This is a genomic window from Pseudomonas sp. HS6-2 (assembly GCF_049325675.2).
Taxonomy (GTDB): Bacteria; Pseudomonadota; Gammaproteobacteria; order Pseudomonadales; family Pseudomonadaceae; genus Aquipseudomonas; species Aquipseudomonas putida_N.
This window is the reverse complement of record NZ_CM143906.1, coordinates 5,688,814-5,744,914: the sequence shown is the minus strand read 5'-3', so window position 1 is coordinate 5,744,914 and position 56,101 is coordinate 5,688,814. Positions and strand designations below refer to the sequence as shown.

Annotated in this window: 56 protein-coding genes, 4 tRNA genes and 3 rRNA genes (1 of these 63 cut by a window edge); 61 read left to right on the top strand and 2 right to left on the bottom strand. The window is 58.1% G+C overall.

Annotated features, from left to right (window positions below; translation table 11 throughout):
- Positions 1 to 305 precede the first annotated feature (305 nt).
- The 53 genes from ACOKS3_RS26970 to bfr all read left to right on the top strand — a co-directional run bounded on the left by ACOKS3_RS26970 (position 306) and on the right by bfr (position 41,926).
- Positions 306 to 1,842 (top strand): 16S ribosomal RNA (locus ACOKS3_RS26970).
- Between the two features lie 280 nt (positions 1,843 to 2,122).
- Positions 2,123 to 5,014, top strand: a 23S ribosomal RNA gene (locus ACOKS3_RS26965).
- 130 nt (positions 5,015 to 5,144) lie between these two features.
- Positions 5,145 to 5,260, top strand: a 5S ribosomal RNA gene (gene rrf, locus ACOKS3_RS26960).
- The 16S, 23S and 5S rRNA genes sit together here, the layout of an rRNA operon.
- A 155-nt stretch (positions 5,261 to 5,415) precedes the next feature.
- Complete coding sequence (gene birA, locus ACOKS3_RS26955; RefSeq protein WP_103448754.1) at positions 5,416 to 6,375, top strand: bifunctional biotin--[acetyl-CoA-carboxylase] ligase/biotin operon repressor BirA; 960 nt, start codon at positions 5,416 to 5,418, stop codon at positions 6,373 to 6,375.
- Positions 6,365 to 7,114 (top strand): pantothenate kinase, encoded by a 750-nt coding sequence (locus ACOKS3_RS26950; RefSeq protein ID WP_103448755.1) that lies wholly within the window; start codon positions 6,365 to 6,367, stop codon positions 7,112 to 7,114. The genes birA and ACOKS3_RS26950 overlap by 11 nt, the downstream gene beginning before the upstream one ends.
- Positions 7,115 to 7,121: 7 nt before the next feature.
- The gene (locus tag ACOKS3_RS26945; RefSeq protein WP_103448756.1) at positions 7,122 to 7,547 is read left to right on the top strand and encodes a hypothetical protein; all 426 of its coding nucleotides are present in this window, start codon (positions 7,122 to 7,124) and stop codon (positions 7,545 to 7,547) included.
- 153 nt (positions 7,548 to 7,700) lie between these two features.
- Positions 7,701 to 7,784: transfer RNA gene (locus ACOKS3_RS26940), tRNA-Tyr, on the top strand.
- A gap of 24 nt (positions 7,785 to 7,808) precedes the next feature.
- Positions 7,809 to 7,882: transfer RNA gene (locus tag ACOKS3_RS26935), tRNA-Gly, on the top strand.
- A gap of 29 nt (positions 7,883 to 7,911) precedes the next feature.
- Positions 7,912 to 7,987, top strand: a tRNA-Thr gene (locus tag ACOKS3_RS26930).
- A gap of 79 nt (positions 7,988 to 8,066) precedes the next feature.
- Positions 8,067 to 9,260 carry an elongation factor Tu gene (gene tuf / locus ACOKS3_RS26925; protein WP_010951775.1) on the top strand — a complete coding sequence of 398 codons (1,194 nt, stop codon included), beginning with the start codon at positions 8,067 to 8,069 and terminating at the stop codon, positions 9,258 to 9,260.
- Between the two features lie 54 nt (positions 9,261 to 9,314).
- Positions 9,315 to 9,390: transfer RNA gene (locus tag ACOKS3_RS26920), tRNA-Trp, on the top strand.
- Between the two features lie 44 nt (positions 9,391 to 9,434).
- Positions 9,435 to 9,803, top strand: a complete 369-nt coding sequence (secE, locus tag ACOKS3_RS26915) for a preprotein translocase subunit SecE (RefSeq protein ID WP_008089117.1) — start codon at positions 9,435 to 9,437, stop codon at positions 9,801 to 9,803.
- Positions 9,804 to 9,812: 9 nt separating this feature from the next.
- Entirely contained in the window at positions 9,813 to 10,346 is a 534-nt protein-coding gene (gene nusG, locus ACOKS3_RS26910; protein WP_003255501.1) for a transcription termination/antitermination protein NusG, read from the top strand.
- A gap of 119 nt (positions 10,347 to 10,465) precedes the next feature.
- Positions 10,466 to 10,897, top strand: coding sequence for a 50S ribosomal protein L11 (gene rplK / locus ACOKS3_RS26905; RefSeq protein WP_003255500.1), 432 nt, complete (start codon positions 10,466 to 10,468; stop codon positions 10,895 to 10,897).
- Positions 10,897 to 11,592, top strand: a complete 696-nt coding sequence (rplA, locus tag ACOKS3_RS26900) for a 50S ribosomal protein L1 (RefSeq protein ID WP_103448758.1) — start codon at positions 10,897 to 10,899, stop codon at positions 11,590 to 11,592. The genes rplK and rplA overlap by 1 nt, the downstream gene beginning before the upstream one ends.
- Before the next feature lie 198 nt (positions 11,593 to 11,790).
- A complete protein-coding gene (gene rplJ, locus ACOKS3_RS26895; protein ID WP_060513244.1) occupies positions 11,791 to 12,291 on the top strand; it encodes a 50S ribosomal protein L10 in 501 nt (166 codons plus the stop codon).
- Positions 12,292 to 12,368: 77 nt separating this feature from the next.
- Positions 12,369 to 12,734, top strand: coding sequence for a 50S ribosomal protein L7/L12 (gene rplL, locus ACOKS3_RS26890; protein ID WP_003255496.1), 366 nt, complete (start codon positions 12,369 to 12,371; stop codon positions 12,732 to 12,734).
- A 219-nt stretch (positions 12,735 to 12,953) separates the two neighbouring features.
- Complete coding sequence (rpoB, locus tag ACOKS3_RS26885) at positions 12,954 to 17,027, top strand: DNA-directed RNA polymerase subunit beta (RefSeq protein WP_103448759.1); 4,074 nt, start codon at positions 12,954 to 12,956, stop codon at positions 17,025 to 17,027.
- Between the two features lie 64 nt (positions 17,028 to 17,091).
- Positions 17,092 to 21,291 carry a DNA-directed RNA polymerase subunit beta' gene (gene rpoC / locus ACOKS3_RS26880; protein ID WP_103448760.1) on the top strand — a complete coding sequence of 1,400 codons (4,200 nt, stop codon included), beginning with the start codon at positions 17,092 to 17,094 and terminating at the stop codon, positions 21,289 to 21,291.
- 211 nt (positions 21,292 to 21,502) lie between these two features.
- Positions 21,503 to 21,874 carry a 30S ribosomal protein S12 gene (gene rpsL, locus ACOKS3_RS26875; RefSeq protein WP_003255492.1) on the top strand — a complete coding sequence of 124 codons (372 nt, stop codon included), beginning with the start codon at positions 21,503 to 21,505 and terminating at the stop codon, positions 21,872 to 21,874.
- Between the two features lie 106 nt (positions 21,875 to 21,980).
- Entirely contained in the window at positions 21,981 to 22,451 is a 471-nt protein-coding gene (rpsG, locus tag ACOKS3_RS26870) for a 30S ribosomal protein S7 (RefSeq protein WP_003246741.1), read from the top strand.
- A 30-nt stretch (positions 22,452 to 22,481) separates the two neighbouring features.
- Positions 22,482 to 24,629: an elongation factor G gene (gene fusA / locus ACOKS3_RS26865; protein WP_103448761.1), complete on the top strand. Its 2,148-nt coding sequence runs from the start codon at positions 22,482 to 22,484 to the stop codon at positions 24,627 to 24,629.
- Between the two features lie 31 nt (positions 24,630 to 24,660).
- Positions 24,661 to 25,854 (top strand): elongation factor Tu, encoded by a 1,194-nt coding sequence (gene tuf / locus ACOKS3_RS26860; protein WP_010951775.1) that lies wholly within the window; start codon positions 24,661 to 24,663, stop codon positions 25,852 to 25,854.
- Between the two features lie 142 nt (positions 25,855 to 25,996).
- On the top strand, positions 25,997 to 26,308 hold the full coding sequence (gene rpsJ / locus ACOKS3_RS26855) for a 30S ribosomal protein S10 (protein ID WP_003186070.1): 312 nt from the start codon (positions 25,997 to 25,999) through the stop codon (positions 26,306 to 26,308).
- A gap of 80 nt (positions 26,309 to 26,388) precedes the next feature.
- Positions 26,389 to 27,024: a 50S ribosomal protein L3 gene (gene rplC / locus ACOKS3_RS26850; protein ID WP_027917847.1), complete on the top strand. Its 636-nt coding sequence runs from the start codon at positions 26,389 to 26,391 to the stop codon at positions 27,022 to 27,024.
- 12 nt (positions 27,025 to 27,036) lie between these two features.
- Complete coding sequence (gene rplD / locus ACOKS3_RS26845; protein ID WP_027917846.1) at positions 27,037 to 27,639, top strand: 50S ribosomal protein L4; 603 nt, start codon at positions 27,037 to 27,039, stop codon at positions 27,637 to 27,639.
- On the top strand, positions 27,636 to 27,935 hold the full coding sequence (rplW, locus tag ACOKS3_RS26840) for a 50S ribosomal protein L23 (protein WP_003255484.1): 300 nt from the start codon (positions 27,636 to 27,638) through the stop codon (positions 27,933 to 27,935). The genes rplD and rplW overlap by 4 nt, the downstream gene beginning before the upstream one ends.
- 14 nt (positions 27,936 to 27,949) lie before the next feature.
- The gene (gene rplB, locus ACOKS3_RS26835; RefSeq protein ID WP_003255483.1) at positions 27,950 to 28,774 is read left to right on the top strand and encodes a 50S ribosomal protein L2; all 825 of its coding nucleotides are present in this window, start codon (positions 27,950 to 27,952) and stop codon (positions 28,772 to 28,774) included.
- 16 nt (positions 28,775 to 28,790) lie between these two features.
- Positions 28,791 to 29,066, top strand: coding sequence for a 30S ribosomal protein S19 (gene rpsS / locus ACOKS3_RS26830; RefSeq protein ID WP_003255482.1), 276 nt, complete (start codon positions 28,791 to 28,793; stop codon positions 29,064 to 29,066).
- 11 nt (positions 29,067 to 29,077) lie between these two features.
- Positions 29,078 to 29,410, top strand: coding sequence for a 50S ribosomal protein L22 (rplV, locus tag ACOKS3_RS26825; protein ID WP_003103908.1), 333 nt, complete (start codon positions 29,078 to 29,080; stop codon positions 29,408 to 29,410).
- Between the two features lie 13 nt (positions 29,411 to 29,423).
- Positions 29,424 to 30,110, top strand: a complete 687-nt coding sequence (gene rpsC, locus ACOKS3_RS26820; RefSeq protein ID WP_003255481.1) for a 30S ribosomal protein S3 — start codon at positions 29,424 to 29,426, stop codon at positions 30,108 to 30,110.
- A gap of 12 nt (positions 30,111 to 30,122) precedes the next feature.
- Complete coding sequence (gene rplP / locus ACOKS3_RS26815) at positions 30,123 to 30,536, top strand: 50S ribosomal protein L16 (RefSeq protein WP_003255479.1); 414 nt, start codon at positions 30,123 to 30,125, stop codon at positions 30,534 to 30,536.
- Positions 30,536 to 30,727: a 50S ribosomal protein L29 gene (gene rpmC, locus ACOKS3_RS26810; protein WP_002555481.1), complete on the top strand. Its 192-nt coding sequence runs from the start codon at positions 30,536 to 30,538 to the stop codon at positions 30,725 to 30,727. The genes rplP and rpmC overlap by 1 nt, the downstream gene beginning before the upstream one ends.
- Positions 30,728 to 30,729: 2 nt before the next feature.
- Positions 30,730 to 30,996 carry a 30S ribosomal protein S17 gene (gene rpsQ, locus ACOKS3_RS26805; protein ID WP_008089812.1) on the top strand — a complete coding sequence of 89 codons (267 nt, stop codon included), beginning with the start codon at positions 30,730 to 30,732 and terminating at the stop codon, positions 30,994 to 30,996.
- A gap of 23 nt (positions 30,997 to 31,019) precedes the next feature.
- Entirely contained in the window at positions 31,020 to 31,388 is a 369-nt protein-coding gene (gene rplN, locus ACOKS3_RS26800; protein WP_008089810.1) for a 50S ribosomal protein L14, read from the top strand.
- 11 nt (positions 31,389 to 31,399) lie between these two features.
- The gene (gene rplX, locus ACOKS3_RS26795; protein WP_003255476.1) at positions 31,400 to 31,714 is read left to right on the top strand and encodes a 50S ribosomal protein L24; all 315 of its coding nucleotides are present in this window, start codon (positions 31,400 to 31,402) and stop codon (positions 31,712 to 31,714) included.
- Between the two features lie 20 nt (positions 31,715 to 31,734).
- Positions 31,735 to 32,274 (top strand): 50S ribosomal protein L5, encoded by a 540-nt coding sequence (rplE, locus tag ACOKS3_RS26790; protein ID WP_003255474.1) that lies wholly within the window; start codon positions 31,735 to 31,737, stop codon positions 32,272 to 32,274.
- A 13-nt stretch (positions 32,275 to 32,287) separates the two neighbouring features.
- Positions 32,288 to 32,593, top strand: coding sequence for a 30S ribosomal protein S14 (gene rpsN / locus ACOKS3_RS26785; RefSeq protein ID WP_012316516.1), 306 nt, complete (start codon positions 32,288 to 32,290; stop codon positions 32,591 to 32,593).
- A 209-nt stretch (positions 32,594 to 32,802) separates the two neighbouring features.
- A complete protein-coding gene (rpsH, locus tag ACOKS3_RS26780) occupies positions 32,803 to 33,195 on the top strand; it encodes a 30S ribosomal protein S8 (protein WP_003255471.1) in 393 nt (130 codons plus the stop codon).
- A 12-nt stretch (positions 33,196 to 33,207) separates the two neighbouring features.
- Entirely contained in the window at positions 33,208 to 33,741 is a 534-nt protein-coding gene (gene rplF / locus ACOKS3_RS26775) for a 50S ribosomal protein L6 (RefSeq protein WP_103448762.1), read from the top strand.
- A 10-nt stretch (positions 33,742 to 33,751) separates the two neighbouring features.
- Complete coding sequence (gene rplR / locus ACOKS3_RS26770) at positions 33,752 to 34,102, top strand: 50S ribosomal protein L18 (protein WP_003255467.1); 351 nt, start codon at positions 33,752 to 33,754, stop codon at positions 34,100 to 34,102.
- A 3-nt stretch (positions 34,103 to 34,105) separates the two neighbouring features.
- The gene (gene rpsE, locus ACOKS3_RS26765) at positions 34,106 to 34,606 is read left to right on the top strand and encodes a 30S ribosomal protein S5 (protein ID WP_003255465.1); all 501 of its coding nucleotides are present in this window, start codon (positions 34,106 to 34,108) and stop codon (positions 34,604 to 34,606) included.
- Positions 34,607 to 34,608: 2 nt separating this feature from the next.
- On the top strand, positions 34,609 to 34,785 hold the full coding sequence (gene rpmD, locus ACOKS3_RS26760; protein ID WP_003255463.1) for a 50S ribosomal protein L30: 177 nt from the start codon (positions 34,609 to 34,611) through the stop codon (positions 34,783 to 34,785).
- 3 nt (positions 34,786 to 34,788) lie between these two features.
- Positions 34,789 to 35,223 carry a 50S ribosomal protein L15 gene (gene rplO / locus ACOKS3_RS26755; RefSeq protein ID WP_023382625.1) on the top strand — a complete coding sequence of 145 codons (435 nt, stop codon included), beginning with the start codon at positions 34,789 to 34,791 and terminating at the stop codon, positions 35,221 to 35,223.
- On the top strand, positions 35,224 to 36,555 hold the full coding sequence (gene secY, locus ACOKS3_RS26750) for a preprotein translocase subunit SecY (protein ID WP_103448763.1): 1,332 nt from the start codon (positions 35,224 to 35,226) through the stop codon (positions 36,553 to 36,555).
- 28 nt (positions 36,556 to 36,583) lie between these two features.
- On the top strand, positions 36,584 to 36,700 hold the full coding sequence (rpmJ, locus tag ACOKS3_RS26745; protein ID WP_002555468.1) for a 50S ribosomal protein L36: 117 nt from the start codon (positions 36,584 to 36,586) through the stop codon (positions 36,698 to 36,700).
- A gap of 131 nt (positions 36,701 to 36,831) precedes the next feature.
- A complete protein-coding gene (rpsM, locus tag ACOKS3_RS26740; protein ID WP_003255457.1) occupies positions 36,832 to 37,188 on the top strand; it encodes a 30S ribosomal protein S13 in 357 nt (118 codons plus the stop codon).
- An 18-nt stretch (positions 37,189 to 37,206) separates the two neighbouring features.
- Positions 37,207 to 37,596, top strand: coding sequence for a 30S ribosomal protein S11 (gene rpsK, locus ACOKS3_RS26735; RefSeq protein ID WP_003255454.1), 390 nt, complete (start codon positions 37,207 to 37,209; stop codon positions 37,594 to 37,596).
- Between the two features lie 15 nt (positions 37,597 to 37,611).
- Positions 37,612 to 38,232, top strand: a complete 621-nt coding sequence (gene rpsD, locus ACOKS3_RS26730) for a 30S ribosomal protein S4 (protein WP_027917844.1) — start codon at positions 37,612 to 37,614, stop codon at positions 38,230 to 38,232.
- Between the two features lie 22 nt (positions 38,233 to 38,254).
- The gene (locus ACOKS3_RS26725; protein ID WP_003255452.1) at positions 38,255 to 39,256 is read left to right on the top strand and encodes a DNA-directed RNA polymerase subunit alpha; all 1,002 of its coding nucleotides are present in this window, start codon (positions 38,255 to 38,257) and stop codon (positions 39,254 to 39,256) included.
- A 42-nt stretch (positions 39,257 to 39,298) separates the two neighbouring features.
- Positions 39,299 to 39,685 (top strand): 50S ribosomal protein L17, encoded by a 387-nt coding sequence (gene rplQ, locus ACOKS3_RS26720; RefSeq protein WP_003255451.1) that lies wholly within the window; start codon positions 39,299 to 39,301, stop codon positions 39,683 to 39,685.
- Between the two features lie 172 nt (positions 39,686 to 39,857).
- Positions 39,858 to 41,297, top strand: coding sequence for a catalase (locus tag ACOKS3_RS26715; RefSeq protein ID WP_103448764.1), 1,440 nt, complete (start codon positions 39,858 to 39,860; stop codon positions 41,295 to 41,297).
- A gap of 164 nt (positions 41,298 to 41,461) precedes the next feature.
- Positions 41,462 to 41,926 carry a bacterioferritin gene (bfr, locus tag ACOKS3_RS26710; protein WP_003257116.1) on the top strand — a complete coding sequence of 155 codons (465 nt, stop codon included), beginning with the start codon at positions 41,462 to 41,464 and terminating at the stop codon, positions 41,924 to 41,926.
- A gap of 72 nt (positions 41,927 to 41,998) precedes the next feature.
- On the opposite strand, the gene uvrA is transcribed toward bfr, so the two are convergent.
- Positions 41,999 to 44,833 (bottom strand): excinuclease ABC subunit UvrA, encoded by a 2,835-nt coding sequence (gene uvrA / locus ACOKS3_RS26705; RefSeq protein WP_181004530.1) that lies wholly within the window; start codon positions 44,831 to 44,833, stop codon positions 41,999 to 42,001.
- Positions 44,834 to 44,962: 129 nt separating this feature from the next.
- Between uvrA and ACOKS3_RS26700 the strand changes: the two genes are divergently transcribed.
- A complete protein-coding gene (locus tag ACOKS3_RS26700) occupies positions 44,963 to 46,357 on the top strand; it encodes an MFS transporter (RefSeq protein ID WP_103448766.1) in 1,395 nt (464 codons plus the stop codon).
- 9 nt (positions 46,358 to 46,366) lie between these two features.
- Positions 46,367 to 46,915, top strand: coding sequence for a single-stranded DNA-binding protein (locus ACOKS3_RS26695; protein ID WP_103448767.1), 549 nt, complete (start codon positions 46,367 to 46,369; stop codon positions 46,913 to 46,915).
- A gap of 80 nt (positions 46,916 to 46,995) precedes the next feature.
- Here ACOKS3_RS26695 and ACOKS3_RS26690 read toward each other — a convergent pair whose 3' ends face one another.
- Positions 46,996 to 48,396: an aminotransferase-like domain-containing protein gene (locus ACOKS3_RS26690; RefSeq protein ID WP_103448768.1), complete on the bottom strand. Its 1,401-nt coding sequence runs from the start codon at positions 48,394 to 48,396 to the stop codon at positions 46,996 to 46,998.
- 425 nt (positions 48,397 to 48,821) lie between these two features.
- Here ACOKS3_RS26690 and ACOKS3_RS26685 point away from each other — a divergent pair, with 425 nt between their 5' ends.
- The 6 genes from ACOKS3_RS26685 to ACOKS3_RS26660 form a co-directional block, all read left to right on the top strand.
- Positions 48,822 to 49,847, top strand: a complete 1,026-nt coding sequence (locus ACOKS3_RS26685) for a TauD/TfdA family dioxygenase (RefSeq protein ID WP_103448769.1) — start codon at positions 48,822 to 48,824, stop codon at positions 49,845 to 49,847.
- Between the two features lie 32 nt (positions 49,848 to 49,879).
- Positions 49,880 to 50,665, top strand: coding sequence for a sulfite exporter TauE/SafE family protein (locus ACOKS3_RS26680; RefSeq protein WP_099814604.1), 786 nt, complete (start codon positions 49,880 to 49,882; stop codon positions 50,663 to 50,665).
- A 22-nt stretch (positions 50,666 to 50,687) separates the two neighbouring features.
- Positions 50,688 to 51,449 (top strand): SDR family NAD(P)-dependent oxidoreductase, encoded by a 762-nt coding sequence (locus ACOKS3_RS26675; RefSeq protein ID WP_103448770.1) that lies wholly within the window; start codon positions 50,688 to 50,690, stop codon positions 51,447 to 51,449.
- Between the two features lie 144 nt (positions 51,450 to 51,593).
- Entirely contained in the window at positions 51,594 to 54,662 is a 3,069-nt protein-coding gene (fdnG, locus tag ACOKS3_RS26670; RefSeq protein WP_422763604.1) for a formate dehydrogenase-N subunit alpha, read from the top strand.
- Entirely contained in the window at positions 54,662 to 55,612 is a 951-nt protein-coding gene (gene fdxH, locus ACOKS3_RS26665; RefSeq protein WP_422763605.1) for a formate dehydrogenase subunit beta, read from the top strand. Before fdnG ends, fdxH begins: the two co-directional genes overlap by 1 nt.
- Positions 55,609 to 56,101, top strand: the 5' portion of a protein-coding gene (locus ACOKS3_RS26660) for a formate dehydrogenase subunit gamma (protein ID WP_103448774.1). Its footprint extends 164 nt past the window's final position; 493 of the gene's 657 nt are visible here — the first part of the coding sequence; its start codon is at positions 55,609 to 55,611; the stop codon falls past the right edge of the window. The genes fdxH and ACOKS3_RS26660 overlap by 4 nt, the downstream gene beginning before the upstream one ends.

Genomic DNA, 56,101 nt, shown 5'->3' with positions numbered 1-56,101 from the left:
CTCCCGCTAGCGAGTGATCGCAGCGAGTCAAGTGTTTGAAGCTAAACGAGTTTCTCGGAAAAAACTTCAAAATAAACGCTTGACAGTAAGTGAGGAAAGCGTAGAATGCGCGCCTCGGTTGAGACGAAAAGCTCTTAACCAAACGCTCTTTAACAAATCGAATCAAGCAATTCGTGTGGGTGCTTGTGAGTACGGACTGATAGTCACAAAGATTATCAGCATCACAAGTGGCCATGCGAGAAATCACATAGTCATTTGAGATTGCTGAGCCAAGTTTAGGGTTTCTTAAAAACCCAAGCAGTATTGAACTGAAGAGTTTGATCATGGCTCAGATTGAACGCTGGCGGCAGGCCTAACACATGCAAGTCGAGCGGATGACGGGAGCTTGCTCCTTGATTCAGCGGCGGACGGGTGAGTAATGCCTAGGAATCTGCCTGGTAGTGGGGGACAACGTTTCGAAAGGAACGCTAATACCGCATACGTCCTACGGGAGAAAGCAGGGGACCTTCGGGCCTTGCGCTATCAGATGAGCCTAGGTCGGATTAGCTAGTTGGTGGGGTAATGGCTCACCAAGGCGACGATCCGTAACTGGTCTGAGAGGATGATCAGTCACACTGGAACTGAGACACGGTCCAGACTCCTACGGGAGGCAGCAGTGGGGAATATTGGACAATGGGCGAAAGCCTGATCCAGCCATGCCGCGTGTGTGAAGAAGGTCTTCGGATTGTAAAGCACTTTAAGTTGGGAGGAAGGGCAGTAAGTTAATACCTTGCTGTTTTGACGTTACCGACAGAATAAGCACCGGCTAACTCTGTGCCAGCAGCCGCGGTAATACAGAGGGTGCAAGCGTTAATCGGAATTACTGGGCGTAAAGCGCGCGTAGGTGGTTTGTTAAGTTGGATGTGAAAGCCCCGGGCTCAACCTGGGAACTGCATCCAAAACTGGCAAGCTAGAGTACGGTAGAGGGTGGTGGAATTTCCTGTGTAGCGGTGAAATGCGTAGATATAGGAAGGAACACCAGTGGCGAAGGCGACCACCTGGACTGATACTGACACTGAGGTGCGAAAGCGTGGGGAGCAAACAGGATTAGATACCCTGGTAGTCCACGCCGTAAACGATGTCAACTAGCCGTTGGAATCCTTGAGATTTTAGTGGCGCAGCTAACGCATTAAGTTGACCGCCTGGGGAGTACGGCCGCAAGGTTAAAACTCAAATGAATTGACGGGGGCCCGCACAAGCGGTGGAGCATGTGGTTTAATTCGAAGCAACGCGAAGAACCTTACCAGGCCTTGACATGCAGAGAACTTTCCAGAGATGGATTGGTGCCTTCGGGAACTCTGACACAGGTGCTGCATGGCTGTCGTCAGCTCGTGTCGTGAGATGTTGGGTTAAGTCCCGTAACGAGCGCAACCCTTGTCCTTAGTTACCAGCACGTTATGGTGGGCACTCTAAGGAGACTGCCGGTGACAAACCGGAGGAAGGTGGGGATGACGTCAAGTCATCATGGCCCTTACGGCCTGGGCTACACACGTGCTACAATGGTCGGTACAGAGGGTTGCCAAGCCGCGAGGTGGAGCTAATCTCACAAAACCGATCGTAGTCCGGATCGCAGTCTGCAACTCGACTGCGTGAAGTCGGAATCGCTAGTAATCGCGAATCAGAATGTCGCGGTGAATACGTTCCCGGGCCTTGTACACACCGCCCGTCACACCATGGGAGTGGGTTGCACCAGAAGTAGCTAGTCTAACCTTCGGGAGGACGGTTACCACGGTGTGATTCATGACTGGGGTGAAGTCGTAACAAGGTAGCCGTAGGGGAACCTGCGGCTGGATCACCTCCTTAATCGACGACATCAGCCTGCTGATGAGCTCCCACACGAATTGCTTGATTCATTTGCTGATCAGAACTCAGTAATGAGCATTCCCTGTGAATGTTGATTTCTGACTTTTGTCAGACCGTTCTTTAAAAATTCGGATATGTGATAGATATAGACTGAACACCAGTTTCACTGCTGGTGGATCAGGCTAAGGTAAAATTTGTGAGTTCTGCTCTTAATTGAGCGAAATGCGAATTTTCGGCGAATGTCGTCTTCACAGTATAACCAGATTGCTTGGGGTTATATGGTCAAGTGAAGAAGCGCATACGGTGGATGCCTTGGCAGTCAGAGGCGATGAAAGACGTGGTAGCCTGCGATAAGCTTTGGGGAGTCGGCAAACAGACTGTGATCCAGAGATCTCTGAATGGGGGAACCCACTCAGCATAAGCTGAGTATCTTGTACTGAATACATAGGTGCAAGAGGCGAACCAGGGGAACTGAAACATCTAAGTACCCTGAGGAAAAGAAATCAACCGAGATTCCCTTAGTAGTGGCGAGCGAACGGGGACCAGCCCTTAAGTTGGTTTGAGATTAGTGGAACGCTCTGGAAAGTGCGGCCATAGTGGGTGATAGCCCCGTACACGAAAATCTCTTATCAATGAAATCGAGTAGGACGGAGCACGAGAAACTTTGTCTGAACATGGGGGGACCATCCTCCAAGGCTAAATACTACTGACTGACCGATAGTGAACCAGTACCGTGAGGGAAAGGCGAAAAGAACCCCGGAGAGGGGAGTGAAATAGAACCTGAAACCGTATGCGTACAAGCAGTGGGAGCCTACTTTGTTAGGTGACTGCGTACCTTTTGTATAATGGGTCAGCGACTTATATTCAGTGGCGAGCTTAACCGAATAGGGGAGGCGTAGCGAAAGCGAGTCTTAATAGGGCGTTTAGTCGCTGGGTATAGACCCGAAACCGGGCGATCTATCCATGGGCAGGTTGAAGGTTAGGTAACACTGACTGGAGGACCGAACCGACTACCGTTGAAAAGTTAGCGGATGACCTGTGGATCGGAGTGAAAGGCTAATCAAGCTCGGAGATAGCTGGTTCTCCTCGAAAGCTATTTAGGTAGCGCCTCATGTATCACTGTAGGGGGTAGAGCACTGTTTCGGCTAGGGGGTCATCCCGACTTACCAAACCGATGCAAACTCCGAATACCTACAAGTGCCGAGCATGGGAGACACACGGCGGGTGCTAACGTCCGTCGTGAAAAGGGAAACAACCCAGACCGTCAGCTAAGGTCCCAAAGTCATGGTTAAGTGGGAAACGATGTGGGAAGGCTTAGACAGCTAGGAGGTTGGCTTAGAAGCAGCCACCCTTTAAAGAAAGCGTAATAGCTCACTAGTCGAGTCGGCCTGCGCGGAAGATGTAACGGGGCTCAAACCATGCACCGAAGCTACGGGTGTCATCTTTGATGACGCGGTAGAGGAGCGTTCTGTAAGCCTGTGAAGGTGAGTTGAGAAGCTTGCTGGAGGTATCAGAAGTGCGAATGCTGACATGAGTAACGACAATGCGAGTGAAAAACTCGCACGCCGAAAGACCAAGGTTTCCTGCGCAACGTTAATCGACGCAGGGTTAGTCGGTCCCTAAGGCGAGGCTGAAAAGCGTAGTCGATGGAAAACAGGTTAATATTCCTGTACTTCCAGTTATTGCGATGGAGGGACGGAGAAGGCTAGGCCAGCTTGGCGTTGGTTGTCCAAGTTTAAGGTGGTAGGCTGAGATCTTAGGCAAATCCGGGATTTCAAGGCCGAGAGCTGATGACGAGTGCTCATTAGAGCGCGAAGTGGTTGATGCCATGCTTCCAAGAAAAGCTCCTAAGCTTCAGATAACTGGGAACCGTACCCCAAACCGACACAGGTGGTTAGGTAGAGAATACCAAGGCGCTTGAGAGAACTCGGGTGAAGGAACTAGGCAAAATGGCACCGTAACTTCGGGAGAAGGTGCGCCGGCGAGGGTGAAGGACTTGCTCCGTAAGCCCATGCCGGTCGAAGATACCAGGCCGCTGCGACTGTTTATTAAAAACACAGCACTCTGCAAACACGAAAGTGGACGTATAGGGTGTGACGCCTGCCCGGTGCCGGAAGGTTAATTGATGGGGTTAGCGCAAGCGAAGCTCTTGATCGAAGCCCCGGTAAACGGCGGCCGTAACTATAACGGTCCTAAGGTAGCGAAATTCCTTGTCGGGTAAGTTCCGACCTGCACGAATGGCGTAACGATGGCGGCGCTGTCTCCACCCGAGACTCAGTGAAATTGAAATCGCTGTGAAGATGCAGTGTATCCGCGGCTAGACGGAAAGACCCCGTGAACCTTTACTATAGCTTTGCACTGGACTTTGAATTTGCTTGTGTAGGATAGGTGGGAGGCTTTGAAGTGGGGACGCCAGTTCTCATGGAGCCATCCTTGAAATACCACCCTGGCAACTTTGAGGTTCTAACTCAGGTCCGTTATCCGGATCGAGGACAGTGTATGGTGGGTAGTTTGACTGGGGCGGTCTCCTCCCAAAGAGTAACGGAGGAGTACGAAGGTGCGCTCAGACCGGTCGGAAATCGGTCGTAGAGTATAAAGGCAAAAGCGCGCTTGACTGCGAGACAAACACGTCGAGCAGGTACGAAAGTAGGTCTTAGTGATCCGGTGGTTCTGTATGGAAGGGCCATCGCTCAACGGATAAAAGGTACTCCGGGGATAACAGGCTGATACCGCCCAAGAGTTCATATCGACGGCGGTGTTTGGCACCTCGATGTCGGCTCATCACATCCTGGGGCTGAAGCCGGTCCCAAGGGTATGGCTGTTCGCCATTTAAAGTGGTACGCGAGCTGGGTTTAGAACGTCGTGAGACAGTTCGGTCCCTATCTGCCGTGGACGTTTGAGATTTGAGAGGGGCTGCTCCTAGTACGAGAGGACCGGAGTGGACGAACCTCTGGTGTTCCGGTTGTCACGCCAGTGGCATTGCCGGGTAGCTATGTTCGGAAGAGATAACCGCTGAAAGCATCTAAGCGGGAAACTTGCCTCAAGATGAGATCTCACTGGGATCTTGAATCCCCTAAAGGGCCGTCGAAGACTACGACGTTGATAGGTTGGGTGTGTAAGCGCTGTGAGGCGTTGAGCTAACCAATACTAATTGCCCGTGAGGCTTGACCATATAACACCCAAGCAATTTGCTAACGCAGATTGCGGTGGTGAAGACGAAAGAACCGAAAGTTCGCAACATCACAAATTCACATATCCGAATTCGCCAAGAGTGTTCAACAGACATTCTGGCTACAGAATTTCTTGACGACCATAGAGCATTGGAACCACCTGATCCCATCCCGAACTCAGTAGTGAAACGATGCATCGCCGATGGTAGTGTGGGGTTTCCCCATGTGAGAGTAGGTCATCGTCAAGATTCATTTCGCAAAACCCCTATCTGCGCACGCAGGTAGGGGTTTTGTCTTTTCTGGCCGAAATACGCGGTCATGTGGCGCTCACCTGCAGCCCTTTTCCTATGCAAGTCAACGACCCCTAGCTATCATGCCAGCCTTATTCCAAGTCGAGACTGGCATGCTGAAGTTGTTGAATCTCCTCAAGGATGGCCGGTTCCATTCCGGAGAAACCTTGGGGGCAGCCCTCGGGGTAAGTCGCAGCGCCGTTTGGAAACAGCTGCAACACCTGGAAAGTGAGCTGAACCTGACCATTCATAAAGTTCGTGGGCGTGGCTACCAGTTGTCGGCGCCGCTGAGCTTGCTTGATGCGCAGGCGATCGCAGAGTTCTCCGAAGGTGAGCGCTGGCCCGTTTTCATCCATGAAACCATCGATTCGACCAATGCCGAAGGCTTGCGCCTTGCCAGCGAGGGGCAAACAGCGCCATTTCTGGTCCTGGCTGAGCGCCAGAGTGCCGGGCGTGGGCGACGCGGTCGCATGTGGATAAGTCCATTTGCAGAAAACCTCTATTACAGCCTGGTCTTGCGCGTCGATGGTGGCATGCGTCAGCTGGAGGGCCTCAGCCTGGTGGTCGGGTTGGCCGTGATGCGTACGCTGCAGGGGTTTAACGTAAAGGACGTGGGGTTGAAGTGGCCCAACGATGTCCTGGTTCGCGGACAGAAGATCACCGGCATTCTCCTTGAGCTTGTGGGTGATCCTGCAGACGTCTGTCATGTCGTGCTTGGCATCGGCATCAATGTGAACATGCAAGTCAATGATCAGGTCGATCAGCAGTGGACCTCGATGCGACGTGAAGTTGGCGTGACAATTGATCGCAACCGGCTGGTGGCCATGCTCAGCCAGCAGTTGCAACATGAATTGGCCCGTCATCGACGCTACGGTTTTGCGGCATTCCAGGAAGAATGGGAGCAAGCGCATCTGTGGCAGGGGTGTAATGTGTCTCTCATTGCGGGTACCAGCCGCATCGATGGTGTGGTGCTGGGCGTGGACGGGCAGGGCGGCTTGCGCCTTGAGGTCGACGGTGTGGAAAAGAGCTTCAGTGGTGGTGAGCTCAGTTTGAGGTTGCGTGATGATTCTTGAGCTCGATTGCGGTAACAGCTTCATCAAGTGGCGTGTCATTCACGCTGCCGACGCCACCATTGTCGGTGGTGGTATTGTCGATTCGGACCAAGCACTGATAGGCGAGGTCGCGGCGCTCCCATCATTGCGCCTTACGGGCTGTCGAATCGTCAGTGTGCGTAGCGAGGATGAAACCGCAGCCCTCTGTGCACTGATTGCCAAGGCTTTTGCGGTCGTTGCCAGTGTTGCCGAACCTGCGCAGGAGATGGCAGGTGTACGCAATGGTTATGACGACTACCAGCGCCTCGGCATGGATCGCTGGCTGGCGGCATTGGGTGCGTTCCATCTCGCCAAGGGCGCGTGCCTGGTCATTGATCTGGGCACTGCGGCCAAGGCGGATTTCGTCTCGGCCGATGGTGAGCACCTGGGAGGATACATCTGCCCCGGAATGCCACTCATGCGTAGCCAACTGCGTACGCATACCCGCCGTATCCGCTACGACGACGCTTCGGCTGAGCGTGCCGTAAGCAGCCTTGTCCCAGGGCGCTCCACTGTAGAAGCAGTAGAGCGCGGTTGTGTATTGATGCTTCAGGGTTTTGCCCGCACGCAGCTCGAGCAGGCTCGGGCCTTGTGGGGTGAAGACTTCACGGTGTTCCTGACAGGCGGGGATGCGCCGCTGGTGCGAGAGGCGGCGCCGCAGGCCAGGGTAGTCCCTGACCTGGTATTTGTCGGCCTGGCCATGGCCTGTCCACTGGACTGAGGTGCTTATGCGTTGGTTGTTTCTGCTGTTGCTGGTGCTCAACGTCTTCTATTACGTGTGGCACCAACAGGAAGCCCCGCTCAAGGCGAAGGATGTCGCGCCGTTGTCGTTGTACAAAGGTAATCAGCAAGAGATTCGCCTGCTCAAGGAAACGGGAGCGTCTGCACCGCCCCGGCGACGTGACGAATGCCTGGTGGTAGGAGGGCTGGTTGCTCGCGATCAGCTCGATGCGTTGCGACAACGCCTGCTGACCCTGGATATCAATGCCGCGCCAGTGTCTGGCCAGCTACCTGGAGCCGAAGGTTTCTGGCTCAAGATTTCCCCGGAAAGCGAGCGTTTGCTGGACCAATCCGTCCTCGAGACTCTTTCCAACGATTTCAAAGACTTAAAACATAAAATTATTTTCTGCCAGGGTATTGCAACTGGCGAATAGCTTGATAGAATGGCGCCCGCTTCACAGGGAACACCACTCAGGTGGTCGATCCGGAAGCGAGTGTCAAAGCAGCTAAGTTTCAGATTTGATTGAAAAAATTTGAAAAAAAGCTTGACACTAGGACGGCAGACAAATAGAATGCCGGCCACATCTGGAGGGATTCCCGAGCGGTCAAAGGGGACGGACTGTAAATCCGTTGCGAGAGCTTCGAAGGTTCGAATCCTTCTCCCTCCACCAGTTTTAGCGAGAGCCGCAAGCTCCGCGGGTATAGTTTAGTGGTAGAACCTCAGCCTTCCAAGCTGATGATGCGGGTTCGATTCCCGCTACCCGCTCCAAGTTTGCTGGATTTTGCGCAAAGTGTTTCGCTCTTGTAGCTCAGTTGGTAGAGCACACCCTTGGTAAGGGTGAGGTCAGCGGTTCAAGTCCGCTCAAGAGCTCCATATAAACAAGGCAGATATGAAAATATCTGCCTTTGTTTTATCAGCGTAAGACTATTTTCTTCTGCGGAGGATTGTATCGATGGCTAAGGAAAAGTTTGATCGTTCCCTTCCCCACGTTAACGTCGGCACTATCGGCCACGTTGACCACGGTAAGACCACTCTGACCGCAGCTCTGACTCGCGTCTGCTCCGAAGTTTTCGGTTCGGCCGTCGTTGAGTTCGACAAAATCGACTCGGCTCCAGAAGAAAAAGCGCGCGGTATCACCATCAACACCGCTCACGTCGAGTACAACTCGAACATTCGTCACTACGCTCACGTTGACTGCCCAGGTCACGCTGACTACGTGAAGAACATGATCACCGGTGCTGCCCAGATGGATGGCGCGATCCTGGTTTGCTCGGCCGCCGATGGTCCGATGCCGCAAACCCGTGAGCACATCCTGCTGTCCCGTCAGGTTGGCGTTCCGTACATCGTGGTCTTCCTGAACAAGGCTGACCTGGTAGACGACGCTGAGCTGCTGGAACTGGTCGAGATGGAAGTTCGCGACCTGCTGTCCACCTACGACTTCCCAGGCGACGACACCCCGATCATCATCGGTTCGGCTCGTATGGCGCTGGAAGGCAAAGACGACAACGAAATGGGTACTACCGCTGTCAAGAAGCTGGTAGAAACTCTGGATGCCTACATCCCTGAGCCAGTTCGTGCCATCGACCAGCCATTCCTGATGCCGATCGAAGACGTATTCTCGATCTCGGGTCGTGGTACCGTTGTTACCGGCCGTATCGAGCGTGGTATCGTCCGCGTTCAGGATCCGCTGGAGATCGTTGGTCTGCGTGACACCACCACCACCACCTGCACCGGTGTTGAAATGTTCCGCAAGCTGCTGGACGAAGGTCGTGCTGGCGAGAACTGCGGCGTTCTGCTGCGTGGTACCAAGCGTGACGACGTTGAGCGTGGCCAGGTTCTGGTCAAGCCAGGTTCGGTCAAGCCGCACACCAAGTTCACCGCAGAAGTCTACGTCCTGTCGAAGGAAGAAGGCGGTCGTCATACTCCGTTCTTCAAAGGCTACCGTCCTCAGTTCTACTTCCGTACCACTGACGTGACCGGTAACTGCGAACTGCCGGAAGGCGTTGAAATGGTAATGCCAGGTGACAACATTCAGATGACTGTTACCCTGATCAAGACCATCGCAATGGAAGACGGTCTGCGCTTCGCTATCCGTGAAGGCGGTCGTACCGTCGGCGCCGGCGTCGTAGCAAAAATTATTGAATAAGTAGTTGATTTTCCTAATCAGGCCGGTATAATGGCCGGCCTGATACAGCGTTACAGGTCAGTAGCTCAATTGGCAGAGCGACGGTCTCCAAAACCGTAGGTTGGGGGTTCGATTCCCTCCTGACCTGCCATTTCACCTCGGTGTGATGGCTTTCTTCTTACAGGATCCTCCTCGATGACCCCCAAAACTGAAGCCCAAGAATCGCGTTTTGATCTGTTCAAGTGGCTGGCTGTAGTGGCTTTGGTGGTTGTTGGTGTCGTGGGTAATCAATATTACTCCGCTTCTCCGATTCTGTATCGCGTCCTTGCACTTCTCGCCCTGGCTGCTGTCGCAGGCTTTGTAGCTCTGCAGACTGCGAAGGGTAAGTCGTTCTTTGCGCTGGCGAAGGAAGCTCGTACCGAGATCCGTAAAGTCGTGTGGCCGACCCGCCAGGAAACCACCCAGACCACGCTGATTGTCGTGGCTGTCGTGCTGGTTATGGCACTGCTGCTGTGGGGTCTTGATTCCCTGCTCGGCTGGGCGGTCTCCCTGATCGTTGGCTAAAGGTGTCCCGTGGCTAAGCGTTGGTATGTTGTGCATGCTTACTCGGGTTACGAGAAGCATGTAATGCGCTCCCTGATCGAGCGTGTGAAGCTGGCTGGCATGGAAGACGGTTTCGGCGAGATCCTGGTCCCGACCGAAGAAGTCGTTGAAATGCGCAACGGCCAGAAGCGCAAGAGTGAGCGCAAATTCTTCCCTGGCTATGTACTGGTCCAGATGGAGATGAACGAAGGGACTTGGCACTTGGTCAAGGACACCCCTCGTGTGATGGGCTTCATCGGTGGTACTGCAGACAAGCCTGCGCCGATTACCGATAAAGAAGCTGAGGCTATCCTGCGTCGCGTTGCCGACGGTAGTGACAAGCCGAAGCCGAAGACGCTGTTCGAGCCAGGTGAAGTGGTTCGTGTCATTGACGGTCCGTTCGCTGACTTCAATGGTAGTGTCGAAGAGGTTAACTACGAGAAGAGCCGCCTGCAGGTTGCAGTGCTCATTTTCGGTCGCTCTACTCCGGTGGAGCTCGAGTTCAGCCAGGTCGAAAAGGTCTAGGCGGACGAAGCATCCCATACCCCGCAGCCCTGTGTGCTGCGGGGTTTTGTCGTCACTGGGATAAAACGCAAGTCATCCGGGGAGCCAATAGGCGTTCGTACCCGATTTTGGAGTAGCTCATGGCTAAGAAGATTCAGGCTTACATCAAGCTGCAAGTTAAGGCCGGCCAGGCCAACCCAAGCCCACCCGTCGGTCCAGCTCTGGGCCAACACGGTGTGAACATCATGGAGTTCTGCAAGGCCTTCAACGCCCGTACTCAGGGTCAAGAAGCCGGCCTGCCGACTCCAGTGATCATCACTGTCTACAGCGACCGTAGCTTCACCTTCGAGACCAAGAGCACCCCTGCCTCGGTTCTGCTGAAGAAAGCTGCTGGCCTGACCAGTGGTTCGGCTCGCCCGAACACCGTTAAAGTCGGTACCGTTACCCGTGCTCAGCTGGAAGATATCGCCAAAGCTAAACAGGCTGATCTGACTGCCGCTGACCTGGACGCAGCTGTACGCACCATCGCTGGCTCTGCCCGCAGCATGGGCCTGAACGTGGAGGGTGTGTAATGGCTAAGCTGACCAAGCGCCAAAAGGCAATCGCCGAGAAAATCGAAGCAGGCAAGGCCTACAACTTCGAAGAAGCTGCAACCCTGCTCGCTTCGCTGCCGGCTGCCAAATTCGTAGAATCCTACGACATCGCCGTTAACCTCGGTGTTGACCCGCGTAAATCCGACCAGGTCGTTCGTAGCGCTACCGTGCTGCCACACGGCACTGGCAAGACCGTACGTGTTGCTGTCTTCACCCAGGGTCCAGCTGCTGAAGCCGCTCTGGCTGCCGGCGCTGACCGTGTAGGTATGGACGATCTGGCTGCCGAAATGAAAGGCGGCGACCTGAACTATGACGTCGTCATCGCATCGCCTGATGCCATGCGCGTTGTAGGTCAGCTGGGTCAGGTTCTGGGTCCTCGCGGCCTGATGCCTAACCCGAAAGTTGGTACCGTGACTCCAGACGTAGCCGGCGCTGTCAAAAACGCCAAGGCTGGTCAGGTTCGCTACCGTACCGACAAAAACGGTATCATCCACACCTCCGTTGGCAAAATCGGCTTCGAAGCTGACAAGCTGAAGGAAAACGTTGAAGCCCTGATCGCTGATCTGAAGCGTATCAAGCCGGCCTCTTCGAAAGGTATCTACGTTAAGCGCGTTACCCTGAGCACCACCATGGGCCCAGGTCTGGTCATCGATCAGAGCTCGCTGAACGTGTAAGAACATGGTGGCGCGACGTGTCGCGCCACCAGCAAAAATTGGGGTCCCTGCCTGGCGGGGGCTATCCAAGACCGTAGGCGGCGCAAGCCTTAAAATACCAGCCCACGCAGATGGTGCTCCCGATTCGTTTATCGAATCAGACACCAAAACGACATCCGGCTTCGGCCAGATGAAACGGTAGAAACCAGGAGTAAACCCGTGGCAATTAAACTCGAAGACAAGAAGGCCATCGTCGCTGAAGTCAACGAGGCTGCCAAAGTCGCTCTGTCCGCTGTCGTGGCCGATGCCCGCGGTGTGACTGTAAGCGCAATGACCGGACTCCGTAAAGAGGCCCGCGAAGCTGGCGTTTACGTACGTGTCGTACGTAACACCCTGCTCAAGCGCGCTGTTGAAGGCACCGAATTCTCGATCCTCAACGACGCGTTCAAAGGCCCGACCCTGATTGCTTTCTCCAACGAACACCCGGGCGCTGCTGCCCGACTGTTCAAAGAGTTCGCCAAGGGTCAGGACAAGTTCGAGATCAAGGCAGCCGCATTTGACGGCAATCTGATTGCAGCGAACCAGATCGACGTGTTGGCTTCCCTGCCGACCCGCGACGAAGCTATTGCACGACTGATGAGCGTTATTCAAGGCGCCACCAGCAAGCTGGCTCGTACTCTGGCAGCCATTCGCGACCAGAAAGAAGCTACCGCTGCCTAAGGCACGCGAATTCTTTCAAAATCATACGTTTAATTTGATGGCTGCGTAGGCTGTCACCCCAATACAGGATTTAAGTCATGTCTCTGACTAACGAACAAATCATCGAAGCAATCGGCCAGAAAACCGTTCTGGAAGTTGTTGAGCTGATCAAAGCTATGGAAGAAACCTTCGGCGTTACCGCTGCTGTTGCCGCTGCTGGCCCAGCTGCTGCTGCTGCCGTTGTCGAAGAGCAGACCGAGTTCAACGTTGTTCTGGTTGAAGCCGGCGACAAGAAAGTGAACGTGATCAAAGCCGTTCGCGAACTGACCGGTCTGGGCCTGAAAGAAGCCAAAGAGAAAGTCGACGGCGCTCCTCAGGTTGTAGCTGAAGGCGTTTCGAAAGAAGCCGCTGAAGACGCTAAGAAGAAGCTGGAAGAAGCAGGCGCTAAAGTCGAGCTGAAGTAATTTCGACTTTGCGATGCCAGCCTGAGCGTTGAGCGAAAGGCTGATGGCTGGTGGCTTATGCCACCGGCCTTTTTCCGTTATTGGTGGCTGGTCAAGCCGGCCCCGATAACACGCTGCAAGACACCCATGTGGGTGCGCAAACCAAGGGGTTTGCACGATTTTCTGGCTGCTCCCGCCGGGAGAAGCCAAACAAGCAGGTGACCAAGCTGGGGAACGCTGATGGCTTACTCATACACTGAGAAAAAACGTATCCGCAAGGACTTTAGCAAGTTGCCGGACGTCATGGATGTGCCATATCTTCTGGCCATCCAGCTGGATTCGTATCGCGAATTCCTGCAAGCGGGAGCATCCAAGGATCAGTTCCGTGACGTCGGCCTGCACGCGGCCTTCAAGTCGGTATTCCCGATCATCAGCTACTCCGGCAATGCTGCCCTGGAGTACGTAGGCTACCGCCTGGGCGATCCCGCCTTCGATGTGAAGGAATGTGTCCTGCGTGGCGTGACCTTCGCGGTCCCACTGCGGGTCAAGGTGCGCCTGATCATCTTCGACAAGGAATCGTCGAACAAAGCGATCAAGGACATCAAAGAGCAAGAAGTCTACATGGGTGAAATCCCCCTGATGACTGAGAACGGTACCTTCGTTATCAACGGTACCGAACGAGTAATCGTTTCCCAGCTGCACCGTTCGCCTGGTGTGTTCTTCGACCACGACCGTGGCAAGACGCACAGCTCCGGCAAGCTGCTGTACTCCGCTCGCATCATCCCTTACCGCGGTTCGTGGCTGGACTTCGAGTTCGACCCGAAAGACTGCGTGTTCGTGCGTATCGACCGTCGCCGCAAATTGCCGGCCTCGGTACTGCTGCGCGCGCTGGGTTACAGCACGGAAGAAGTGCTCAACACCTTCTACACCACCAACGTATTCCACATTTCCGGCGAAAAACTCAGCCTGGAACTGGTACCTCAGCGTCTGCGTGGTGAAGTCGCGGTCATGGACATCCATGACGACAGCGGCAAGGTCATTGTCGAGCAGGGTCGTCGTATTACCGCGCGTCACGTCAATCAGCTCGAGAAGGCTGGTGTCAACCAGCTGGACGTGCCGATGGAATACGTCCTCGGTCGTACCACCGCCAAGGCCATCGTTCACCCGGCCACTGGCGAGATCCTGGCCGAGTGCAACACCGAGCTGACCACCGAGCTGCTGATCAAGATCGCCAAGGCTCAGGTTGTCCGCATCGAGACCCTGTACACCAACGACATCGACTGCGGTCCATTCATCTCGGATACCCTGAAGATCGACACCACCAGCAACCAGCTGGAAGCTCTGGTCGAGATCTACCGCATGATGCGTCCAGGCGAGCCGCCGACCAAGGATGCTGCCGAGACCCTGTTCAACAACCTGTTCTTCAGCGCCGAGCGTTACGACCTGTCCGCCGTTGGCCGCATGAAGTTCAACCGTCGTATCGGTCGTACCGAGATCGAAGGTTCGGGCGTGCTGAGCAAGGAAGACATCGTTGAGGTTCTGAAGACCCTGGTCGATATCCGTAACGGCAAAGGCATCGTCGACGACATCGACCACCTGGGTAACCGTCGCGTTCGTTGCGTTGGCGAGATGGCCGAGAACCAGTTCCGCGTTGGCCTGGTACGTGTTGAGCGTGCGGTCAAGGAACGTCTGTCGATGGCGGAAAGCGAAGGCCTGATGCCGCAAGACCTGATCAACGCCAAGCCGGTAGCGGCGGCGGTGAAGGAGTTCTTCGGTTCCAGCCAGCTCTCGCAGTTCATGGACCAGAACAACCCGCTCTCCGAGATTACCCACAAGCGCCGTGTTTCCGCACTCGGCCCTGGCGGTCTGACCCGTGAGCGTGCTGGCTTCGAAGTCCGTGACGTACACCCGACCCACTACGGCCGCGTGTGCCCGATCGAGACCCCTGAAGGTCCGAACATCGGTCTGATCAACTCCCTGGCAGCCTATGCCCGCACCAACCAGTACGGCTTCCTGGAAAGCCCGTACCGCGTGGTGAAGGAAGGCGTGGTCAGCGACGACATCGTGTTCCTGTCCGCCATCGAAGAAGCCGATCACGTCATCGCCCAGGCCTCGGCCGCGATGAACGAGAAGAAGCAGCTGATCGATGAGCTGGTAGCCGTTCGTCACCTGAACGAATTCACCGTCAAGGCGCCGGAAGACGTCACCCTGATGGACGTTTCGCCGAAGCAGGTTGTTTCTGTTGCTGCGTCGCTGATTCCGTTCCTCGAGCACGACGACGCCAACCGTGCATTGATGGGTTCCAACATGCAGCGTCAGGCTGTGCCAACCCTGCGTGCCGACAAGCCGCTGGTAGGTACCGGCATGGAGCGCAACGTTGCCCGCGACTCCGGTGTCTGCGTGGTTGCTCGCCGCGGTGGTGTGATCGACTCGGTCGACGCCAGCCGTATCGTCGTTCGCGTTGCTGATGACGAAGTCGAGACCGGCGAAGCCGGTGTTGATATCTACAACCTGACCAAGTACACCCGTTCGAACCAGAACACCTGCATCAACCAGCGTCCGCTGGTCAGCAAGGGTGACAAGGTTCAGCGTGGCGACATCATGGCCGACGGCCCGTCCACCGACATGGGTGAACTGGCACTGGGTCAGAACATGCGCATCGCGTTCATGGCGTGGAACGGCTTCAACTTCGAAGACTCCATCTGCCTGTCCGAGCGTGTGGTTCAGGAAGACCGCTTCACCACCATCCACATCCAGGAACTGACCTGTGTGGCGCGCGACACCAAGCTTGGCCCAGAGGAAATCACTGCGGACATCCCGAACGTGGGTGAAGCCGCTCTGAACAAGCTGGACGAAGCCGGTATCGTCTACGTGGGTGCCGAAGTCGGCGCTGGCGACATCCTGGTCGGCAAGGTCACGCCAAAAGGCGAAACCCAGCTGACTCCGGAAGAAAAACTGCTGCGCGCAATCTTCGGTGAGAAGGCCAGCGACGTTAAGGACACCTCCCTGCGCGTGCCAACCGGCACCAAAGGTACCGTCATCGACGTACAGGTCTTCACCCGTGATGGCGTCGAGCGCGATAGCCGAGCCCTGTCCATCGAGAAGATGCAGCTGGACGAGATCCGCAAGGACCTCAACGAAGAGTTCCGCATCGTCGAAGGTGCAACCTTCGAGCGTCTGCGTGCTGCCCTGAACGGCCAGGTGGTCGACGGTGGAGCGGGCCTGAAGAAAGGCACCGTGATCACTGACGAAGTGCTGGACGGTCTGGAGCACGGCCAGTGGTTCAAACTGCGTATGGCCGAAGATGCACTGAACGAGCAGCTGGAAAAGGCTCAACAGTACATCGTCGACCGTCGCCGTCTGCTGGACGACAAGTTCGAAGACAAGAAGCGCAAGCTGCAGCAGGGCGATGACCTGGCTCCAGGCGTACTGAAGATCGTCAAGGTCTACCTGGCAATCCGCCGTCGCATCCAGCCGGGTGACAAGATGGCCGGTCGTCACGGTAACAAGGGTGTCGTCTCGGTGATCATGCCGGTAGAAGACATGCCGCATGACGCCAACGGTACTCCGGTTGACGTGGTACTGAACCCGCTGGGCGTACCTTCGCGTATGAACGTCGGTCAGATCCTCGAAACCCACCTGGGCCTGGCGGCCAAAGGTCTGGGCGAGAAGATCGACCGCATGATCGAAGAGCAGCGTAAAGCCGCTGAACTGCGCACCTTCCTCACCGAGATCTATAACGAGATCGGTGGTCGTCAGGAGAACCTGGAAGAGTTCACCGACGAAGAGATCATCGCCCTGGCGAACAACCTGAAGAAAGGTGTGCCGATGGCCACCCCGGTCTTCGACGGTGCCAAGGAGCGTGAGATCAAGGCCATGCTGAAACTGGCAGACCTGCCAGAAAGCGGCCAGATGGTGCTGTTCGACGGCCGTACCGGCAACAAGTTCGAGCGCCCTGTGACCGTTGGTTACATGTACATGCTCAAGCTGAACCACTTGGTGGACGACAAGATGCACGCGCGTTCCACTGGTTCCTACAGCCTGGTTACCCAGCAGCCGCTGGGTGGTAAGGCGCAGTTCGGTGGTCAGCGTTTCGGGGAGATGGAAGTGTGGGCGCTGGAAGCATACGGCGCGGCATACACCCTGCAAGAAATGCTCACAGTGAAGTCGGACGACGTGAACGGCCGTACCAAGATGTACAAGAACATCGTGGATGGCGATCACCGTATGGAGCCGGGCATGCCCGAGTCCTTCAACGTGTTGATCAAAGAGATCCGTTCGCTCGGTATCGATATCGATCTGGAAACCGAATAACACGTGACGCGAAGGGGAGTGGGGCAGGTAATGCTCGCTCCCTGCTCCGCCAGGAGGAAAGGCCTTGAAAGACCTACTGAATTTGCTGAAAAACCAGGGTCAAGTCGAAGAGTTCGACGCCATCCGCATCGGTCTGGCGTCGCCTGAAATGATCCGTTCGTGGTCGTTCGGTGAAGTTAAGAAGCCGGAAACCATCAACTACCGTACGTTCAAGCCTGAACGTGACGGCCTGTTCTGCGCCAAGATCTTTGGCCCAGTCAAGGACTACGAGTGCCTGTGCGGCAAGTACAAGCGCCTCAAGCACCGCGGCGTGATCTGCGAGAAGTGCGGCGTTGAAGTGGCCCTGGCCAAGGTTCGTCGTGAGCGCATGGCGCACATCGAACTGGCCTCGCCGGTTGCCCACATCTGGTTCCTGAAGTCGCTGCCGTCCCGTATCGGCCTGCTGATGGACATGACGCTGCGTGACATCGAGCGCGTGCTCTACTTCGAGAGCTACGTGGTGATCGATCCGGGCATGACCACCCTCGAGAAGGGTCAGCTGCTCAACGACGAACAGTACTTCGAAGCGCTGGAAGAGTTCGGTGACGACTTCGATGCCCGCATGGGTGCCGAGGCTGTCCGCGAGCTTCTGCACGCGATCGACCTGGAGCACGAGATTGGCCGCCTGCGTGAAGAGATTCCGCAGACCAACTCGGAAACCAAGATCAAGAAGCTGTCCAAGCGCCTGAAGCTGATGGAAGCTTTCCAGGGCTCGGGCAACCTGCCTGAGTGGATGGTCCTGACCGTCCTGCCAGTGCTGCCGCCGGACCTGCGTCCGCTGGTACCGCTGGACGGCGGCCGCTTCGCGACCTCCGACCTGAACGACCTGTATCGTCGGGTGATCAACCGTAACAACCGTCTGAAGCGCCTGCTCGATCTGTCGGCGCCGGACATCATCGTGCGCAACGAAAAGCGCATGCTGCAGGAAGCGGTCGACGCCCTGCTGGACAACGGCCGTCGCGGTCGCGCCATCACTGGCTCGAACAAGCGTCCGCTGAAGTCCCTGGCCGACATGATCAAAGGTAAGCAAGGTCGCTTCCGTCAGAACCTGCTCGGTAAGCGTGTGGACTACTCCGGTCGTTCGGTAATTACCGTAGGCCCGACCCTGCGTCTGCACCAGTGCGGTCTGCCGAAGAAGATGGCCCTCGAGCTGTTCAAGCCGTTCATTTTCGGCAAGCTGGAAATGCGTGGTCTGGCGACCACCATCAAGGCTGCCAAGAAGATGGTCGAGCGCGAGCTGCCAGAGGTGTGGGACGTGCTCGCCGAGGTGATCCGCGAACACCCCGTACTGCTCAACCGTGCACCGACCCTGCACCGTCTGGGTATTCAGGCCTTTGAACCGGTTCTGATCGAAGGTAAGGCTATCCAGCTGCACCCGCTGGTCTGTGCCGCGTACAACGCCGACTTCGACGGTGACCAGATGGCCGTTCACGTGCCGCTGACGCTGGAAGCCCAGCTCGAAGCGCGCGCGCTGATGATGTCGACCAACAACATCCTGTCGCCAGCCAACGGTGAGCCAATCATCGTTCCGTCGCAGGACGTTGTACTGGGTCTGTACTACATGACCCGTGAAGCCATCAACGCCAAGGGCGAAGGTCGCGTATTCGCCGACCTGCAGGAAGTCGACCGCGTGTTCCGCGCCGGCGAAGCTGCCCTGCACGCGAAAATCAAGGTTCGTATCAACGAAACCGTGAAAGACCGCGATGGCAGCATCACCAAGAACACCCGTATCGTCGACACCACCGTCGGCCGTGCGCTGCTGTTCCAGGTGGTTCCGGCAGGCCTGCCGTACGACGTGGTCAACCAGCCGATGAAAAAGAAGGCGATCTCCAAGCTGATCAACCAGTGCTACCGCGTGGTTGGTCTGAAAGAGACCGTTATCTTCGCTGACCAGCTGATGTACACCGGTTTCGCTTACTCGACCATTTCCGGCGTTTCCATCGGTGTTAACGACTTCGTTATCCCGGACGAGAAAGCCCGCATCATCGGTAACGCTACCGACGAAGTGAAGGAAATCGAGAGCCAGTACGCCTCCGGCCTGGTAACCCAGGGCGAGAAGTACAACAAGGTCATCGACTTGTGGTCGAAGGCGAACGACGAAGTGTCCAAGGCGATGATGGCCAACCTCTCGAAAGAGAAGGTCATCGACCGCGAAGGCAACGAAGTCGACCAAGAGTCCTTCAACTCGATGTACATGATGGCTGACTCGGGTGCGCGGGGTTCCGCAGCCCAGATCCGTCAGCTGGCCGGTATGCGTGGCCTGATGGCCAAGCCGGACGGCTCGATCATCGAGACGCCGATCACCGCGAACTTCCGTGAAGGTCTGAGCGTACTCCAGTACTTCATCTCGACCCACGGTGCTCGTAAGGGTCTGGCGGATACCGCACTGAAGACTGCGAACTCCGGTTACCTGACTCGTCGTCTGGTAGACGTTGCACAAGACTTGGTCGTGACCGAGATCGACTGCGGCACCGACCAGGGCCTGCTGATGACCCCGCACATCGAAGGCGGCGACGTTGTAGAGCCGCTGGGTGAGCGTGTACTGGGTCGTGTCATCGCCCGTGACGTGTTCAAGCCAGGCACCGAGGACGTCATCGTTCCGGCCGGTACCCTGGTCGACGAGCAGTGGGTCGAGTTCATCGAGCTGAACAGCATCGATGAAGTGATCGTGCGTTCGCCGATCAACTGCGAAACCCGCTTCGGTATCTGCGCCAAGTGCTACGGTCGTGACCTGGCTCGTGGTCACCAGGTGAACATCGGTGAAGCTGTCGGCGTTATCGCTGCACAGTCGATCGGTGAGCCGGGTACCCAGCTGACCATGCGTACGTTCCACATCGGTGGTGCTGCAAGCCGTACTTCGGCTGCCGACAGCGTCCAGGTGAAGAACGGCGGTATGGTTCGCCTGCACAACCTGAAACAGGTTGAGCGTGCCGACGGTAACCTGGTTGCCGTATCGCGTTCCGGCGAGCTGGCCATTGCCGACGAATTCGGTCGTGAGCGTGAGCGCTACAAGCTGCCTTACGGTGCGGTGATTTCGGTCAAGGAAGGTGACAAGGTCGAAGCTGGCGCCATCGTCGCCAAGTGGGACCCGCACACCCACCCGATCGTTACCGAACTGAAAGGTACCGTGACCTTCGTGGGCATGGAAGAAAACATCACCATCAAGCGTCAGACCGATGAGCTGACCGGCTTGACCAACATTGAAGTACTGGACGTCAAGGATCGCCCTGCCGCAGGCAAGGAAATCCGTCCGGCAATCAAGATGGTCGACGCCGCTGGCAAGGACCTGTACCTGCCGGGTACCGACGTACCTGCCCAGTACTTCCTGCCAGCTAACGCCTTGGTAGGTGTAGCTGACGGTGCTCAGATCGGTGTTGGTGACGTTATCGCGCGTATCCCGCAAGAAACGTCGAAGACCCGTGACATCACCGGTGGTCTGCCACGCGTTGCCGACCTGTTCGAAGCGCGCCGTCCGAAAGAAGCCTCGATTCTGGCTGAAGTCAGCGGCACCATCGCGTTCGGTAAAGAGACCAAGGGCAAGCGTCGTCTGGTCATTACTCCGACCGACGGCAGCGATCCGTACGAAGAGCTGATTCCGAAGTGGCGCCACCTGAACGTCTTCGAAGGCGAACAGGTAAACCGCGGCGAAGTTATCTCCGACGGCCCGAGCGATCCGCACGACATCCTGCGTCTGCTGGGTGTGAGCGCGCTGGCGAAGTACATCGTCAACGAGATCCAGGACGTTTACCGTCTGCAAGGCGTTAAGATCAACGACAAGCACATCGAGACCATCCTGCGTCAGATGCTGCGCAAGGTCGAGATCGCCGAGTCGGGTGACTCCAGCTTCATCAAGGGCGACCAGATGGAACTGACCCAGGTGCTGATGGAAAACGAGCGCCTGGCAGGGGAAGACAAGTTCGTCTCCAAGTTCACCCGCGTGCTGCTGGGTATCACCAAGGCGTCGCTGTCGACCGAATCGTTCATCTCCGCGGCTTCCTTCCAGGAAACCACCCGCGTACTGACCGAAGCGGCAGTAACCGGCAAGCGCGACTACCTGCGCGGCCTGAAAGAGAACGTGGTCGTGGGTCGTCTGATCCCGGCTGGTACTGGTCTGGCCTACCACAGCGAGCGCAAGCGCCGCCGTGATGCCGACAAACCGCTGCGTGTGAGCGCCAGTGAGGTGGAAGCCGCACTGACCGAAGCGCTGAACTCCAGCGGCAACTAAGTACAGGGCAGGGCCCCGGCAAGCCTCGAACGGCCATCGGTGACATGAAATGTTGCCGATGATCGGGCGAGGAGGGCCGGGGCCTCGTCTTGACTGGGTGCAAGATCCTCCGTAGACTTTTGTACCCTTAAATTTGGTGAGGCTCCGTCTCGCCAATTTTTGGCTTTCTTGCAAGACAATAGAGTCGCAAGACAATCAGTGGAGCTAGTAGATGGCAACTATCAACCAGCTGGTACGTCAGCCGCGCAAGCGTTCGGTCGAGAAGTCCGACGTTCCTGCGCTGCAGAACTGCCCGCAGCGTCGTGGCGTGTGCACCCGCGTGTACACCACCACGCCGAAAAAACCTAACTCGGCACTGCGTAAAGTATGCCGTGTGCGTCTGACCAACGGTTTCGAGGTTTCCTCGTACATCGGCGGTGAAGGCCACAACCTGCAAGAGCACAGCGTCGTCCTCATCCGTGGCGGCCGTGTAAAAGACTTGCCAGGTGTTCGTTACCACACCGTTCGCGGCTCTCTGGATACCTCGGGCGTTAAAGGCCGTAACCAGGGTCGTTCGAAATACGGTACCAAGCGTCCGAAGTAATCGGCCGTTTGCAGACATCCATTTTTTTGAGTCGATAAGAGTAAGGTCGGGCAGGGGTCGAAGACCCACGTCCCGGGCTAACCTGAAGACCGTTTGAGGGCTTATCATGCCAAGACGTCGTGTAGCAGCAAAACGTGAGATCCTTGACGATCCGAAGTACGGATCCCAGATCCTCGCCAAGTTCATGAACCACGTGATGGAAAGCGGCAAGAAGGCCGTAGCCGAGCGCATCGTTTACGGTGCCCTGGATACCGTCAAAGCACGCAAGAACAGCGACCCCCTGGAAATCTTCGAGAAAGCTCTCGACGCCATCGCTCCGCTGGTCGAAGTTAAGTCCCGCCGTGTAGGCGGTGCCACTTACCAGGTTCCGGTTGAAGTTCGTCCATCCCGTCGTAACGCTCTGGCAATGCGCTGGCTCGTAGACTACGCCCGCAAGCGCGGCGAGAAGTCGATGGCTCTGCGCCTGGCCGGCGAACTGCTGGATGCTGCCGAAGGCAAAGGTGCTGCAGTCAAGAAGCGTGAAGACGTGCACCGTATGGCTGAAGCCAACAAAGCGTTCTCGCACTACCGCTTCTAATTCAAGCATCAATCATTTTGCGAGGGCTTTATGGCTCGTACTACAGCAATTAACCGCTACCGTAACATCGGTATCTGTGCCCACGTTGACGCGGGCAAGACTACCACTACCGAGCGGATCCTGTTCTACACAGGTCTGAGCCACAAGATGGGCGAGGTGCATGATGGCGCCGCGACCACCGACTGGATGGTGCAGGAGCAGGAGCGCGGTATCACCATTACCTCCGCTGCCGTTACCACCTTCTGGAAAGGTTCCCGTGGTCAGTACGACAACTACCGCGTAAACGTCATCGATACCCCCGGCCACGTTGACTTCACCATTGAAGTAGAGCGTTCGCTGCGTGTGCTCGACGGCGCGGTCGTTGTGTTCTGCGGTACTTCCGGCGTTGAGCCACAGTCCGAAACCGTATGGCGTCAGGCCAACAAGTACGGCGTTCCACGTGTTGTCTACGTGAACAAGATGGACCGTGCTGGTGCCAACTTCCTGCGCGTTATCGGTCAGATCAAGAACCGCCTGGGTCACACCCCGGTTCCGGTCCAGCTGGCTATCGGTGCGGAAGATGACTTCCAGGGTCAGGTTGACCTGATCAAGATGAAAGCCATCTACTGGAACGACGACGACAAAGGTACTACCTACCGCGAGGAAGAAATTCCTGCTGAGCTGGTGGACCTGGCCAACGAATGGCGCAGCAACATGGTCGAGGCTGCTGCCGAGGCCAACGAAGAGCTGATGAACAAGTACCTTGAAGAAGGTGACCTGTCCGTCGAAGACATCAAGGCTGGTCTGCGCGCCCGTACCCTGGCGAGCGAGATCGTTCCTGCTGTCTGCGGTTCCTCGTTCAAGAACAAGGGCGTTCCCCTGGTTCTCGACGCCGTTATTGATTTCCTGCCTGCGCCAACCGAGATCCCTGCGATCAAGGGTATCCACCCTGATCTGATCGACGTGCCGAAGGACGAGGTCACTCCAGAGCAGTACGACGAGCGTCCTGCTGACGACAACGAGCCGTTCTCGGCCCTGGCGTTCAAGATTGCCACCGACCCGTTCGTTGGTACTCTGACCTTCGTTCGCGTTTACTCGGGCTTCCTGACCTCCGGTGACTCCGTCATCAACTCGGTCAAGGGCAAGAAAGAGCGCGTTGGTCGTATGGTTCAGATGCACGCCAACCAGCGTGAAGAGATCAAGGAAGTACGTGCAGGCGACATCGCTGCTCTGATCGGCATGAAGGACGTCACCACCGGTGACACCCTGTGCAACGCCGACAAGCCGATCATCCTTGAGCGTATGGACTTCCCTGAGCCGGTGATTTCGCTCTCCGTAGAGCCGAAGACCAAGGCTGACCAGGAGAAGATGGGTATCGCACTGGGCAAGCTGGCCCAGGAAGACCCGTCGTTCCGCGTCAAGACCGACGAAGAGACGGGTCAGACCATCATCTCCGGTATGGGTGAGCTGCACCTGGACATCCTCGTTGACCGCATGAAGCGCGAGTTCAACGTCGAGTGCAACGTCGGCAAGCCGCAGGTTTCGTACCGCGAGAAGATCACCAAGTCCAACGTCGAAATCGAAGGTAAGTTCGTTCGTCAGTCGGGTGGTCGTGGTCAGTTCGGTCACTGCTGGATCCGTTTCTCGGAGCCGGACGTCGACGAGAAGGGCAACATCACCGAAGGTCTGGTGTTCACCAACGAAGTCGTTGGTGGTGTGATTCCTAAGGAATTCATCGCCCCGATCCAGAAGGGTATCGAAGAGCAGATGAAGAACGGCGTTGTTGCCGGCTATCCGCTGCTCGGCCTGAAGGCTACGGTATTCGACGGTTCGTACCACGACGTCGACTCCAACGAAATGGCGTTCAAGATCGCTGCTTCGATGGCGACCAAGCAACTGGCCCAGAAGGGCGGTGGCGTGGTGCTTGAGCCGATCATGAAGGTCGAAGTTGTAACCCCGGAAGATTACCTGGGTGACGTGATGGGTGACCTGAGCCGTCGTCGTGGGATGATCCAGGGTAATGAAGACTCGGTGTCCGGCAAGGTAATCACTGCTGAGGTGCCGCTGGGAGAGATGTTCGGTTACGCAACCGACGTTCGTTCCATGTCTCAGGGTCGCGCAAGCTACTCCATGGAATTCTCGAAATACGCTGAAGCTCCGTCGAACATCGTCGAAGCTCTCATTAAAAAACAAGGCTGATTCAGCCCCTTTAGGCTAGGAGTTCACTGTCGTGGCTAAAGAAAAATTTGATCGTTCCCTTCCCCACGTTAACGTCGGCACTATCGGCCACGTTGACCACGGTAAGACCACTCTGACCGCAGCTCTGACTCGCGTCTGCTCCGAAGTTTTCGGTTCGGCCGTCGTTGAGTTCGACAAAATCGACTCGGCTCCAGAAGAAAAAGCGCGCGGTATCACCATCAACACCGCTCACGTCGAGTACAACTCGAACATTCGTCACTACGCTCACGTTGACTGCCCAGGTCACGCTGACTACGTGAAGAACATGATCACCGGTGCTGCCCAGATGGATGGCGCGATCCTGGTTTGCTCGGCCGCCGATGGTCCGATGCCGCAAACCCGTGAGCACATCCTGCTGTCCCGTCAGGTTGGCGTTCCGTACATCGTGGTCTTCCTGAACAAGGCTGACCTGGTAGACGACGCTGAGCTGCTGGAACTGGTCGAGATGGAAGTTCGCGACCTGCTGTCCACCTACGACTTCCCAGGCGACGACACCCCGATCATCATCGGTTCGGCTCGTATGGCGCTGGAAGGCAAAGACGACAACGAAATGGGTACTACCGCTGTCAAGAAGCTGGTAGAAACTCTGGATGCCTACATCCCTGAGCCAGTTCGTGCCATCGACCAGCCATTCCTGATGCCGATCGAAGACGTATTCTCGATCTCGGGTCGTGGTACCGTTGTTACCGGCCGTATCGAGCGTGGTATCGTCCGCGTTCAGGATCCGCTGGAGATCGTTGGTCTGCGTGACACCACCACCACCACCTGCACCGGTGTTGAAATGTTCCGCAAGCTGCTGGACGAAGGTCGTGCTGGCGAGAACTGCGGCGTTCTGCTGCGTGGTACCAAGCGTGACGACGTTGAGCGTGGCCAGGTTCTGGTCAAGCCAGGTTCGGTCAAGCCGCACACCAAGTTCACCGCAGAAGTCTACGTCCTGTCGAAGGAAGAAGGCGGTCGTCATACTCCGTTCTTCAAAGGCTACCGTCCTCAGTTCTACTTCCGTACCACTGACGTGACCGGTAACTGCGAACTGCCGGAAGGCGTTGAAATGGTAATGCCAGGTGACAACATTCAGATGACTGTTACCCTGATCAAGACCATCGCAATGGAAGACGGTCTGCGCTTCGCTATCCGTGAAGGCGGTCGTACCGTCGGCGCCGGCGTCGTAGCCAAAATCATCGAGTAATCACTCGACCGATTGAAAAAAACCCCCGCTCAGCGGGGGTTTTTTTTATTGGGTTGACACTAAATTGGGGCGTCTATAGAATCACGCCTCCTTTTAGCGGGCGTAGTGCGTCCGTTGGGAACAGCCTGGAGTCTGAAATCCAATGCAAAATCAGCAAATCCGTATCAGGTTGAAGGCTTTCGACCATCGCCTGATCGACCAATCCACCCAGGAAATCGTGGAAACCGCGAAACGTACTGGTGCACAAGTGCGTGGTCCAATTCCACTGCCTACCCGCAAAGAGCGTTTCACCGTTCTGGTCTCCCCGCACGTCAACAAAGACGCGCGTGACCAGTACGAGATTCGCACTCATAAGCGTGTTCTGGACATCGTCCAGCCAACGGATAAAACCGTTGACGCGCTGATGAAGCTTGATCTGGCGGCAGGTGTGGAAGTACAGATCAGCCTCGGCTAAGACTTCGGTCTAGTCGTGTAACGCTCTGAAATGGGCGGCCATAGCGGGTGAAAGCCCCGTACACTCATGAGGTTTACAACATGACTATTGGTGTAATCGGTCGCAAGTGCGGTATGACCCGCATTTTCACCGAAGAAGGTGTCTCCATTCCGGTCACGGTCATTGAGATCGAGCCGAATCGTGTCACCCAGTTCAAAACTGAAGAAACCGATGGCTACCGTGCAGTGCAAGTCACTGTCGGCGAGCGTCGTGCTTCGCGTGTGACTGCCGCTCAGGCAGGTCACTTCGCCAAGGCCAACGTTGCCGCTGGTCGCGGTGTCTGGGAGTTCCGTCTTGAAGAAGGCGAGTTCCAGGCTGGCGACTCTATCAAAGCTGAACTCTTCACTGCAGGCCAGCTGGTTGACGTTACTGGTCAGTCCAAAGGTAAAGGCTTCGCCGGTACCATCAAGCGCTGGAACTTCCGTGGCCAGGACAACACCCACGGTAACTCCGTGTCGCACCGTGTCCCGGGCTCCATCGGCCAGTGCCAGACTCCTGGTCGTGTGTTCAAGGGCAAGAAAATGTCCGGTCACATGGGCGCCGAGCGCGTGACTGTTCAGTCCCTGGAAGTAGTTCGCGTAGACGCTGAGCGCAACCTGCTGCTCGTCAAGGGTGCCGTTCCTGGCGCTACTGGCGGCGACGTGGTTGTACGTCCAGCTGTCAAGGCTCGCGGTTAAGGGGATACTGACATGCAACTTAATGTAAATGACGCTCAGGCGATCGAAGTTTCCGAACTGGCTTTCGGTGGCGAATTCAACGAGACGCTGGTACACCAAGCAGTCGTGGCCTACATGGCCGGCGGCCGTCAGGGCACCAAGCAGCAAAAGACCCGTTCCGACGTGGCTGGTGGCGGTAAGCGCCCATGGCGTCAGAAGGGTACTGGCCGTGCTCGTGCTGGTACCACCCGTGGTCCGATCTGGCGTGGCGGTGGTGTAACCTTCGCAGCTCGTCCTCAAGATCACTCGCAGAAGCTCAACAAGAAGATGTATCGCGCAGCTCTGCGCTCCATCCTCGCTGAGCTGGTGCGTAGCGACCGTCTGGTCGTGGTTCAGGACTTCGCTGTTGAAGCGCCGAAAACCAAAGATCTGCTGAACAAGCTGAACGGCATGGGTCTGAACGACGTACTGATCGTTTCCGACGCTGTTGATCAGAACCTGTACCTGGCTGCTCGCAACCTGCCGCACGTCGACGTACGTGACGTTCAAGGTTCCGACCCGGTCAGTCTGATCGCATACGAGAAGGTGTTGATCACCGTCTCGGCCGTGAAGAAATTCGAGGAGCTGCTGGGATGAACCAGGAACGCGTATTCAAAGTCCTCCTTGGCCCGCACGTTTCCGAGAAGGCTACCGTTCTGGCTGAGAAAAAAGGCCAGTTCGTATTCAAGGTTGCTACCGATGCAACCAAGCTGGAAATCAAGAAAGCTGTCGAAGGCCTGTTCAACGTAAAAGTTGAAAACGTGTCGACTGTTAACGTTCTGGGTAAAACCAAGCGTACCGCACGTGGTCTGGGCAAGCGTAATGACTGGAAGAAGGCGATCGTCTCCCTTCAGCCAGGCCAAGATCTCGATTTCAGCAGCAGTGCTGAGTAAGGAAGGGGTGCATCATGGCAATCGTTAAATGCAAACCGACTTCCCCTGGCCGCCGTTTCGTGGTCAAGGTGGTCAACAAGGAGCTGCACAAAGGCGCTCCTCACGCACCGCTGATCGAGAAAAAATCGAAGTCTGGTGGTCGTAACAACAATGGCCGCATTACCACTCGTCACGTTGGTGGTGGTCACAAGCAGCATTACCGTCTGGTCGACTTCCGTCGCAACGACAAAGATGGCATTCCAGCCACTGTCGAGCGTATCGAATACGATCCAAACCGTACTGCTCACATCGCCCTGCTGTGCTACGCAGACGGTGAGCGTCGCTACATCATCGCCCCTAAAGGCGTGAGCGCTGGCGACCAGCTGATCGCAGGTGCTCTGGCCCCAATCAAGGCCGGTAACTCCCTGCAGCTGCGCAACATCCCAGTAGGTAGCACCATTCACGGCATCGAACTGAAGCCGGGTAAAGGTGCTCAGATCGCACGTTCCGCTGGTGCTTCGGCTCAGCTGATCGCCCGCGAAGGTGTCTACGTGACCCTGCGTCTGCGCTCTGGTGAAATGCGTAAAGTCCTGGCTGAGTGCCGTGCGACCCTGGGCGAAGTCTCGAACTCCGAGCACAGCCTGCGTTCGCTGGGTAAAGCTGGTGCCAAACGCTGGCGCGGCGTTCGCCCAACCGTTCGTGGTGTTGCCATGAACCCGGTTGACCACCCACATGGTGGTGGTGAAGGTCGTACCTCCGGTGGTCGTCATCCGGTATCGCCATGGGGCTTCCCAACCAAGGGTGCGAAGACCCGCGGTAATAAGCGTACCGACAACATGATCGTCCGTCGTCGCAAGTAACTAGAGGGATACGACAGTGCCACGTTCTCTGAAAAAAGGTCCTTTTATCGATCTTCACCTGTTGAAGAAGGTCGAAGTGGCGGTGGAGAAGAACGATCGCAAGCCAGTTAAAACCTGGTCGCGTCGCTCGATGATCCTGCCACAAATGGTCGGTCTGACCATCGCGGTTCACAACGGTCGCCAGCATGTCCCAGTTCTCGTGAACGAAGACATGGTCGGCCACAAACTGGGCGAGTTCGCCGGTACCCGCACCTATCGCGGGCACGTGGCTGACAAGAAAGCCAAGCGTTAAGGGGTAAGGAAATGGAAGTAGCCGCTAAGTTGTCGGGCGCTCGCATCTCCGCCCAGAAAGCCCGCTTGGTCGCCGACCAGATCCGCGGGAAGAAGGTGGGCGAAGCGCTCAACCTGTTGGCCTTCAGCAGCAAAAAAGCCGCTGAAATCATGAAGAAAGTCCTCGAGTCGGCCGTAGCCAACGCCGAACACAACGAAGGCGCAGACGTTGATGACCTGAAGGTCTCCACCGTCTTCGTCAACGAAGGGCGTTCGCTGAAGCGCATCATGCCACGTGCCAAAGGCCGTGCTGATCGCATCGTCAAGCGGTCTTGCCATATCACTGTCAAGGTTGCGGACAAGTAACGGAGTCGATCAGATGGGTCAGAAAGTACATCCCACTGGCATTCGCCTGGGAATCGTCAAGGAGCACACCTCCGTCTGGTACGCAGACGGTGCTACTTACGCAGATTACCTGTTGAAGGATCTGAAAACGCGTGAGTACCTCCAAGACAAACTAAAAAGCGCGTCCGTAAGCCGTATCGATATTCATCGTCCGGCTCAAACTGCACGCATCACCATCCACACCGCTCGTCCAGGTATCGTTATCGGGAAGAAAGGTGAAGATGTCGAGAAGCTGCGTCAGGACCTGACCAAGCAGATGGGTGTGCCTGTGCACATCAACATCGAAGAGATCCGCAAGCCGGAACTCGACGCTATGCTGGTTGCGCAGAGCGTAGCTCAGCAGCTGGAACGCCGCGTAATGTTCCGTCGCGCCATGAAGCGCGCCGTACAGAACGCCATGCGTATTGGTGCCAAGGGCATCAAGATCCAGGTGAGCGGTCGTCTCGGCGGTGCTGAGATTGCTCGTACCGAGTGGTATCGCGAAGGTCGTGTGCCTCTGCACACCCTGCGTGCCGATATCGACTACAACACCTACGAAGCTCACACCACTTACGGTGTGATCGGTGTGAAGGTTTGGATCTTCAAAGGCGAAGTTATTGGTGGTCGCCAAGAAGAACTGAAACCACAAGCACCAGCGCCTCGTAAAAAAGCTGCTAAGTAAGGGGTACGCCAAATGTTGCAACCAAAGCGTACAAAATTCCGCAAGCAGATGACTGGCCACAACCGTGGTCTGGCACTGCGCGGTAGCAAAGTCAGCTTCGGCGAATTCGCCCTGAAAGCTGTTGCTCGCGGTCGCCTCACCGCTCGCCAGATCGAGTCCGCACGTCGTGCGCTGACCCGTCACGTTAAGCGTGGCGGTAAGATCTGGATCCGTGTGTTCCCGGACAAGCCGATCTCCAAGAAGCCTCTCGAGGTTCGTATGGGTAAAGGTAAAGGCTCCGTGGAATACTGGGTTGCCCAGATCCAGCCAGGCAAAGTCCTGTACGAGATCGAGGGTGTTTCTGAAGAGCTGGCGCGCGAAGCTTTCGCCCTGGCTGCTGCAAAGCTGCCTCTCGCCACCTCCTTTGTTAAGCGGACGGTGATGTGATGAAAGCGAATGAACTTCGTGAAAAATCTGCACAGCAACTGAATGAGCAACTGCTCGGCTTGCTGCGCGACCAGTTCAATCTGCGTATGCAGAAAGCAACTGGCCAGTTGGGGCAGTCGCACCTGCTCTCGCAAGTTAAGCGTGACATCGCTCGCGTGAAAACTGTGCTTAACCAGCAGGCAGGTAAGTGATCATGGCTGAAGCTGAAAAAACCGTCCGTACGCTGACTGGCCGTGTCGTCAGCGACAAAATGGACAAGACCATCACCGTTCTGATCGAGCGTCGCGTAAAGCACCCGATCTACGGTAAATACGTTAAGCGTTCGACTAAGCTGCACGCGCACGACGAATCCAACCAGTGCAAAATCGGCGACAAGGTTTCCATCCGTGAAACCCGTCCGCTGGCCAAGACCAAGTCCTGGGCACTGGTTGAAGTCCTCGAACGCGCTGTTGAAGTCTAAGGGCTAGGGGTCGGAGAAATTTTATGATTCAGACTCAATCCATGCTCGATGTGGCCGATAACAGCGGCGCTCGTCGCGTCATGTGCATCAAGGTGCTCGGCGGCTCGCACCGCCGTTACGCCGGCATCGGTGACATCATCAAAGTAACCGTCAAGGAAGCAATTCCGCGCGGTAAGGTCAAAAAAGGCCAGGTGATGACTGCTGTTGTCGTCCGTACCCGTCACGGTGTACGTCGCGCTGACGGTTCCATCATTCGTTTCGACGGCAACGCTGCTGTTCTGCTGAACACCAAGCAAGAGCCGATCGGCACTCGCATTTTCGGGCCAGTGACCCGTGAACTTCGTACTGAGAAGTTCATGAAGATCGTCTCGCTCGCCCCTGAAGTGCTGTAAGGAGATCCGACATGCAAAAGATTCGTCGTGACGACGAGATCATCGTGATCGCCGGCAAAGACAAAGGTAAGCGCGGTAAGGTGCTGAAGGTTCTGGCTGATGACCGTCTGGTCATCGGTGGCGTGAACCTGGTTAAGCGTCATACCAAGCCTAACCCGATGGCGGGCGTTCAGGGCGGTATCGTCGAAAAAGAAGCGCCTCTGCACGCTTCCAACGTTGCCATCTTCAATGGCGAAACCAACAAGGCTGACCGCGTTGGTTTCAAAGTAGAAGACGGTAAGAAAATTCGTGTCTTCAAGTCGACCCAAAAAGCGGTTGATGCTTGAACACTGCTAGGTAGAAGACCATGGCACGACTGAAAGAGATTTACCGGAACGAAATCGCTCCTAAGCTTAAGGAAGAACTTAAGCTGTCGAACGTGATGGAAGTTCCGCGCGTTACCAAGATCACCCTGAACATGGGTCTGGGCGAAGCGATCGGCGACAAGAAAGTCATCGAGCACGCTGTAGCCGACCTGGAAAAGATCACCGGTCAAAAGCCGGTCGTGACTTTCGCTCGTAAATCCATCGCGGGCTTCAAAGTCCGTGAGGGATGGCCGATCGGCGTCAAGGTGACCCTGCGTAGCGACAAGATGTACGAATTCCTGGACCGCCTGCTGGCGATCTCCCTGCCTCGGGTACGCGACTTCCGCGGCCTGAATGCCAAGTCCTTCGATGGCCGTGGCAACTACAGCATGGGCGTGAAAGAGCAGATCATCTTCCCGGAAATCGATTACGACAAGATCGATGCTCTGCGCGGTTTGGACATCACCCTGACCACCACTGCTCGTTCGGATGACGAAGGCCGCGCTCTGCTGCGTGCATTCAAATTCCCGTTCCGCAACTGATTGGAGTAGGAAAATGGCCAAGAAGAGCATGAAAAACCGCGAGCTGAAGCGTCAGCTCACGGTAGCCAAGTTCGCCAAAAAGCGTGCTGAGCTGAAAGCGACCATCGTCAATCTGAACGCCTCTCCAGAAGAGCGTTTTGCTGCCGTTGTCGCTCTGCAGAAGCAGCCGCGTGATGCCAGCGCTGCGCGTCTGCGCAACCGTTGCCGCCTGACCGGTCGTCCTCACGGTGTATACCGTAAGTTCGGCCTGGGCCGTAACATGCTGCGTCAAGCTGCAATGCGCGGCGACGTACCAGGCCTGGTCAAAGCCTCCTGGTAATCGCTGCAGGTGTGATCCCGGCGGAAGGGGAGCGATCTTCCGACCGCCGGTGACCTCGCCAACAAACAAGCCCCTTCATGGGGCTTGTTTCGTTTCTGCCTTGTGTCTAGAATGACCGGCTCACCCGAGCCTGGGTTTTTTACCCTGCCCGCTTGGGTGGTTGTGATAGCCGCAAGGCTAATATTTCTTGTATCAGGAGCATCTAGCCCATGAGTATGCAGGACCCGTTAGCGGACATGCTAACTCGCATCCGTAATGCCCAGATGGCTGAAAAGTCCGTCGTAAGCATGCCTTCCTCCACCCTGAAGGTCGCGGTTGCCAAAGTTCTGAAAGACGAAGGTTACATTGCTGGTTACCAGGTAACTGGTGAGGCCAAGCCTTCCCTTTCGATCGAACTGAAGTACTTCGAAGGCCGTCCGGTCATCGAGGAACTGAAGCGTTCCAGCCGTCCTGGCCTGCGCCAGTACAAGGCCGTCACCGACCTGCCGAAAGTTCGTGGCGGTCTGGGCGTGTCTATTGTCTCCACCAACAAAGGTGTGATGACTGACCGCGCTGCGCGCGCTGCCGGTGTCGGCGGCGAAGTTCTGTGCACAGTGTTCTAAGGGGAGATAGGCATGTCTCGCGTCGCTAAGAACCCCGTTAAGCTGCCATCCGGTGTCGAAGTCAAATTCGCCGGTCAGCAGCTTTCGGTGAAGGGTGCCAAAGGCACTCTCGAACTGAACGTTCACTCGTCTGTTGAAGTTACCGAAGAGTCTGGCGAGCTGCGTTTCGTCGCTCGCAATGGTGACCAGCAAGCTCGCGCCATGGCCGGTACTACCCGTGCCCTGGTGAACAACATGGTCCAAGGCGTAAGCCAAGGCTTCGAGCGCAAGCTCCAGCTGGTCGGTGTTGGTTACAAGGCGCAGGCCAAAGGCGAAATCCTGAACCTGGCCCTGGGCTTCTCTCACCCAGTGGACTACGAACTGCCAGCCGGCATCACCGCTGAAACGCCTAGCCAGACCGACATCCTGATCAAGGGTATCGACAAGCAGCTGGTAGGTCAGGTGGCCGCTGAAATCCGCGGGTTCCGTCCGCCAGAGCCTTACAAAGGCAAGGGTGTACGTTACGCGGACGAAGCAGTCCGTCGTAAAGAAGCCAAGAAGAAGTAGGGCCTAGCAAATGACCGACAAAAAAGTTATTCGACTGCGTCGCGCTCGCAAAGCACGCCTCAAGATGCACGAACTCGAAGTCGTGCGCCTGTGCGTGTTCCGCTCCTCGCAGCACATCTACGCCCAGGTCATTTCGGCCGACGGCAGCAAGGTTCTGGCAAGCGCCTCGACCTTGGACAAAGACCTGCGTGATGGCGCCACTGGCAACATCGACGCGGCCACTAAGGTTGGCAAGCTGGTAGCTGAGCGTGCGAAAGCCGCCGGTGTATCTCAAGTTGCCTTTGACCGTTCCGGCTTCAAGTACCACGGCCGCGTCAAAGCGCTGGCTGATGCTGCTCGTGAAGGCGGGCTGGAGTTCTAAGTTATGGCAAATAACGATCAAAAGCGCGACGAAGGCTACATCGAGAAGCTGGTTCAAGTTAACCGCGTAGCTAAAACCGTTAAAGGCGGCCGTATCTTCACCTTCACCGCGCTGACCGTGGTTGGTGATGGCAAGGGTCGCGTCGGTTTCGGCCGTGGCAAGTCGCGCGAAGTACCTGCTGCGATCCAGAAAGCCATGGAAGCTGCTCGTCGCAACATGATCCAGGTTGACCTGAAGGGCACTACCCTGCAGTACGCCACCAAGGCTGCCCACGGCGCCTCGAAGGTTTACATGCAGCCTGCCTCGGAAGGTACCGGTATCATCGCCGGCGGCGCCATGCGTGCCGTCCTGGAAGTTGCTGGTGTTCAGAACGTCCTGGCCAAGTGCTACGGTTCGACCAACCCGGTGAACGTGGTTTACGCCACCTTCAAGGGTCTGAAAGCCATGCAATCTCCTGAGTCCATTGCTGCCAAGCGCGGCAAGAGCGTTGAGGAGATCTTCTAATCATGGCAACCGTAAAAGTAACGCTGATCAAGAGCGTCTCGGGCCGCCTGCCTAACCACAAACTGTGCGTTAAAGGTCTGGGTCTGCGTCGCATCGGTCACACTGTAGAAGTCCAGGATACTCCCGAGAACCGCGGGATGATCAACAAGGCTTACTACATGCTGAAGGTCGAGGGTTAATCGATGAAACTCAATGATCTGAGTCCAGCGCCGGGTTCCCGTCGCGAGAAGCATCGTCCAGGTCGTGGTATCGGTAGCGGTCTGGGTAAGACCGGCGGCCGTGGCCACAAAGGTCAGACCTCCCGTTCCGGTGGTTCGATCGCTCCTGGCTTCGAAGGCGGTCAACAGCCGCTGCACCGTCGTCTGCCGAAGTTCGGCTTCGTTTCCCTGAAAGCCATGGACCGCGCTGAAGTGCGTCTGTCCGAGCTGGCCAAAGTGGAAGGCGACGTGGTTTCCGTACAGTCCCTGAAGGACGCCAACGTGATTGGCCAGAACGTACAGCGTGTGAAAATCATGCTGTCTGGCGAAGTCACTCGCGCAGTCACCATCAAGGGCATCGCAGCCACCAAGGGTGCGCGTGCGGCTATCGAAGCAGCTGGCGGCAAGTTCGAGGAATAAATGGCTAAGCAAGGTGCTCTCTCTTCGCTCGGTAAGGGCGGGATGTCGGAACTCTGGGCTCGTCTGCGCTTTCTGTTCATGGCGATCATCGTCTATCGGATAGGTGCGCATATCCCGGTTCCTGGCATCAATCCGGACCGTCTGGCGGATCTGTTTCGGCAGAATGAGGGGACCATTCTTAGCTTGTTCAACATGTTTTCCGGTGGCGCGCTTGAGCGCATGAGCATCTTTGCACTGGGGATCATGCCGTACATCTCGGCATCGATCATCATGCAGCTGATGACGGCGGTCAGCCCGCAACTGGAGCAGTTGAAGAAGGAAGGTGAAGCTGGCCGTCGCAAGATCAGCCAGTACACCCGCTACGGCACCGTTATCCTGGCACTGGTTCAAGCCATTGGCATGTCCATTGGCCTGGCCAACCAGGGCGTGGCGTTTTCTGCGGGTCTCGGCTTCTATGTCGTTGCTGTCTCCACCTTTGTGGCAGGCGCGATGTTCATGATGTGGCTGGGCGAGCAGATCACCGAGCGCGGTGTGGGCAACGGTATCTCGATGTTGATCTTCGCAGGTATCGTTGCCGGTCTTCCGAGAGCAATCGGGCAGTCTTTCGAGTCTGCACGCACAGGCGATATCAACATTTTCGCCCTGGTCGCAATCGGTTTGCTTGCAGTAGCGATCATCGGTTTCGTGGTGTTCATTGAGCGTGGTCAGCGTCGTATCGCCGTTCACTACGCCAAGCGTCAGCAGGGCCGCAAGGTCTTCGCTGCGCAGACCAGCCACTTGCCGCTGAAGGTGAACATGGCAGGGGTTATCCCGGCCATTTTCGCGAGCAGCATTTTGCTGTTCCCGGCTTCGCTGGGTGCCTGGTTCGGTCAGTCCGAAGGTATGGGCTGGCTGCAGGACATCTCGCAGTCGATCGCTCCTGGTCAGCCGTTGAACATTCTGCTGTTTAGTGCAGGGATCATTTTCTTCTGCTTCTTCTACACAGCGTTGATGTTCAACCCGAAAGACGTAGCGGAAAACCTGAAGAAGTCCGGTGCCTTTATTCCGGGTATCCGTCCTGGTGAGCAGTCCGCACGCTACATTGATGGCGTTCTGACTCGTCTGACCATGTTCGGTGCTCTTTACATGATGGCCGTCTGCCTTCTGCCCCAGTTCCTGGTGGTGGCAGCAAATGTGCCGTTCTACCTTGGCGGGACCTCGTTGCTGATTGTGGTAGTGGTTGTGATGGACTTCATGTCCCAAGTACAATCGCACCTCGTTTCGCACCAGTACGAATCCCTGATGAAGAAAGCCAACCTGAAAGGCTACGGCGGCAGCGGTCTGCTGCGCTGATACGCCCCTAAGGTTCGAGGAGTCGGTAATGAAAGTTCGTGCATCGGTGAAAAAGCTGTGCCGTAACTGCAAGATCATCCGTCGCGAAGGCGTCGTACGAGTGATCTGCAGCGCGGAACCGCGTCACAAACAGCGCCAAGGCTGAGTGTGATCTGCGCTTCAAACCCAGCAGCTAGTGTGCTGCTGGGTTGATTATTCGTTTCTACAGCGATATTATCTCGCGCCCTATTTCTTGGCTTCCGGGGCGTAGGTAGCTGTCAATTGGAGTCCCACTGAATGGCCCGTATTGCAGGCGTCAACATTCCAGATAACAAGCATACTGTTATCTCGCTGACCTACATCTATGGTGTCGGTCGCACAACTGCACAGAAGATCTGTGCAGACGCTGGTGTCAACCCAGCCGCAAAGATCAAGGATCTGAGCGACGAGCAAATCGAAACCCTGCGTGGCGAAGTCGCGAAGTTCACCACCGAAGGTGACCTGCGTCGTGACATCAACATGAAGATCAAACGCTTGATGGACCTGGGTTGCTACCGCGGCCTGCGTCATCGTAAAGGTCTGCCGGTTCGCGGTCAGCGCACCAAGACCAACGCACGCACCCGTAAGGGCCCGCGTAAGCCGATCCGCAAGTAATCGCCCAGGAATATAGACATGGCAAAACCTGCTGCTCGTCCTCGTAAGAAAGTCAAAAAGACAGTGGTTGATGGCATCGCCCACATCCACGCTTCTTTCAACAACACCATCGTGACCATCACCGACCGTCAGGGCAACGCACTGTCCTGGGCTACTTCCGGTGGTTCGGGTTTCCGTGGTTCGCGCAAATCCACCCCGTTCGCAGCCCAGATTGCTGCTGAGCGTGCTGGTCAAGCTGCGCTGGAATATGGTCTGAAGAACCTCGACGTCAACGTCAAGGGTCCAGGTCCAGGTCGTGAATCCGCCGTTCGTGCATTGAACAGCTGCGGCTACAAGATCGCCAGCATCACCGACGTGACGCCAATCCCGCACAACGGGTGCCGTCCGCCGAAGAAGCGTCGCGTGTAATCAGGAGACAGAAGAATGGCACGTTACATTGGTCCAAAATGCAAACTGTCTCGTCGTGAAGGCACCGACCTGTTCCTGAAGAGCGGCGTTCGCGCTCTGGAATCGAAGTGCAACATCGAAGCAGCCCCAGGTATCCACGGCCAGCGCCGTGGCCGTCAGTCCGACTACGGTACCCAGCTGCGCGAGAAACAAAAAGTCCGTCGTATCTACGGTGTTCTGGAGCGTCAGTTCCGCGGTTACTACCAAGCTGCTGCCTCGAAAAAAGGCGCAACCGGTGAGAACCTGCTGCAGCTGCTCGAGTGCCGTCTGGATAACGTCGTTTACCGTATGGGCTTCGGTTCGACTCGTTCCGAATCCCGTCAGCTGGTTTCGCACAAAGCGATCAGCGTCAACGGTAAGACTGTAAACATTCCATCCTACCAAGTTCGTCCGGGTGACGTGGTCGCGGTTCGCGAGAAGTCGCTGAACCAGCTGCGCATTGTTCAAGCCCTTGAACTGTGCGCCCAGCGTGGCCGAGTTGAGTGGGTAGACGTAGATTCCGCTAAGAAGTCGGGCGTTTTCAAGAACGTTCCAGCTCGTGGCGATCTGTCTGCCGACATCAACGAAAACCTGATTGTCGAGCTCTACTCCAAGTAAGGGCTAGAAAATAGGTGCATCCATGCAGATTTCGGTAAATGAGTTCCTGACTCCCCGCCATATTGATGTGCAGGTAGTCAGTCCGACCCGCGCCAAGATTACGCTCGAGCCTCTCGAGCGTGGTTTCGGCCATACCCTGGGCAACGCGCTGCGCCGCATCCTGTTGTCCTCCATGCCTGGCTGTGCAGTAGTCGAGGCCGAGATCGATGGCGTACTCCATGAGTACTCCGCGATCGAAGGTGTTCAGGAAGACGTAATTGAAATCCTGTTGAACCTGAAAGGCCTGGCTATCAAACTGCACGGTCGTGACGAAGTTACGCTGACCTTGTCGAAAAAGGGTTCGGGGGTGGTTACCGCTGCCGATATTCAGCTGGATCACGATGTCGAGATCGTCAACCCCGATCACGTAATCGCGAACCTGGCGTCCAACGGCGCCCTGAACATGAAGCTCACCGTAGCTCGTGGTCGTGGTTACGAGCCGGCTGACTCCCGTCAAACCGACGAAGACGAAAGCCGTAGCATTGGCCGTCTGCAGCTGGACGCTTCGTTCAGCCCGGTGCGTCGTATCGCCTATGTGGTCGAGAACGCCCGTGTTGAACAGCGTACCAACCTGGACAAGCTGGTCATTGATCTGGAAACCAACGGCACCCTGGATCCTGAAGAGGCTATCCGCCGCGCTGCGACCATCCTGCAACAGCAGCTGGCCGCGTTCGTCGACCTCAAAGGTGACAGTGAGCCTGTCGTAGTCGAGCAGGAAGACGAGATCGATCCGATCCTGCTGCGCCCGGTTGACGACCTGGAACTGACTGTACGTTCGGCCAACTGCCTCAAGGCGGAGAACATCTACTACATCGGCGACCTGATTCAGCGTACCGAAGTAGAGCTGTTGAAGACTCCTAACCTTGGCAAGAAGTCCCTGACTGAAATCAAGGACGTTCTGGCCTCTCGTGGTCTGTCTCTCGGCATGCGCCTCGACAACTGGCCGCCTGCAAGTCTTAAGAAAGACGACAAGGCGACCGCCTGATCGTCGTAATCACCGAACGTAGTGTTTGGTAAGGAATGAATCATGCGTCATCGTAAAAGTGGACGTCACCTGAGCCGTACCAGCTCTCACCGCAAGGCTATGTTCCAGAACATGGCAGTGTCGTTGATCGAGCACGAGCTGATCAAAACCACCCTGCCGAAAGCCAAGGAACTGCGCCGCGTTGCCGAGCCGCTGATCACCCTGGCCAAGGAAGACAGCGTTGCTAACCGTCGTCTGGCCTTCGACCGTACCCGTTCGAAGTCCGCTGTTGGCAAACTGTTCAACGACCTGGGCAAGCGTTACGCCACCCGTCAGGGCGGCTACCTGCGCATCCTGAAGTGCGGTTTCCGCGCTGGCGACAACGCGCCTATGGCGTACGTCGAGCTGGTTGATCGTCCGGTCGGCGGTGCTGTAGAAGCTGCTGAGTAAGACGTTCTGTCTGCTACAAAGAACCGGGCCTAGTGCCCGGTTTTTTGTGTCTGCAGATATTGTTTATTTCTATTGATACAAGTCATGTAATGAATTTGTTCTGAAACAACCGCTCGTCGATACTCCTTCTCAAGCCGTTTAGCCGGCGCCTGAAGACCGATAAGGAGAGCCCATGAGCAAAATTCTCACCACCGCCAGCGGTGCACCTGTAGCCGACAACCAGAATTCCCGCTCGGCCGGCCCACGCGGCCCGCTGCTGCTCGACGACTTCCACCTGATCGAGAAGCTCGCCCACTTCAACCGTGAGAACATCCCTGAGCGCCGTGTGCACGCCAAAGGCTCGGGTGCCTACGGTACCTTCACCGTCACCCGCGATATCACCTCGCACACCAGTGCCAAGTTGTTCGAACAGATCGGCAAGCAGACCGAGACCTTCCTGCGATTCTCGACGGTCGGCGGCGAGCGTGGCTCGGCGGATACCGAACGTGACCCACGTGGTTTTGCGGTGAAGTTCTACACCGAGGAAGGCAACTGGGACATCGTTGGCAACAACACGCCGGTGTTCTTCATCCGTGACCCGCTCAAGTTCCCGGATTTTATCCACACCCAGAAGCGCCACCCGCAAACCAACCTGAAGAACGCCCAGATGATGTGGGACTTCTGGTCGCATTCGCCCGAGGCGCTGCACCAGGTCACCATCCTGTTCTCTGACCGCGGTATCCCGGACGGGTACCGGCACATGCACGGCTTCGGTAGCCACACCTACAGCCTGATCAATGCCAAAGGCGAGCGCACCTGGGTCAAATGGCACTTCAAGACCCAGCAAGGCATCAAGAACCTGGTTCCGGCCGATGCCGCACGCCTGGCCGGTACTGATCCGGACTACGCCCAGCGTGACCTGTTCGAAGCCATCGAGCGTGGCGACTTCCCGCGTTGGACCGTGTGCATCCAGGTGATGAGCGAGGCCGAGGCCGCCAACCGCGACGAGAACCCGTTCGACGTGACCAAGACCTGGTCGCAGAAGGACTACCCGCTGATCGAGGTCGGTGTACTGGAGCTCAACCGCAACCCGCTGAACTACTTTGCCGAAGTGGAACAGGCGACGTTCGGCCCCAGCAACATGGTCCCGGGTGTCGGCCTGTCGCCTGACCGCATGCTGCAGGGCCGCGTATTCGCCTACGCCGATGCACACCGCTACCGTGTGGGTACCAACCACCAGCAACTGCCGGTGAACGCCCCACGCAGCCCGGTGAACAGCTACCAGCGCGATGGTTCGATGACCATGGGCAGCTATGGCAGTACGCCGAACTATGAGCCCAACAGCTACGCTGATGCGCCGAAGCAGTCGCCACGCCACGCCGAACCCGCACTGGCCCTCAGCGGTGCAGCGGACCGTCACGACCACCGCGAGGACAACGACTACTACAGCCACGCCGGTGCGTTGTTCCGCCTGATGAGCGACGAGCAGAAGGCGCTGCTGATCAGCAACATCGCCGGCACCATGGCGGGCGTCAGCGAAGACGTGATTCAGCGCCAGTTGCAGCACTTCTTCAAGGCCGACCCTGCCTATGGCGAAGGCATCGCCAAGGCATTGGGCGTGAATCTCGCCTAAGTCGAAGTGATAAGTAGAACCGCCCTCATTTGGGCGGTTTTTCAATGAAAATCACTACTGTTTAACCGATTTTTTGCATGTAATTGCGCGCTTTTCAGTGACCGCGCGCAAAAGCTGGTTCACACTATGTGCATCAAGCCGTTTTCACAGGGAGAATCAGGGCGATGCAAGGTCACCCGGACGTAATCAACTACCTCGTCACGTTGCTGAAGGGCGAACTGGCGGCTCGCGACCAGTATTTCATTCACTCGCGCATGTACGAAGACTGGGGCCTGTCCAAGCTCTACGAGCGTATCAACCACGAGATGGAAGAAGAGACGCAGCACGCTGATGCCCTGATGCGTCGTATCCTCATGCTCGAAGGCACTCCCGACATGCGCGCGGACGACCTCGAAGTGGGCAGCACCGTGCCGGAAATGATCGAGGCCGACCTCAAGCTCGAGTACAAGGTGCGTGGCGCGCTGTGCAAAGGCATTGAGCTGTGCGAATTGCACAAGGACTACATCAGCCGCGACATCCTGCGCGCGCAGCTGGCTGACACCGAAGAAGATCACACCTACTGGCTGGAGAAGCAGCAGGGCCTGATCAAGGCCATCGGCCTGGAAAACTACCTGCAGTCGCAGATGTAAGTTATCCACAGCTTCACAAAAAAGCCCCTGGCACCATAGGTACCAGGGGCTTTTTCATGTCACCGGCAACCCTCAGGCCCGGTCACGCTCCAGCAGTGGCTTGAGGTAGTGCCCGGTATACGACTGCTTCATCTTGGTCAGCTCTTCCGGGGTACCGCAGGCAATGATCTGCCCGCCCTTGGAACCGCCTTCCGGCCCCAGATCTACCAGCCAGTCGGCGGTCTTGATCACATCCAGGTTGTGCTCGATCACCACCACGGTGTTGCCGTGGTCACGCAGGCGATGCAGAACGTCCAGCAACTGCTGAATGTCGGCGAAGTGCAGGCCGGTGGTCGGTTCGTCGAGGATGTACAAAGTCTTGCCAGTGTCGCGCTTGGACAGCTCACGGGACAGCTTCACCCGTTGCGCCTCGCCACCGGACAAGGTGGTCGCCGATTGCCCCAGCTTGATGTACGAAAGCCCCACGTCCATCAGCGTCTGCAGCTTGCGCGCCAGCGCCGGCACCGCATCGAAGAACTCGCGGGCATCCTCGATGGTCATTTCCAGCACCTCGTGGATGTTCTTGCCCTTGTACTTGATCTCCAGGGTTTCGCGGTTGTAGCGCTTGCTCTTGCACACGTCGCAGGGCACGTAGATGTCCGGCAGGAAATGCATTTCGACCTTGATCAGACCGTCGCCCTGGCAGGCCTCGCAACGCCCGCCCTTGACGTTGAACGAGAAGCGCCCCGGGCCGTAGCCGCGCGAGCGCGATTCCGGCACGCCGGAGAACAGCTCGCGAATCGGCGTGAAGATACCGGTGTAGGTCGCCGGGTTCGAGCGCGGGGTGCGGCCGATCGGGCTCTGGTCGATGTCCACCACCTTGTCCAGGTGCTGCAGGCCGTCCATGCTGCTGTGCGGTGCGGCTTCCAGGCTGCTCGCGCCGTTGAGGGCGGTGGCGGCGAGGGGGAACAGAGTGTTGTTGATCAGCGTCGACTTGCCCGAGCCGGACACACCGGTCACGCAGGTCAGCAGGCCAATCGGAATCTCCAGGTCGACGTTCTGCAGGTTGTTGCCCCGCGCGCCCTTGAGCTTGAGCTGCAGCTTCTTGTTGCGCGGGGTGCGCTGGGCCGGCACGACGATCTTCTTGCGCCCGGACAGGTACTTGCCGGTCAGCGAGTCAGGGTGGTCCATCACCTCTTGCGGCGAGCCCTCGGCAACGATCTGGCCACCATGCACACCGGCACCCGGGCCAATGTCCACCACGTAGTCGGCGAGGCGGATGGCGTCCTCGTCGTGTTCCACCACGATCACCGTGTTGCCCAGGTCGCGCAGGTGGTTGAGGGTGGCCAGCAGGCGGTCATTGTCGCGTTGATGAAGACCGATGGACGGTTCGTCGAGGATGTACATCACCCCGACCAGGCCGGCACCGATCTGGCTGGCCAGGCGGATACGCTGGGCCTCACCGCCAGACAGCGTGTCGGCACTGCGGTCCAGGGTCAAGTAGTCGAGGCCGACGTTGACCAGGAACTGCAGGCGCTCGCAGATCTCCTTGAGGATCTTCGCCGCGATCTCGCCGCGGCGGCCGGTCAGGGTCAGGTCGCCGAAGTAGCTGCTGGCTTCCCCGATCGGCAGGTTGGTCACCGCTGGCAGGGTCTTCTCGCCAACCCACACGTGGCGGGCTTCGCGGCGCAGGCGGGTGCCGCGGCAATCCGGGCAGGGCTGGGTGCCGAGGAACTTGGCCAGCTCTTCACGCACGGTGGCGGATTCGGTCTCACGGTAGCGGCGTTCGAGGTTCGGCACGATGCCTTCGAACGGGTGCGAGCGCTTGACGATATCGCCGCGGTCGTTCAGGTACTTGAAGTCGACGCTCTGCTTGCCGCTGCCCTGCAGGATCACCTTCTGGTGGTCGGCTGACAGTTCGCCGAACGGCTCCTCCAGGCTGAAGCCGTAATGCGCGGCCAGCGAGCCGAGCATCTGGAAGTAATACACATTACGCCGGTCCCAGCCGCGGATCGCGCCTTCGGCCAGAGTCAGCTCGCTGTTGACCAGGCGCTTGGTATCGAAGAACTGCTTGACGCCCAGGCCGTCGCAGGTCGGGCAGGCACCGGCCGGGTTGTTGAAGGAGAACAGCTTCGGCTCCAGCTCGCTGATCGCGTGGCCGCACACCGGGCAGGCGAAGCGTGCGGAGAAGATCATCTCTTCGCCAGGCTCGTCGTCCATTGGCGCCACCAGGGCGATGCCGTCGGCCAGCTTCAACGCGGTCTCGAACGACTCGGCCAGGCGTTGTTGCAGGTCGGCGCGCACTTTGAAACGGTCCACCACCACGTCGATGCTGTGCTTTTTCTGCTTGTCCAGCTTGGGCAGTTCGTCCAGCTCATAGAGCTTGCCGTTGACCCGTGCACGGACGAAGCCCTGGGCGCGTAGCTCATCGAACACCGCCAGGTGCTCACCCTTGCGTTCGCGCACCACTGGCGCCAGCAGCATCAGCTTGCTGCCTTCCGGGCGCTCCAGCACCAGGTCGACCATCTGGCTGATCGTTTGCGCTTCCAGCGGAATATCATGGTCCGGGCAGCGTGGCGTACCGACGCGCGCGTACAGCAGGCGCAGGTAGTCGTAGATCTCGGTGATGGTGCCGACCGTGGAGCGGGGGTTGTGCGAGGTCGACTTCTGCTCGATGGAAATGGCCGGCGACAGGCCTTCGATGGTGTCGACGTCGGGTTTCTCCATCATCGACAGGAATTGCCGGGCATAGGCCGATAGCGATTCCACGTAGCGGCGCTGGCCTTCGGCGTAGAGGGTATCGAACGCCAGGGACGACTTGCCGGATCCGGACAGGCCGGTGATCACGATCAGCTTGTCCCGCGGCAGGGTCAGGTCGATATTCTTCAGGTTGTGGGTACGCGCCCCACGAATCAGGATCTTGTCCACTGCGGCCTCGCTCGGCGGGCATAAACAAGGAAGTATACGGCGCGCTGCCAGTACGCGGCAAAGCGTCGCGTAGATGCCGTCAAGCTGTCGGACTGATAGAATCGCCGCCGGTTCACACGAGGTTTATCCATGCACGACACCCACAACGAGCGCATGAGCAGCGGCGAAACCCGCGCTGCTAGCGGCCTGGCCCTGGTCTTTGCCTTTCGTATGCTGGGCATGTTCATGGTCTTGCCGGTGCTGGCCACCTACGGCATGGACCTGGCCGGCGCCACCCCCGCGCTGATCGGCCTGGCCATTGGCGCCTATGGCCTGACCCAGGCAGTATTGCAGATCCCGTTCGGGATGATTTCCGACCGCATCGGCCGCCGGCCGGTGATCTACCTGGGGCTGGTGGTCTTTGCCCTGGGCAGCCTGTTGGCGGCCCAGGCCGATTCCATCTGGGGCGTGATCGCCGGGCGAATCCTGCAGGGCGCCGGGGCAATTTCCGCTGCGGTCATGGCCTTGCTCTCGGACCTGACCCGCGAGCAGCACCGGACCAAGGCGATGGCGATGATCGGCATGAGCATCGGCCTGTCGTTCGCCGTGGCCATGGTCATTGGCCCATTGCTCACAAGCCACTTCGGCTTGTCAGGATTGTTCCTTGCCACCGCAGGACTTGCCCTGGTCGGCATCCTGTTGATCGCCTTCGTCGTACCCAATACCCACAGCACCTTGCAGCACCGCGAGTCGGGTGTGGCGCGCCAGGCCCTCGGCCCGACCCTGCGTCACCCGGACCTTTTGCGCCTGGACGTGGGCATTTTCATTCTCCACGCCATCCTCATGGCCAGTTTCGTCGCGCTGCCCCTGGCGTTCGTCGAGCGCGGTGGCCTGCCCAAGGAGCAGCACTGGTGGGTCTACCTGACCGCGCTGCTGATCTCATTTTTTGCAATGATCCCGTTCATCATCTACGGCGAAAAAAAGCGCAAGATGAAACGTGTGTTGGCCGGTGCGGTCAGTGTCCTGCTGCTGACGGAAGTGTTCTTCTGGCAGTGGGCTGACGGTTTGCGCGGACTGGTGATTGGCACCGTGGTATTCTTTACCGCATTCAACCTGCTGGAGGCCTCGTTGCCTTCGCTGGTGAGCAAGGTGTCGCCTGCTGGTGGCAAGGGGACGGCGATGGGGGTGTATTCCACCAGCCAGTTCCTCGGCGCCGCCCTGGGAGGAATCCTCGGTGGCTGGCTGTTCCAGCACGGCGGGCTGAACATGGTGTTCCTTGGTTGCGCAATCCTGTGTGCCATCTGGTTGGTCGTTGCCTTGCGCATGAACGAGCCGCCCTATGTGACCAGCCTGCGCATGCCGCTGACGCCAGAGGCAGTTCGGGAAGCCGGCTTGACCGAGCGCCTGATGGCCGTGCCGGGTGTGACCGACGCCGTGGTGGTGGCAGATGAAGCCGCCATCTATATCAAACTGGATACGAAAATTTTGGACCGTGCGACCCTCGAGCGACTGGTGAATCCAGCCTCTTCGGCGTGCGAAGCCTAGGAGAACGTTATGGCCCGTGGGGTTAACAAAGTCATTCTGGTCGGTACCTGTGGCCAGGATCCCGAAGTCCGCTACCTGCCCAACGGTAACGCCGTGACCAACCTGAGCCTGGCCACCAGCGAGCAGTGGACCGACAAGCAGTCGGGCCAGAAGGTCGAGCGTACCGAGTGGCACCGTGTGTCGCTGTTCGGCAAGGTTGCCGAAATCGCTGGCGAATACCTGCGCAAAGGTTCGCAGTGCTACATCGAAGGCAAGCTGCAGACCCGCGAGTGGGAAAAAGACGGCATCAAGCGCTACACCACCGAGATCATCGTCGACATCAATGGCACCATGCAGCTGCTTGGCGGTCGTCCGCAGGGCCAGCAGCAGGGCGGTGACCCGTACAACCAGGGTGGCGGCAACTACAACCAGGGTGGTGGTCAGCAGCAACAGTACAACCAGGCTCCGCCACGCCAGCAGGCCCAGCGCCCGCAGCAGCAACAGCGCCCGGCGCCACAGCAGCCTGCGCCGCAGCCGGCTGCTGACTTCGACAGCTTCGATGACGATATTCCGTTCTGATCGAGCGGCAAGGCGTCTAGCTGAAACAGAAACCCAGGGCAGTTGCCCTGGGTTTTTTTATGCCCTTCCTACAACCCCGCTCAATAAAACAATCGCGGCTCCGGGGAATCCAGCAGGCTCGCCAATTTGGTCAAGGCAAAGCCCAGCTCCTGGCGGCTGGGGGACATCAAGGCAATGCGCACACCACAGGTGGCATGGCTGCGCTCGGGCAGGAACTGGCTGCCGCTGACCACTGTGACGCCATTGTTGCGTGCCAGGTTGGCAAACTCGTCACTGGTCCAGGGCTCGGGCAATTCCAGCCAGATATGGAAGCTGTTGGGCTGGCTGCGGATCCTGTACTTGCCCAGAATCTCTTGCGCCATGTGCTGACGCGCAGCCGCTTCCTCCTGCTGCACCTGCACCAACTGATCGGCCATGCCGCTGTTGATCAGGTTGCTGGCCAGTTGCGCCATCAATGGCGATGGCATCCAGACGCTGCTGCGTACCATCGATGATAGCCGCGAGAGGGTTTGCGGCGGGGCATACAGGTAGCCGATACGCAGTGCCGGCAGCACGCTCTTGGACAGGCTGGTGAGGTACACCGACCGCTCAGGGGCATACGCGGCAAGCGGCTTGTAGTCCGGGGTGGGTTCAAGAAAACCATAGATGTCGTCATCGACGATGAACAGGTCGAACTCGCGAGCGATTTCCGCGATGGCTTCGCGCCGGGCATGGGGCATGATCGAGTTGGTCGGGTTCTGGTGCGTGGTGACGCAAACCAGCAGCGAGGGGCGATGTTCCAGGCATGCCGCACGCAGCGCCTCGGGAATCAGCCCGAATTCGTCCATGGCCACGCCACGCAGGCGACGTCCCATGCTGTGGGCCAGGGAGATGATGCCTGGGTAGCAAAACGATTCGCAAAGCACCACGTCGTCGCTCTTCGACAGGCTGCTGATGGCCACCAGCAAGCCATGCTGGGCGCCGGACGTCAGCACCACCTGTTGCCAGCGGGCCTCGGGCAGCCAGCGCTGGATCCAGGCCGCACCGGCCTGCTTGTGGGTCGCATGGCCGCCCTCGGTGACATAGTCCAGCACCTGGGCCAGGTCGGGCGACTGGGCCAGTTCGTTGATGGCGCCGCGCAGCCAATCGGTCATGTGGGCGTCATTGGGCTTGATGATCGACAGGTCGATCTGCCCGCTCTCGCGCTCGGCGCTGCTTGGGCTGGGCCGTGCAGGCGCAAGTGGGGCAGGGGGCTGCGCCTGGCGTTGCGGGAGCACGAAAGTCCCGCGCCCAACCTCACCCACCACCAGGCCACGCTTGGCGGCTTCGTCATAGGCTCGGCCGATGGTGCCGGGCGTCACGTCCAGGGACTCGGCCAGGTCCTTGAGGGTTGGCAAGCGTTCGCCAGCCACCAGCCGGCCACTGCCGATGTCCTGCTCCAGGGCGTCGGCGATCATCAGGTAGACCGGCTGCGCCAGGTCGCTGTAGTGAGGAACCCACATAGAAATGGCACCAGAATCTGCGAGAACGCGGAAGCCTAGCACGAAAGGTCTGATGGAAGTAATTGTGTTTTCTTACGTGTAAATTACCTTGATTGAATCGCATCGATCAGTCGATCACGGACCTTCAAGCGTGGCCCTGATTGAGATAAAGCGGGTCTGCATCCTGCGCGGTTTCGCCACGTTCGCCAGAAACCTTTTGAAATCAATAAGTTGATTGAATCGACTTAATTGTCTGTCGAGGCCTTTCGGAAAATGGATTGAATCGACGTTATTTTTGTAATTACAATGATTGAGTCGATTCAATTCGCTGGCCTCTCGATGGATTCAGCTGCTTGCATCGCCCCGCTGTGACCGGCTTCAAAAACATAAACATCTGCCGCCGACACCGATTGGCCTCAAGCCAGCAACATGGAATATCACTGCAAATGGAAAGTGCACACCTGCATCAAGGCGCCGAGCTTCAAGCCTCACTGGAGATCCGTCTGCCCTGGGTCATCTCCAGCGCCTGGCAAACCTTGCTGAACAACACACCGCTCGACTTCGAGACGAGCAAGGAGCTTTATCCACAGCTCAAGGACCAGGCCCAGGACGTGCTGGGCAAGGCGCTGTGCCAACAGATCCGTGGCTTTGTCACGGACCCGTACCTGACCAGCATGATCGTGCGCAATTGCCCGCGTGACCGTGACATCCCACCCACACCTTATTCGGGCGTACTCAGCCCGCGCAGCACGCCGGTTGCCTGCCTGGTCAGCCTGACCATGCAGAGCCTGATGGGGATCAACCCGGTGGTCTACGAGGGTGAGAACGATGGCCGGCTGTTCCGCCATGTCATTCCTTCGCGCCATTCTTCCAGCCACAAGAGCTCCCATGGCTCGAAGCTGCGCTTCTCCTATCACGTGGACAACCCGGACCTGCCGCTGTCATCCGAGCCGCTCGGCGACACGTCCTGCTGCCCGGAATACCTGTCGTTCTTCGGCATGCGCTGCGATCCGCGCATCAGCACCACACTGGTGAGCCTCGATGCCGTTGTGGCGGCACTGCCCGCTACCACCGTGCGCGAACTGTGCCTGCCTCAGTTCGAGATCCGCCGCCCGGATTCCTTTAGCGGCAACCGCCGTCGCACGGCCGAACTCCCGGTGCTGGTGCGCGGCCAGGCCGGTGAATGGTTGTGCCGTTTCGACAGCGAGAACACCCACGGCCTCAACCTGCGGGCCGAGCAGGCACTGGCCAGCCTGCGGAGTGTGTTGGAAACCCGTCGCTTCGACGAACCCCACCTGCTGCTGCCGGGCGACTTCATGGTCTTCAAGAACCAGCGTGTGCTGCATGCCCGCGATGGCTTCGAGCCGCAGAACGATGGCGCCGACCGCTGGCTGCTGCGCCTGTTCGCGGTCAACGACCTGAACCGTGTGCATTTCGCTCGGGCCGATCACCTTTACGAAGTGCTCTCCTGATTCTTTTTTACTGACTCGACGGACGTACCGATATGGAACTGTTAGGCGCCTTCTGGGCGGAACACTGGTTACTGGCGATCCTGATGCTGGGCGCTATCGCATTCGTTGCAGGCTTTGTCGACAGCATCGCCGGCGGTGGTGGGCTGTTTCTGGTGCCCGGCTTTCTGCTTGTGGGCATGCCACCGCAGGTTGCCCTGGGGCAGGAGAAGTTGGTCAGCACCCTCGGCACGCTCGCGGCCATCCGTAACTTCCTGGCCAACAGCAAGATGGTCTGGCAGGTGGCGCTGGTCGGGGTGCCGTTTTCTTTGCTTGGGGCTTATCTGGGCGCGCACCTGATCGTGTCGATCCCCCAGGAAACCGTGGGCAAGATCATCCTGGCGCTGATCCCGTTCGGCATCCTCATCTTCCTCACTCCCAAGGACCGCCCGGTGGAAGAGCGCGAACTATCGCCGCGCATGCTGTTCACCGTGGTTCCGCTGACCTGCCTGGCCATCGGCTTCTATGACGGCTTCTTCGGCCCCGGCACCGGCAGCATGTTCATCATCGCATTCCACTACCTGCTGCGCATGGACCTGGTCTCCAGCTCCGCCAACTCCAAAACCTTCAACTTCGCCTCCAACATCGGCGCCCTGGTGGCGTTCGTCATGGCGGGCAAGGTCGTGTACTTGCTGGCGCTACCGCTGGTGGCCTGCAACATCCTCGGCAACCACCTGGGCAGCGCCCTGGCCCTGCGCAAAGGAAATGAAGTGGTGCGCAAGGCGTTGGTGTTCTCGATGCTCTGCCTGTTTACCAGCCTGGGTGTGAAGTACCTGGCCTGACCCCTTTCAAAGGAGATAACTGATGAAAACTGCATTCGTGACCGGCGCTTCTTCGGGCTTTGGCCGGGCCATCTGCCGCACCCTGATCGGCAAGGGTTATCGTGTGATCGGCGCCGCCCGGCGCATGGACAAGCTGCAAGTGCTGGAGGCCGAGCTAGGCGACAATTTCATTGCACTGGCGCTGGATGTCACCGATCCGCTGTCGATCGAGTCGGCGTTCGACCAAGTCCGTGACGCCTCGCTGCAGATTGACCTGCTGGTGAACAATGCCGGGCTGGCGCTGGGTGTCGACCGCGCCCAGGCCAGCAGCAGCGAGAACTGGCAGCAGATGATCGACACCAACGTCACCGGCCTGGCGATGGTGACCCACAAAGTCCTACCGCAGATGGTGGAGGCCGACAGCGGCATGATCATCAACATGGGGTCCATCGCCGGCACTTACCCGTACCCGGGTGGCAACGTGTATGGCGCCAGCAAGGCCTTCGTCCGCCAGTTCAGCCTCAACCTGCGCGCCGACCTGGCCGGCACCCGTGTGCGGGTGAGCAATATCGAACCGGGGTTGTGCTCGGGCACCGACTTTTCGGTGGTGCGCCTGAACGGTGACCTGGACGCTGTGCAAGCCCTCTACCGCGATGTGGAGGCCATCTTGCCGGAGGACATCGCCGCCACAGTGGCGTGGATTGCCGAGCAACCGGGGCATGTGAACATCAATACCGTCGAGATCATGCCGGTGGCCCAGAGCAGTGCGGCACTCAATGTGGCGCGTAACCTGCCGCGCTGTTGATTGGCGCACTCCCTGACCCATGTCATCGCACCTTCTCGTTTCTTGACTAGTCTTATCTACTGGCGGCCATCAATTAGCCGCCACCGTGACTACCAAGAGGCGCCGGCCACGTTCCGTGCGTCCAAACCTGATCAGGAGTGCACGATGGATCTCAACCGTCGGCAGTTCTTCAAGGTCGCCGCAGTGGGCCTTGGAGGTTCGAGCCTGGCGGCGTTGGGCATGGCCCCGACGCCGGCCTTCGCCGAGCAGGTGCGTCACTTCAAGTTGGCGCACACCAAAGAAACCCGCAACACCTGCCCCTACTGCTCGGTCGGCTGCGGCCTGATCCTGTACAGCCAGGGCGATGCGGGCAAGAACGTCAAACAGAACATCATCCACATCGAAGGCGACGCCGATCACCCGGTCAACCGCGGCACCCTGTGCCCGAAAGGTGCCGGGCTGCTCGACTTTATCCACAGCCCGAGCCGCCTCAAGTACCCCGAGGTGCGCAAGCCGGGCAGCAAGGAGTGGGTGCGGGTCGGCTGGGACGAGGCGCTCGACCGCGTCGCCGACCTGATGAAGCAGGACCGCGACGCCAACTTCATCGAGAAGAACGCCCAGGGGCAAACGGTAAACCGCTGGCTCACCACCGGTTTCCTCGCTGCCTCCGCCGCCTCCAGCGAGGCCGGCTACCTGACCCACAAGGTCGTCCGCGCAACAGGCATGCTGGGGTTCGATAACCAGGCACGTGTCTGACATGGCCCGACGGTGGCAAGTCTTGCCCCGACGTACGGCCGTGGCGCCATGACCAACCACTGGTCCGATATCGCCAACGCGAATCTGGTCCTGGTGATGGGTGGCAACGCAGCAGAAGCGCATCCGTGCGGCTTCAAATGGGTGACCGAAGCCAAGGCGCACAACCAGGCGCGGCTGATCGTGGTCGACCCGCGGTTTACCCGTACCGCTTCGGTGGCGGACTATTACGCGCCGATCCGTACCGGTACCGACATCGCCTTCATGGGCGGGTTGATCAACTACCTGCTGAGCAACGACAAAATCCAGCACGAATACGTGCGCAACTACACCGACGTGTCGTTCATCGTCAAAGAGAACTATGGCTTCGAAGACGGGCTGTTCAGCGGCTACGACGAGGCCAAGCGCGTGTATGCGGATAAATCCGGCTGGGGCTACGAGCTGGGCGAGGACGGCTTCGCCAAGGTCGATCCGACCCTGCAGCATCCGCGCTGCGTGTACCAGCTGATGAAACAGCACTACAGCCGCTATACCCCGGAACTGGCCAGCATGACCTGCGGCATGCCGCAGGACGCCATGATGAAGATCTGGGAAGAGATCGCCAGCTGCTCGGTACCGGGCAAGACCATGACGATCCTCTACGCACTCGGCTGGACGCAGCATTCCATCGGCGCGCAGATCATCCGCAGTGCGGCCATGGTCCAGCTGCTGCTGGGCAACGTCGGCATGCCGGGTGGCGGAGTCAACGCCCTGCGCGGGCACTCCAACATCCAGGGCCTGACCGACCTCGGCCTGCTGTCCAACTCGCTGCCGGGTTACCTGACCCTGGCGGGCGACGCCGAGCAGGACTACGCCACCTACATCGACAAGCGTGCGTCCAAGCCGTTGCGCCCGGGGCAGCTGTCGTACTGGCAGAACTACGGCAAGTTCCACGTCAGCCTGATGAAGGCCTGGTACGGCCCCAACGCAACAGCGCAAAACAATTGGGGCTACGACTGGCTGCCCAAGCTGGATGTACCGGCATACGACGTGCTGCGCATGTTCGAGATGATGAGCCAGGGCAAGGTCAACGGCTACATGTGTCAGGGTTTCAACCCGATTGCTGCGCTGCCGGACAAGAATCGTGTCACCGCAGCCTTGGGCAAGCTCAAGTGGCTGGTGATCATGGACCCGCTGGCGACCGAAACCTCGGAATTCTGGCGCAACGCCGGGCCATTCAACGACGTCGACACGGCCAGTATCCAGACTGAGGTGATCCGCCTGCCCACCACCTGTTTCGCCGAGGAGGATGGTTCGCTGGTCAACAGCAGCCGCTGGCTGCAGTGGCACTGGAAGGGCGCCGACGGCCCGGGCGAGACCCGCACCGACGTGCAAATCATGAGCGAGCTGTTCATTCGTCTGCGCCAGCGTTACCAGGCCGAAGGCGGTGCCTATCCGGACGCCATGATGAACATTCACTGGCCGTACAAGATTCCTGAAGAACCTTCGCCCGAGGAGCTGGCCAAGGAGATGAACGGCTGGGCAGTGACCGATGTCACCGACCCGACCGGCGCGGTCATAAAGGCCGGCCAGCAACTGGCGGGCTTCGGTCAGCTCAAGGACGACGGCAGCACCGCGTCCGGCTGCTGGATCTTCGCCGGCTGCTGGACCGAACAGGGCAACCAGATGGCCCGGCGCGACAACAGCGACCCGTACGGCATGCACCAGGTGCAGAACTGGGCCTGGGCCTGGCCAGCCAACCGCCGCATCCTCTACAACCGCGCCTCCAGCGACCCGCAAGGCAAGCCGTGGGACCCGGAGAAGAAGCGCTTGGTCTGGTGGAACGGCAAGGCTTGGACCGGCACCGACGTGCCCGACTTCAAGGTTGACTCGCCACCGGAGGCGGGGATGAACCCGTTCATCATGAACCCCGAAGGTGTGGCGCGTTTCTTCGCCATCGACAAGATGGCCGAAGGCCCGTTCCCCGAGCACTACGAGCCATTCGAGACACCGATTGGCATCAACCCGCTGCACCCGCAGAACAAGAAGGCCACCAGCAACCCGGCCGGGCGGATCTTCGATTCAGTGTGGGACACCCTCGGCAAGCACGACGAGTTCCCATACGCGGCGACCACCTACCGGCTGACCGAGCACTTCCACTTCTGGAGCAAGCATTGCCGCCTCAATGCCATCGCCCAGCCCGAGCAGTTCGTCGAGATCGGCGAGGTACTGGCCAATGAGAAAGGCATCAAAGCCGGTGACCGGGTGCGGGTGTCGAGCAAGCGGGGGCACATCGATGCGGTGGCGGTAGTGACCAAGCGGATTCGCCCGCTGCAGGTCAACAACCAGACCGTGCACCAGATCGGCATCCCGCTGCACTGGGGGTTCACCGGGACCACCCGGCATGGCTACCTGACCAACACCCTGGTGCCGTTCCTCGGTGACGGCAACACCCAGACGCCAGAGTCCAAGTCGTTCCTCGTCAAAGTGGAGAAACTCTGATGGCCAGCCAAGACATCATCGCCCGCTCGGCCACCACCACCGTTCCGCCCTCGGTACGCCAGCTGGAAGAGGTCGCCAAGCTGATCGACACTACCAAGTGTATCGGCTGCAAGGCCTGCCAGGTGGCGTGCTCGGAGTGGAACGAACTGCGTGACGAGGTCGGCCACAACCACGGCACCTACGACAATCCCCAGGACCTCACTGCCGAGACCTGGACCCTGATGCGCTTCACCGAGCACGAGCGCGAGGACGGCAACCTGGAGTGGCTGATCCGCAAGGACGGCTGCATGCACTGCGCCGACCCCGGCTGCCTGAAGGCCTGCCCGAGCCCGGGCGCGATCATCAAGCACGCCAACGGCATCGTCGACTTCAACCAGGACCATTGCATCGGCTGCGGCTACTGCATCACCGGCTGCCCGTTCAACATCCCGCGCATTTCGCAGAAGGACCACAAGGCGTACAAGTGCACCCTGTGTTCCGACCGCGTGAGCGTGGGCCTGGAACCGGCCTGCGTGAAGACCTGCCCGACCGGTGCGATCGTGTTCGGCAGCAAGGAGGAGATGAAGGTGCATGCCGCCGAGCGCATCGTCGACCTCAAGTCGCGCGGGTTCGACCAGGCCGGGCTGTACGACCCGGACGGTGTCGGCGGCACCCACGTGATGTATGTGTTGCACCATGCCGACACGCCAAAGCTGTATGCCGGCCTGCCGGACCAGCCGGTGATCAGCCCGCTGGTGGGCTTGTGGAAGGGCTTCACCAAGCCGCTGGCGCTGCTGGCCATGGGCGCGGCGGTGTTGGCCGGGTTCTTCCACTACGTGCGGGTTGGCCCACAGCGGGTGGAAGAGGACGAACACCCCACGCCGCCGGACGACAGCGTGCATAAGGTGGACCCGTCGGTCCATGTCTATGATCCGACCAAGCCCGGTGGGCAAGGGGAGCCGCGGCCATGAACGACAACAAACCCATCCTGCGCTACAACGCCAACGAGCGGACCAACCACTGGATCGTCGCGATCCTGTTCATGACGGCGGGGCTTTCCGGGCTGGCACTGTTCCACCCGGCGCTATTCTGGCTGAGCCACCTGTTCGGCGGCGGGCCATGGACGCGCATCCTGCATCCGTTTCTGGGCGTGGCGATGTTCGTTTTCTTCCTTGGCTTGGTGTTCCGCTTCTGGCGTGCCAACTTCATCACCGCCAACGACCGCCTGTGGCTGCGCCGCGTGGACCGGGTGATGCTGAACAAGGAGGAGGGCGTGCCGCCGATCGGCAAGTACAACGCAGGGCAGAAGCTGCTGTTCTGGACCCTGCTGGCGTGCATGCTGGTGCTGTTGCTCAGCGGCGTGGTGATCTGGCGCGCGTATTTCAGCCACCTGTTCGGTATCGAGGCCATTCGCCTGTCGGCGCTGGCCCATGCCGTGGCAGCGTTCGTGCTGATCCTCA

Excerpts from the sequence above, each read along its gene's own strand:
- rplW (WP_003255484.1), top strand. The coding sequence starts at position 27,636 with ATGAACCAGGAACGCGTATTCAAAGTCCTCCTTGGCCCGCACGTTTCC.
- rpsG (WP_003246741.1), top strand. The coding sequence starts at position 21,981 with ATGCCAAGACGTCGTGTAGCAGCAAAACGTGAGATCCTTGACGATCCG.
- rpoB (WP_103448759.1), top strand. The coding sequence starts at position 12,954 with ATGGCTTACTCATACACTGAGAAAAAACGTATCCGCAAGGACTTTAGC.
- rpsD (WP_027917844.1), top strand. The coding sequence starts at position 37,612 with ATGGCACGTTACATTGGTCCAAAATGCAAACTGTCTCGTCGTGAAGGC.
- rplB (WP_003255483.1), top strand. The coding sequence starts at position 27,950 with ATGGCAATCGTTAAATGCAAACCGACTTCCCCTGGCCGCCGTTTCGTG.
- tuf (WP_010951775.1), top strand. The coding sequence starts at position 8,067 with ATGGCTAAGGAAAAGTTTGATCGTTCCCTTCCCCACGTTAACGTCGGC.
- rpmC (WP_002555481.1), top strand. The coding sequence starts at position 30,536 with ATGAAAGCGAATGAACTTCGTGAAAAATCTGCACAGCAACTGAATGAG.
- ACOKS3_RS26700 (WP_103448766.1), top strand. The coding sequence starts at position 44,963 with ATGCACGACACCCACAACGAGCGCATGAGCAGCGGCGAAACCCGCGCT.
- rplF (WP_103448762.1), top strand. The coding sequence starts at position 33,208 with ATGTCTCGCGTCGCTAAGAACCCCGTTAAGCTGCCATCCGGTGTCGAA.
- fdxH (WP_422763605.1), top strand. The coding sequence starts at position 54,662 with ATGGCCAGCCAAGACATCATCGCCCGCTCGGCCACCACCACCGTTCCG.
- rpmJ (WP_002555468.1), top strand. The coding sequence starts at position 36,584 with ATGAAAGTTCGTGCATCGGTGAAAAAGCTGTGCCGTAACTGCAAGATC.
- ACOKS3_RS26675 (WP_103448770.1), top strand. The coding sequence starts at position 50,688 with ATGAAAACTGCATTCGTGACCGGCGCTTCTTCGGGCTTTGGCCGGGCC.
- ACOKS3_RS26950 (WP_103448755.1), top strand. The coding sequence starts at position 6,365 with ATGATTCTTGAGCTCGATTGCGGTAACAGCTTCATCAAGTGGCGTGTC.
- ACOKS3_RS26685 (WP_103448769.1), top strand. The coding sequence starts at position 48,822 with ATGGAAAGTGCACACCTGCATCAAGGCGCCGAGCTTCAAGCCTCACTG.
- rplX (WP_003255476.1), top strand. The coding sequence starts at position 31,400 with ATGCAAAAGATTCGTCGTGACGACGAGATCATCGTGATCGCCGGCAAA.
- rplV (WP_003103908.1), top strand. The coding sequence starts at position 29,078 with ATGGAAGTAGCCGCTAAGTTGTCGGGCGCTCGCATCTCCGCCCAGAAA.
- rpsM (WP_003255457.1), top strand. The coding sequence starts at position 36,832 with ATGGCCCGTATTGCAGGCGTCAACATTCCAGATAACAAGCATACTGTT.
- ACOKS3_RS26695 (WP_103448767.1), top strand. The coding sequence starts at position 46,367 with ATGGCCCGTGGGGTTAACAAAGTCATTCTGGTCGGTACCTGTGGCCAG.
- ACOKS3_RS26715 (WP_103448764.1), top strand. The coding sequence starts at position 39,858 with ATGAGCAAAATTCTCACCACCGCCAGCGGTGCACCTGTAGCCGACAAC.
- rpmD (WP_003255463.1), top strand. The coding sequence starts at position 34,609 with ATGGCAACCGTAAAAGTAACGCTGATCAAGAGCGTCTCGGGCCGCCTG.
- rplL (WP_003255496.1), top strand. The coding sequence starts at position 12,369 with ATGTCTCTGACTAACGAACAAATCATCGAAGCAATCGGCCAGAAAACC.
- rplP (WP_003255479.1), top strand. The coding sequence starts at position 30,123 with ATGTTGCAACCAAAGCGTACAAAATTCCGCAAGCAGATGACTGGCCAC.
- rplO (WP_023382625.1), top strand. The coding sequence starts at position 34,789 with ATGAAACTCAATGATCTGAGTCCAGCGCCGGGTTCCCGTCGCGAGAAG.
- rplR (WP_003255467.1), top strand. The coding sequence starts at position 33,752 with ATGACCGACAAAAAAGTTATTCGACTGCGTCGCGCTCGCAAAGCACGC.
- rpsQ (WP_008089812.1), top strand. The coding sequence starts at position 30,730 with ATGGCTGAAGCTGAAAAAACCGTCCGTACGCTGACTGGCCGTGTCGTC.
- bfr (WP_003257116.1), top strand. The coding sequence starts at position 41,462 with ATGCAAGGTCACCCGGACGTAATCAACTACCTCGTCACGTTGCTGAAG.
- rpsH (WP_003255471.1), top strand. The coding sequence starts at position 32,803 with ATGAGTATGCAGGACCCGTTAGCGGACATGCTAACTCGCATCCGTAAT.
- rpsN (WP_012316516.1), top strand. The coding sequence starts at position 32,288 with ATGGCCAAGAAGAGCATGAAAAACCGCGAGCTGAAGCGTCAGCTCACG.
- rplA (WP_103448758.1), top strand. The coding sequence starts at position 10,897 with ATGGCTAAGCTGACCAAGCGCCAAAAGGCAATCGCCGAGAAAATCGAA.
- rpsL (WP_003255492.1), top strand. The coding sequence starts at position 21,503 with ATGGCAACTATCAACCAGCTGGTACGTCAGCCGCGCAAGCGTTCGGTC.
- rplQ (WP_003255451.1), top strand. The coding sequence starts at position 39,299 with ATGCGTCATCGTAAAAGTGGACGTCACCTGAGCCGTACCAGCTCTCAC.
- rpsE (WP_003255465.1), top strand. The coding sequence starts at position 34,106 with ATGGCAAATAACGATCAAAAGCGCGACGAAGGCTACATCGAGAAGCTG.
- ACOKS3_RS26725 (WP_003255452.1), top strand. The coding sequence starts at position 38,255 with ATGCAGATTTCGGTAAATGAGTTCCTGACTCCCCGCCATATTGATGTG.
- rplE (WP_003255474.1), top strand. The coding sequence starts at position 31,735 with ATGGCACGACTGAAAGAGATTTACCGGAACGAAATCGCTCCTAAGCTT.
- secE (WP_008089117.1), top strand. The coding sequence starts at position 9,435 with ATGACCCCCAAAACTGAAGCCCAAGAATCGCGTTTTGATCTGTTCAAG.
- ACOKS3_RS26680 (WP_099814604.1), top strand. The coding sequence starts at position 49,880 with ATGGAACTGTTAGGCGCCTTCTGGGCGGAACACTGGTTACTGGCGATC.
- rpsC (WP_003255481.1), top strand. The coding sequence starts at position 29,424 with ATGGGTCAGAAAGTACATCCCACTGGCATTCGCCTGGGAATCGTCAAG.
- ACOKS3_RS26945 (WP_103448756.1), top strand. The coding sequence starts at position 7,122 with ATGCGTTGGTTGTTTCTGCTGTTGCTGGTGCTCAACGTCTTCTATTAC.
- rplN (WP_008089810.1), top strand. The coding sequence starts at position 31,020 with ATGATTCAGACTCAATCCATGCTCGATGTGGCCGATAACAGCGGCGCT.
- fusA (WP_103448761.1), top strand. The coding sequence starts at position 22,482 with ATGGCTCGTACTACAGCAATTAACCGCTACCGTAACATCGGTATCTGT.
- ACOKS3_RS26690 (WP_103448768.1), bottom strand. The coding sequence starts at position 48,396 with ATGTGGGTTCCTCACTACAGCGACCTGGCGCAGCCGGTCTACCTGATG.
- rplC (WP_027917847.1), top strand. The coding sequence starts at position 26,389 with ATGACTATTGGTGTAATCGGTCGCAAGTGCGGTATGACCCGCATTTTC.
- birA (WP_103448754.1), top strand. The coding sequence starts at position 5,416 with ATGCTGAAGTTGTTGAATCTCCTCAAGGATGGCCGGTTCCATTCCGGA.
- rplD (WP_027917846.1), top strand. The coding sequence starts at position 27,037 with ATGCAACTTAATGTAAATGACGCTCAGGCGATCGAAGTTTCCGAACTG.
- rpsJ (WP_003186070.1), top strand. The coding sequence starts at position 25,997 with ATGCAAAATCAGCAAATCCGTATCAGGTTGAAGGCTTTCGACCATCGC.
- secY (WP_103448763.1), top strand. The coding sequence starts at position 35,224 with ATGGCTAAGCAAGGTGCTCTCTCTTCGCTCGGTAAGGGCGGGATGTCG.
- rpsK (WP_003255454.1), top strand. The coding sequence starts at position 37,207 with ATGGCAAAACCTGCTGCTCGTCCTCGTAAGAAAGTCAAAAAGACAGTG.
- rplK (WP_003255500.1), top strand. The coding sequence starts at position 10,466 with ATGGCTAAGAAGATTCAGGCTTACATCAAGCTGCAAGTTAAGGCCGGC.